Genomic DNA, 57,671 nt, shown 5'->3' on the forward strand with positions numbered 1-57,671 from the left:
GCCCTGGCAGCAAAGAAGGATAACAACCCAAGGAAGATTTTTGTCGTGACCGGGGATGGCGAACTGGCAGAAGGGAGCAACTGGGAGGCCGCCCTGGCTGCCGCGCACTATGGGCTGGATAACCTCATCATCATCAATGACAAAAACAAACTCCAGCTGGCAGGGGCAACCCGGGACATCATGAATACCGACCCGCTTGCCGCCAAGTGGCAGGCGTTTGGTCTGAACGTCACGGAATGTCAGGGCAACGATATGCACAGCGTTGTCTCCACGCTGGATTCCCTGCCCGCCAATGGCAAACCTAACGTGATCATTGCCAACACTGAAAAAGGCTACGGGGTTTCCTTTATTCAGGGCAAACCGGAGTGGCATCACCGAGTCCCGAAAGGTGATGAGATAAAACTGGCGCTGAAGGAGCTGCAAGATGAGTGAGAAAAAGCACCTGGCAACCGTGATGGTTGAAGCCTTTATCGATGCGGTTAACGCAGGTATCGATCTGGTGCCCGTCGTGGCTGACTCAACATCCACCGCCAAAATCAGCCCGTTTATCCAGGCGTTTCCCGACCGCCTCATCAATGTCGGGATTGCGGAACAGTCGCTGGTGGGTACCGCCGCTGGTCTGGCGCTCGGCGGAAAAGTCGCCGCAACCTGCAACGCTGCACCTTTTCTGATTTCACGCGCCAATGAACAGATCAAGGTCGACGTCTGCTACAACAATACCAACGTCAAACTGTTTGGTCTTAACGCCGGAGCCAGCTATGGCCCACTGGCCAGTACCCATCACAGTACCGATGATATTGCGGTGATGCGTGGCTTTGGCAACATCGAAATTTATGCCCCTTCCTGTCCGCACGAGTGCCGCCAGATTATTGATTACGCGTTGCGTCATGTCGGCCCGGTTTATATCCGCCTGGATGGTAAAGAGCTGCCGATCTTACACGACGACAGATATCAGTTCGTACCGGGCAAGGTTGACGTACTGCGTGCAGGCGAGGATATCGCACTGGTGGGACTGGGATCGGCGGTGCACGAGATTGTCGCTGCAGCGGCACAATTAAGCGATCTCGGCATCTCAGCCACGGTGATTTCTCTGTCATCCATTCGTCCCTGCGATAAGTCTGCCCTGGCGGCGGCCATGGCTCATCTTCCCTGCGTTATTTCGGTGGAAGAGCACAACATCAACGGTGGCGTCGGCAGTATCGTTGCTGAGGTACTGGCGGAAAATGGCTCCCGTGCCCGCCTGAAACGCTTAGGGGTGGCAGATGGACAATACGCTATCGCGGGCGATCGCCAGACCACACGGGAGCGTCTTGGCATTGATGCCGACAGCGTCAGACGCAGCGCATTAACCATGTTGAAGCGATAAATATCATCCTCTTACCTCACAAAAAAATTACAGTCTGTTAAGGAGAATGTCTGAAATGAATACCTATACCTACCCAAAATTTGGTGCCGGTTTGTGGCACTTTGCCAACTATGTCGATCGTTATGCGGTGGATGGTTATGGCCCGGCGCTGAGTACGCTGGAGCAGATACGTATCGCCGGAACCGTCGAAGATTTATCTTACGTCGATGTGCCCTATCCGTTCACGGAAGGTGTCAGCGTCAGTGATGTCAAAGAAGCGCTGGCAAACGCCGGACTAAAAGCCATCGGCGTCACCCCTGAAATCTACCTGCGCCGGTTCTCACGCGGTGCCTTTACCAACCCGGACCCGGCCATTCGCCAGCAGGCATTCGAACTGATGCACGAAGCGGCCAAAGTGGTACGTGAGCTGGGGGCCAATTATGTGAAAGTCTGGCCCGGACAGGATGGCTGGGACTATCCCTTCCAGGTAGACCATAAGAACCTGTGGAAGCTGGCGGTGGATGGCATGCGCGAACTCGCCAGCGCCAATCCTGATGTGAAATTCGCCATTGAATATAAGCCGCGCGAACCACGGGTGAAAATGACCTGGGATTCCGCCGCCCGTACTTTGCTGGGTATCGATGATATCGGACTGGATAATGTCGGCATCCTGCTGGACTTCGGTCACGCGCTGTTTGCCGGTGAATCTCCAGCCGATTCCGCCCAGTTGATCATCGATCGTGGTCGCCTGTTTGGTATGGACGTCAATGACAACCTGCGTGGCTGGGATGATGACCTGGTGGTGGGTACGGTGCACATGACGGAAATCTTCGAATTCTTCTATGTGCTGAAGATCAATAACTGGCAGGGCGTGTGGCAGCTAGACCAGTTCCCGTTCCGCGAAGACAACGTAGAAGCTGCCAACCTCTCCATTCGCTTCCTCAAGCACATCTATCGCGCGCTGGATAAGCTGGATATTGCCGCCTTACAGGCAGCCCAGGCTGAGCAGAACCCGCTCAGGGCGCAGAAGATTATTCAGAACGCCCTGTTAAGCTCCATCGAGTAACGAGATGATGGCCTTCTCCGTCTTAAGAAGGCCATTTATTACTTTAAAGTAATAATTAATGTTCATACAACCAATAAAAGCCATAACAACCATATAACTAAAGTGACTTTAAAGTAGTTTTAATGTGATGCAGGCATCAAAATCAATTCATGCAGCTGGAGTGATGTTACCCGTACCTCGCAAAATGAATCACCGGGCTTTTATCGAGCTAAACGGATCATTCAGGTAAGGGAAAGATGAAAAAATTCGCATTGAAATCAAGCGCTGGCTGTCTGGCCGTCGTCGCTTTGTTATCTTCTGCATCATTAACACCGGTGCTGGCCGCAGAAAATAGCTATGCCGTGCAGGCCGGAAAAGTCATCCCGTTGCAGGACAAACCCCGCGTGTTCGTGCTGACCGATATTGGCAACGAACCTGATGACCAGATGTCACTCACCCGCTTCCTGCTGTATGCCAATGAACTCAATATCGAAGGCATTGTGGCAACCACATCAACCTGGCAAAGAAACGTCGTCCATCCGGATATGATTAAGCTGGTGTTAGGCCATTACCGGGAAGTGCAGCCTAACCTGCTGAAGCACGATAAAAATTACCCTGATTTTGCCACCCTCTCCCAGCGTGTTGCGTCAGGCCAGGCCGCATACGGCATGGCCGCCACCGGCGATGGCAAAGCCACAGCGGGTTCGAACCTGTTATTAAAAGCCATTCAGAACAGCACCGACCCGGCCAAACCGCTCTATATCTCACTGTGGGGCGGTGCTAATACGCTGGCCCAGGCGTTGATCGACCTGAAGAAAAACGCCTCTTCCGATACCATCGACTCACTCACGCGCAACCTGATTGTCTACTCCATTTCCGATCAGGATGACGCCGGTTACTGGATCCGTTCGCAGTTCCCGCAGATTACCTACATTGTCGATCCCTCGACCGAAAACGGCGAAGATTACGCCCGCGCCACCTGGACCGGCATCAGTGGTGACCGTTATTACCGCAACGCACCAGGGGCGGATTTCACCACGGTTTCTCAGTCGTGGCTGGATAAACACGTCCGGGGCAAGGGACCGATGGGTAAAGGCTACCTGCAATATGCCTTTATCATGGAAGGTGACACGCCATCATTTCTCGGGCTTATCCGCAATGGCCTGAACAGCGATATGAATCCGGGATGGGGTGGCTGGGGCGGTCGTTACATTATGCGCCAGCCACACGGCGAGACCCGCCCGATCTGGACCAGCGGGGGTGACTTTTTCCCGGGCAATCCTAACGCGGCAGACACCGTGAAGGGCACCGATGGCAAACTGTACACCTCCAATCAGGCGACCATCTGGCGCTGGCGTGAAGACTTCCAGCATGATTTTGCCGCGCGCATGGACTGGACAATCCGGGATTATGCCCATGCCAACCACGCACCGATTGCGGTGGTCAATGGCAAAACCGGCTTCGCTAATATTGCCATCACCCTGAAAGCGGGAGAGCAGACTGAACTGGATGCCTCACAAAGCAGTGACCCGGATAAAAATCGGATCAGCTGGCACTGGCAGACCTACCCTGAAGCCACTTCCGCCATTTCCAGCCAGGTGCCGGTGACTGAGGTCAAAGGTGTGCGCGGGGAAGAGATGTTATCAACGCCTGAAGCCGTTACGCTGCTGCAAAGCGAGGGCAGCAAGGTTGCAGTGAAAGCGAATCATCCGGGAACGGAACATATCATTCTGACCGTAAAAGATAATGGTTCGCCGTCGCTGGTGTCCTATCGTCGTATTATCGTCACGGTTAACTAATCCTCTGATTTCAGACAATAAAAAAGGCCATTTTCATGGCCTTTTATTTTTCTCTCTCAGCTATCAGGGCAACGCATACGCCACCACATAATCGCCCTGTTTGGTACCGAAGCTGCCATGCCCCCCTACGGCAGTCACAATATATTGTTTCCCACCTTCAGAGTAAGTCATCGGCGTTGACTGACCACCCGCAGGCAATCTGTCACTCCACAGCTCTTTACCGGTTGTCACATCGAAAGCGCGAATGTAATCGTCCATGGTTGCCGTCAGGAAAGCGACCCCGCCAGATGTGACCATGGAACCGCCCAGCATCGGCATCCCCACTTTAAATGGCAGCGGTAACGGCGTTGCATCACGCGTGGTACCCACCTTGTGCTGCCACATGATTTTGTGAGTACGCAGATCGATCCCGGCAATATAACCCCACGGTGGCGCCGGGCATGGCAAACCAACCGGTGACAGGAACGGATGCAGGTCCACACCATACGGCGTACCGTACATCGGCTGAACACCGATCTCGCTGCCCGGTGGATGAGCGGCATTCGGCGCAGCCGGGTTATCCGGACCGCGTTCGATCAGTTTGGAAACAAACGGGAACGCCATCGGGTTAGCAATCGCGATCTGCCGTTGTGGATCAACCGCAATACCACCCCACTCGAACATGCCCACGTCACCCGGGAATACCAGCGTTCCCTGGGTATTCGGCGGTGTGAACGGGCCATCGTAGCGCATTTTTTTGAACATGATGCGGCACACCATCTGGTCGAACATGGTCGCGCCCCACATATCCTTGTCGGTCAGCTTCTGCTTCGGCTGGAACGTCAGCTCTGAATAAGGCTGCGTTGGCGAGGTGCGATCACCCCGGGCTGCGCCTTGCGGGACCGGGGTTTCCGGCGCAGGTACAATCAGTTTTCCGGTACGCCGATCCAGCACAAATATGTTGCCGGTTTTCGCCGGAGCATACACCGCCGGAACAATCCCCTCCGGGGTCTTCAGATCGACCAGACTCGGCTGAGACGGCAAATCCATATCCCACAGGTCATGATGCACCGTCTGATAGGACCAGATGCGTTTGCCGGTATTGATATCCAGCGCCACCAGCGAGCTGGTGTAACGTTCGCCCAGCGGGGTCCGATTGCCGCCCCAGATATCCGGCGTCGACATCCCTACCGGTACATAGACCATGCCCAGCTTTTCATCCGCCGACAGCAGCGTCCAGGAGTTGGGTGAGTTAGGTGTGTACTGATGCGTCGCAGAAGGCAGCGCGTTTTCATCAGCCGCGCCCGGATCCCATGCCCATACCAGTTTGCCAGTGTAGACATCAAAACCACGCACCACACCCGAAGGTTCACTGGTGGAATAGTTGTCCGTCACTGCTCCGGCCATGATGATCATCTGACGGGTCACAACCGGTGGTGATGTCCCCTGGTAGAAACCTTTGGTTTTCACCGTCATACCGTCTTTCAGGTCAATCTGACCGTCCTGACCGAAGGCATGGCAGACTTCACCGGTCTGCGCATCGAGGGCAAACATACGGCCATCGTTAGTCGGCAGGATGATACGCTGCTTACACTCCGCTGGCGGCACCGCCCCGTCAGAGGTTTTCGCATCAACCGGCGTCTCATGATAAGACACGCCACGACAGGTCAGATGCTGCCAGGTCGGGTCATCTTTCACCCCCGGATCGAATTTCCAGATCTGTTTCCCTGTGGTCGCATCCAGCGCAAACACCCACTGATGCGGACTGCACAGGTAAACCATATGCCCCACCTTGAGTGGCGTCACTTCAAAAGTGGACTCCAGCGGATCGTTTTTACCGATGATGTCATTGGTGCGAAACGTCCAGGCCACCTTCAGCTGATTGACGTTCTGCGCGTTGATTTGTTTCAGCGGCGAAGAGTGATCACCATATGAAGTACGACCATAGGCATGCCATTCTGAGTCAGGAAGTTGCTGGCTATCCCATTGCGGCGTACCGGTCTCCACGGTATCCGGCAATTTCCCTTCAATATCATGATGATTGAAGAAAAGTGATATCACCAGGCTCAGAATTGGCAGCGCAACCGCTGCCCCGAGCAGGCCTCTGCCCGGCCTGTCAGAATCCGGAAAAGATTTCAGCGTAAAAGGCAGCAATAACCAGAGGGCAAACAGCACAATGATGTCAAACCGAGGCGCAAGTAGGAAAAAATCGAACCCGACTTCCCATAGCGCCCAGACGGTTGTCATCAGCACAATAAAACCATAGACCACAAACGAGGAACGCTTACCCCGCCACAGCTGACGCGCAGTGACGAGCAACAATAACCCTGTAACAAAATAGTACCAGGAACCGCCCAGAACCCCCAGCCAGCCTCCCCCCACTGCCAGCGGCAGGCCAGCAATCCCGGCAAATATTGCCGAGGCACGGATAAGCCCGCCGGGCTTATCTTTCAGTGCATGTCTGTCTTCGACCACGATAAATATCCCATTGAAAAGAAAAATCAATCAACAAAGCATTCAATTTTTAGGGTTTTTATTTACAAAACCCCATTTATCTTTACACGGTGGCAATCGCGAATTCCACAAAAACTTACTAATAAGTACCTTTAGTTAGCACATTTCATCCCTGCGGTTATCTGATCAACCCCGCAATCTGGAAATAACACCTTTGTCTGGAGGGGGAGCGAGTGATATCCTGAAAGCAAGTAACTCTCTGATATGTATGAAAATGAAGAAAGTACGTAATGTCACTAAAGGTGAGAAAACACGCCAGCGACTGCTGGATGTTTCAGCTGAGCTTTTTGCTGAGCACAGTTATCATGGCACCCGTGTGAGTGACATCGTCAGTGCAGCGGGTGTCACACAGCCCAGTTTTTATAGCTATTTCAAGACGAAGGACGAGATCTATCAGCTGCTGCTGGACAAATTTGATGAAGAACTCGAAGAGCTGGTGGTGTCGATGTTGATTGACGCCTCACTGCCTAAAGAGGATGTGCAGAAAAACATTACTGCCAGCTTCAGGAAATATCTCGATTTCTTCACCCATCACCATCACCTGACAAAAATCAGCATGTTTCAGCCGCCGCAGAGTGATGCCACACGCAACAAACTGCACAAATGGATTGTGCGCAACATGCATCTGGAACAACAGCGTGGTTTTTTCAGTCAGGAAATCTCGGTAGATGTGCTTGCCGGCTGCTATCTCGGCATACTGATCCAGACGCTACTTGAAGAGCCGGACGTCAGCGAGCTTGACGATATCAGCCACGAGCGCGGCAAGTTTCTCTATGGTGGCCTGACGTATAAAACCGCAAAGTAGCCACCTCCTCTCCTGAATGATTCTGGAGAGGTCGGCTACCCGCCAGCTGGATTTTGCTATTTCTGCATGTTATACAGAGCAAAAACCAACGTACCCGCCACACAGGTTATCCGTCAGTAATAAATAATTGATGGGCTTGTTGTGGAGCTCTGGAGAGATAATGAAAAAATTGAACATCGCCTTTATCAAAGCCAGCTGGCACAAAGAGATTGTCGGCCAGGCATTAGAAGGCTTCCGTCAGGAGTTAACCCAGCAGAATATCGATGCTGAGATCAAAGTGCTGGATGTACCCGGTGCCTTTGAGATGCCATTACTCGCTAAACGACTGGCGGTGACGGGCAAATATGACGCCATCGTCTGCGCCGCGCTGGTGGTGGATGGGGGCATTTATCGCCATGATTTTGTCGCGCAGGCCGTGGTCGATGGACTGATGAATGTGCAGTTAAGCACCGATGTTCCGGTATTTTCCGTCTCACTGACGCCGCATAATTTCCAGCCTGCGGAAGAGTTTATTCAGTTTTATGAAAAGCACTTCGTTAAAAAAGGTGCAGAAGCAGCCCGCGCGGTGCTGGCGATTGCTAATTTGTCTATTGAGTAAAACCTGTCTTTGCGTTTCAGTATTCCTTCATAGTGGCGCGACAAATCGCGCCACTACTGCCCATATCCCTTTAAAATCAGGCAATTCAAGTTTTCACTCTTCATGCCGATAATATCTCCTTTAAAGAAAGATAATGGCAATGAAAGGCTTTGCATTAAAAATCCCTCTGCTGGCAATGATGATATTCCTGCTTTCAGGGTGCGGCACTCTATTAGGCAGCAAGTTTTATGATGCTGAGGTTCATCCTGAGCGTTATAACGATACCCGGGAAAAATTCACCCCTTATACGAATAAAGTTATTCTCTCAGAGAACATCGATGGCAGCTTTAATTTCATTACTAATGGTATAGGCGTTTATCTTTTGGTTGCCGGCACAAGCCATTTCACTAAAGACAACGTACATGAAAGATTAAAACCGTTCTTCGACTTTCTGAAGTGGTCTCAATTGAAGGGTGCAGAGAGAAATGAACAAAGAACAGTTTATAACCAGATGCCAGAAATGAAGAAACGGCATATTGAGTTTCGCTACTTCCCCGATGGTGCCCCCGCTTTTGTTGATACTAACGATGGGAAAATGGCTTATGAAAAAGCGCTGTTCGATAATATCGCGGATTATTACAACACTGAACAGGTTATCAGATTAATATCGATTGCTTACACAGTGACGCATGCCAACATCGATAAATCCACTGATGAATAAAATCAAGGCCCAGCGACGGGGCGACCAGCTTTAATCCAGTGATCAACCTGCCGCAAAGTCAGGCGATAACGTGCGCAATTGTGTACCTGCAGCACGCGCAGTTCATTAAGCAACAGCGTTCTGAACTGCGCTTGATCAGCAGGCTCGATGCCAGCAGATGCAATAACCTCTTCAATGTTTTGTCTTTCAACAACGATATCGCGAATGGCGCTATTTAAATCTTCCCGGTGCAGCAATCTGAACGGATCCGGCACACCCAGTGCGTCTAAAGTGGCTTTATATCGATTAATTGAGCGACGGTATAAATGCTCAAACAAGTCAACAGCCAGAGCGACATTACATTTCTCATAAATACCCATCATGGCGTAAGCGTAATCCGCCGCATCAGCATCAAGAAAAGACAAAGGTGCACTGTTATACATCATCAAAGGAATATTCGCTGCCAGTCGGCTTGTTCTTTTATTTCCGTCTTCAAACGGTTGCAGATAAGCCAGATTCACCCAAAGGAAAAAAGCCGACTCGACCGGGTTTTTAACCTGACTGGACTTAATAATAATTTTTTCCAGCATCTCCTGAAGCAAAACGGGTGCTTGCAGGGGAATGTAAGTTGAACCACTAATATTAACAATTTTGCTTCTGATCGTACCCAATGCTTCGGTGTCTGGCAGAAGATCCTGCATCAGCATTGAATGTAAATTACCGATAACCGGTACAGTGAGCCCATATTCAGGAACAGCGTCCACAAGAAACTCAATGGCTTGCTTATGGTTAAGTAACATCACTGCATCAAAATCACGGGCTTCAGTCCCATTTCTGAAAAGCTCTTCTGTCGCCAGTAATGAATATGTATTTCCTTCCAGTTTTGATGAGGACCATGATAAATCAATCAGTAATTGCTCAAGGACTTTTCGGGCATAGGTACCGGAAGGATGCTGCCCTGCCATCTGCCCTTCAATTCGCAGGGTTTCTGCCAGAGCAGCCGGAAGCAAAGAAGTTTGATTGGGAATATAATCATCAACAAATGATCTCTGGTAGCCCGTAATATCCCTCGCTGCCACAGATGTCTGAAGGTAATTAAGTAATGCATGTGCTTCTAACGGGGTATTAGGGTATGTTGCCTCTTCCTCTTGCAGGCTCACTGCTACTGTACGAGTACCTGTGGTGTAGCGGGTTCCTCTGCCATTACCCACCCTTAATAAAACACCTTCACTCAGCAATGATTCGAGGTACCGCTTCACCGTTGATTTGCCAATATGAAGTGACTGTGCGAGTTCACCTGAACTTAGTGGGATTTTACTGCTCGCGACAATTGCCACAATCTCATCTTTCAAATCCATGAAATCCTCCAATGACGTCTTTTTTCCTGACCAGGAAAATTTACGGCCCAAGGCAAAGCTATTTACGGCCCATCTTACATGATATTTACGGCCCACACAGGCTTTTTACGGCCCAAAATCGAAGTTTACGGCCCACAACAACAGGCCTGGCGTTACAACGCTGAACCTTATCGCTGTTCGGAACGGGAAGCAGGCATGGCGCGGCTGCGGAACCGGATATACAGGCCAGATACCAGGGCCACCAGCGCGGTAAAGCTGAATACCGCGGACAAAGTACCGGGGAAGTAACCCATAAACGCCGACAGAAACTGCCCGAGAAAAATCGCCATCGAGAGGCGGGCCAGATTTCTTCCCCGCTGGTCTGGGTTACTTAACTCAACAATCAGGTGATTAACCAGCGGCACCGAAAAACCAAAACCCAGCCCCAGCGCAATACCACCGAGGACAAAAACCGGCATCGAAGCTGCCAGTGCGAAGGTCAGATGCGCCAGTGTGTAAAAACCAAATGCAGCCGACAAGGTGGTGAAATCCCCCAGACGGTTGACAAGTTTTGGCATCAGCCAGGCACCGGCGACGGCAACCAGCGAGACAAAAGACAGAAAATATCCCGTCTGAGATTCAGTGACGCCCATGCCGTGCAAATGCAGAGGCAGCAGAACGATGGCGGTAAAGAACACAATCATGGAAAACAGCGCGGCGACCCACGTCAGCACCATGGCTGCCGATGGACCGGCATCGTTGTTTCTCTCTGGCACTTCAGCCACCACCGCCCTGCCCGGGCGCGGTACAAAAACCAGCACCATCGCCAGCATCAGCCACGCAAACAGATACAGGCTGAAAGGCCAGCGCCAGCCCACGGCTGCCAGTAAGCCACCGATGAACAGGAAAATCACCCCGCCCAGCTCAATCGACATCCCCTGACGGGCAATCATTTGCATACGCGCCGTGCCGCTATAAAACACCGATATCAGACCGGTACCCGCAGACATGACCAGCGCTGTCGCACCACCCAGTAAAAAGCGATCAGCAAAAACCGGTACATATCCCGACAGGAAAGCCCCGGCTCCCCCCAGCAAGCCGTAGAGAAACAACCCGAGACAAAGGGCCATAAACAACCCAGCTTTTTCAATAAAACGCCCCGCCAGTGGGCCAAATACCACAACGCCCAGCGAAGGAAGTGTGACCAGCCAGCTTTCAGCACCTTTAACGCCCAAAGCGTCCGAGATGCCCGTCAGACCGGGAACAATGACGCATCCCACCATGATGGTCAGACAAGCGACGGCCAGCAGGACAAAACCGCCAACCCGGTTAATCTGTTGCATGTAACACTCTCCAGATGACCACTATTCGGATAACATATCCATATTATGGATAGTATTCGTGTTATAGTCAGAGGATGTCAATGTGCAGAATGTAAACTGAAGCGGGGAGCAACCGATGGACAGTGATTCTGATAATGCAGGATCCAAGGTTATCGCGCGGGCAGCACAGCTGCTCAGAGCCATTGAAGATGATCCTGATGGCGTCACCATTACCGCGTTAGCGCGCCGAACGGGTATGCCTCGCAGTACGGTGCACCGTCTGGTCAGCGCGCTGGAGGCAGAACAGTTGCTGATGAACGGGGCGGGAAAGGTGCGGGTAGGACCCGCGCTGGCGCGTATGGCTGCGTCTGCCCACATCGATGTCGTCTCGTTATCACGTCCGGCTATTGAGACGCTTGGCAGGCGCACACGGGAAACAATCGACCTGAGCGTCTTCAGAGGATCGTACGCCCTGCTTGTCAGCCAGTTTGCTTCAGACCAGGAATTACGCGTGGTTTCCTCCGTGGGCACGGCGTTTCCCTGCCACTGTACCGCGCCAGGTAAAGCGCTGCTGGCGGCTCTGTCGGATGAACAGCTTGAACTGATGTACTCTGCAAAACCTGAAGTCAGAACCGCAAACTCACTCAGTTCCAGAGCGGCCATTTTGCAGGAGATGGAGAAAATCCGGCGTCAGGGATTTGCCATTGATCTTGAAGAGCATGCTATGGGAGTTTGCGCCGTCAGCGTGGCAATCCACTCTTCTTTGAATGAACATTATGCCGTGTCTGTCGCGGTTCCCGCTCTGCGATTCGAGGCCAGCATCGATACCCTGCTGGCCTCACTCAGACAATGCAAAGCGGAAATCGAAGAGTTATTGCACAGCTAAACGGGACTGAGTGATGGATGCAGGGAATCGCTCCATCACTCATCCTCGCATTATTCAGCCGGCTGGCTTGCGACTGACATTTTGACGCTTTTCTGGTCCTTGGGGAAAAATACTGCGGCAATCAGGCTGATGGCCGAAACCGCAAACATATAATATCCCGGCGCAATAACACCCCATGAGTGAGAAAGCCAGGTCACAATAAACGGCGAGAATCCGCCAAAGGTCATGGTCGCGAGGTTGTAGCTGATCGACAGCGAAGTCACCCGGCTTTCTACCGGGAACAGCAGTGTCAACATGGTGGGCATGGTGGCAAACAAGGGATTATCGTCACTGAGAATGCCTATCACGGAAACACCACGGCGGTGATGGAGGTCTCACCATCCGGGCATAACTCCGGGCAACTGCCTGCCGATGTGCGGACGGTCCCGGCACCTCATGCCCGCGAAGGAAAAAGTGGAGGTGTTTATCTGCAATGCGGCAAATCACGGGTGATTTGTCGTCCGGTAGCTTGTTAAGCTTCACCCGTCATCTTTTTCATGACTGCTCTGACCGCTGCATCGATCTCAGCCTGGACCTCAGCGGAGATACGGGAGAACTCGTAGGTGACCAGGCGTTTTTCGGCATCGATCTTTTTACGGGCAAATTGTTTTTTGTCCTTAAAGACGGCCAGATTTTCTGCGACGGGTTTTTTTCCCGGTTTTGGTGTTTTCAGGCGGCTGCTTTCCGCCCGGAAGAACCCAATGATTTTGGCTTTTGTGACAGGGTCATCAATATCAATATCGTCATGCTTTTCGATGCGCTCACGCACACCCGCAACAATATCGCTGATATCAATTTTTTTGGCTTTCGCTTTGTCAGCAACGTCGAGCAGGAACTGATAATCGACGATGGCAAGATCACTGAGCGAAGGGAAAACGCTGATCATCTCATCAGGCACTGACGCCGCCTGAAGTGCACGCGTGATTTTCGCAGGAGATAACGCTTCCGCCTTCGCAATCTCCGTCTGGCTCATATCACTGGGATACATCAGTTCCAGACGTTTACCCAGCTCACGCAAGGTATGTTCTTTCGCGGTCTGGATATCAACGGCCAACTGACGGGCATCGGCGAGATCCAGCTCATCTTTGGTCACCAGCACTTCAAAGGGTGTGCCGTTATAGATACATGCCGCACGACGACGCGAGCCATCGAGAATTTCAATGCGGTCATCTACTTCCCTGCCAATTGCAGGGAAAAATTGTTGCAGCGTTATCGTACGGGAGATATCAGCAACGGACTCTTCAGTCAGCAGTGACTGATCGCGTCCGTTAACGGAGGAGTCGATATAGGTCTGCGTCTCAATATCATCATGCAGCACCTTTGTGAGTACAAACCGGGCTTCTTTTCCAGACTTGAGTACGAATACACGAGCGCCTTCGTTTTCACTCAGCATCTTAGAGAAGTTTGAGTTCCCTAATGTACGCCCCATTTTCTTCATGACTTTGGTCATTTAATTCCCCTCACAAATTCGATCCTTTTAAACACCGCCTGGGTGAATCTCTCCGCCTCTCGCTTGGCATTCTTCAGTGCTTCGGCGCTGCCCGGATAAGATTGTGGGTCAGCGCTTACTATCGTGTCAAAGGTCTCGCCACAACGCTCGAAACCATCAAGACGCGGCAATGCGGCATCAAGGATATAGGATGTAAATACATCCCGCGCCAGGCCATGGGTCATTTCGTGATCACGCTTAGTGGTCATTTTGGACATGAAACCAATGTTGCCTTTAATGCGCGGATTGATTCCCTCCTCTTCCAGTTGCTCGAGCATTTCTGGAAGACGCGTCAGATATTTGAGAGTGGAGTGGAAATCCACCTGCGCTGGCGGCGTTGGCGTTAGAAGCAGGTCACTCGCGGCGATAGCGTTAAGCATGAAAGCATCTAAATGCGGTCCGGTATCAACGAAGATGAAGTCGTAATCATTACCCACACGGTCAATGATATTGCGGCGCAGCACCTCTGAAGGCAAGACACCAGGCAGATGTTCGCGTACTAAGTCATTCCACTGGCTGGCAACAAAGCCATCGTCGATTGAGGCGGGAATGATATCAACACCAGGAATGATGGTCGGCTGAATGATGTCACGGTGCAGCTGATCCGCATCAAGATCGTTCAGCATGGCCTGAGCAGCCGTTTCCATGATTGAACCGATACTGTTGGTATGGTTCAGGAACATGGTGCTGGAAGCCTGCGGGTCAAGATCGATGACAAGGTTACGCAGATCATACTGCAGCAGATCCGGGTGTACGCGCAGCCCATGGGCCAGGGTTACCGTACTGACGGTCTTCGACACCCCACCCTTCAGGTTCACCACGAAAATCACAAAAGGGCCTTTCCCTTCATGAATATCGCGGTATTTAGGCACCTTGCGATGCGCATAGATATCAACAACATCCTGAACAGTCAGCGCGTAATGCCTGGCGTTACCGGCATCCTTTTTTCCAAACTCATGACCAGCAGCTTCCATCTCATCGATCGCCTGCTCTACAGCGCGGCGGCTGAGCTTAGGCATGTTGGCAACGGAATTTCGGGTAAAGGTCTGATAGTAACGATCGAGGCCGAACTCATGACGCTTATCAACTATGTCGTCACTCATACTACGTAGCATTGCATTCGCTCTGCGGGCAGTCTCGTCCACGCCACCGTAGTTACTTTTCATACCCTTACTCCATTGGCAAAATTTTCCCTAAGTGTACATGGCAATTTGCTACGTGCAAGATTTTTCGTTTTTCAGATAAAAGTTGTACGAGCGCAAGCAACCTGCACATATCCTGGACAAATATCTTACGGCAGACGGAGCGGCCTGCTCAAAGAACAGTTCGGGTTTAATGATCCAGCTGTGATCACGGCACAGGATTGGTGAATTTTGAGGCAAAGGTTACCTGTCGTATGCGAGGTCTGTTCCGAATACATGTCGTTATTTTCTGATGATGCTTGTTACTTATCTTTAAAAATCTATTATATTCATAGAGATATTTACAATGTGAGCACTTACAAACATAATCATCTCCCTGAAAGAGTTATCGGTCATATGCTGGTATCGTGACGTGACAGGATCACAAAAAGGATCCTGACACTCTTTTGGCTCAGCAAAACGAAATAATAGGTAAAAGGTTTGCCGTCGTATGCTCGCATTCGCCTCTCACTGCACTTCTGCAGAAAACCAGCTGCTCGCCCCTCCCTACAAACCTGACCGGTTGCCTGGGAAACGCCCTCCCCCGAAAAAGTTATCGGTCGTATGCACGATTGTCTTTCTCTTACTTATCAAGGGAGTAGTAAACTTCCAACTTTTTAGGTTTCCAGTCATATGCTAAAAGTTATCTGTCATATGCAAACAATGTCAGAAAATACGCGCGCTGGAAAATTACTCAATGGCTCAAATTACGATCAAGTTAGGTTATCAGTCGTATGCAAAAAGTTATCCGTCATATGCCGGACCCAGCTTAAGATCCTTTGATCGCTGGCAGAATGAGCATTTATCTGGAGGAAGAGGTTGCCACTCAGATGCAAAGGTTGTCAGTCGTATGCAATGGTTTCCGGTCATATGCCAGATACCCGATATAACCCTGGCGAGGTAATCTGCTGTTTTAAGGAATAAAGATCAGGAAAGGTTTGCAGTCGGATGCTATAAAGTTATCGGTCATATGCTCATTTATTGCAGTGGGTATGCGATTGAGTACTGTGAACTTCATAAACTCTGCAAAAGATAAATTCTTTTATATCATATGGTTAATCTAAATAAATGGGTTTCCATTCACCCGAAATTTGCCAAAGGTTATCAGCCATATGCAGGTATGCTGTTGAAGACTATCCCAATATTAGAAAGTTATCAGTCGTATGCTTTGAGATGCCTGGAGATGTGAAAGGTTATCGGTCGTATGCTGGAAGGAGCAGCACACTAAGAGTAAATTCAGGCTGACTAACCTGAACACAGGGGGGATTTAGATGTTTGGCAGGAAACTGCTTATTCATAACTTACTGAATAAGCAGAGTAAAATAGAAAGGTTTCCTGTCGTATGCAGGTTGGGTTACCACTGATGTGAACTACGCCTTAGTTCGAATCGAGGCTGATGAGGATCTTCGCTATCTCTTCTTCAGTGAAACCGGAATCCTTTAACTTGCTGATCTTTGAAATCATCGCTTCATCGACAATCTGTGGCTCATCGTGAGTCGACCTATCGATCTTTAATGACTTATCCGGGATCAGGTTTGGATTACGCTTCGTGATGTTGAAATAAACCGACCTGCCCCGCTTGGTTTCTGTGTATTCGAGGTAATTAATTTCCTTCAGCTCTTCCAGTGCCTTACGGACGATATGGTTCTGGTAAGCAATACGCGATTTCAGCCTCAAACGCTCTCTGAGGCGTTTCATAGAGACCGGGGCAGGATTCCTGGGAAGGCTCTCAATAAACGTGTAGAGAGCCTGTGCGGACTCTTTACGGGGCAAATGGTCGATAGCTTTGAGTCGCAGGTAGACCTTGTAATCCATCTGATAGAGGTCAGCCAGCCGATGATCGCCCTCGATCTCTACTTCGTTCTTCGCCATGTTGTAATGGGCGCTGTTCACCAGGCCGGTGGTAAGCGAGCCGGTATCATTACGGAACTGGATGGTCACACCGCGCAGGCGCATCAGGGAGTCATCAATGCGCTTCTTCATGTCTTTGTTCGAACGCTTCGAGTCAAAGCCACAGTTCTGCAGGAATTTAGTGAATGGCAGCTTCAGCTTGCCTGCAAACGTACCGTTGTCGTAGATCGAACGGATGATGCCCAGCCAGACCCTGAAATCCGTTGCCATATCGAGTCGTTCAGAGCGAATGGAGATATCTTTGTACCCTTCCCTCTTCACCACTTCTAAATGATAAAGATCTTCGGTCGCATCAACAGTAGACTTAACGGTGTTGACGGAGCCTTTTGCTTTTGCATGATCGGTATTGGGAACAAACAATCCCAGTCGCATCAGGGCAACCGGCTGCACTGTTGCAGTTGACGAAGGGTTTAAGTGGACAACTTCACCCGTTTTTTTATTTACCTCGTCGGTCATACTGTCTAAGTCATTGACTTTCTTAGCCATAAACAAGATCCGCTTATCAACAGTTAAATTTGCCGCTGCATATAACCGATAACCTTACCAGCATATGAGTGGAAATCAAAGAGCACACGACAGATAACCCTTTGCATATAAACAGAAACTTTCTGCATCTGACTGGAAACCTTTTGCATATAACTGATAACCTTAAACTATCCTAGAGCCAGTCATATCAAGGCCTGCAGCGATCCGGGATCGTTTTGGCTTTTATAGGATCGATATAAGATCGTATTAAGATCAAATTATTGGATCCAGCCTGTTAATAACGTGGATAAGTTTCTGAGCGCGATATAACAACGCAGCGGAAGTATGCACAGTACATATCGGCTATCCAGAGGAGAAAATGAGTCGTTCACTTTTGTGACTCAGGGAAAACAGAAAAACAGCAGTAAAATCACGAATCAAGTTTTTCACCCATAATCCGGTTCATTTTTATATAGGTGTTCCTACATAAGACTCTGCATCCCGAAGATGATAACGACTCTCCCATTGGTTTAAGTTTTGTAAGATACTGATTATTATCAATTTAGTTGAATAATTTCAGATTGAAATACCCATCAAATCTTCATAAATTTTAAGTACAAATAACCCAAAATAGAGTATTTTTTCCACATTTAATGATTCATCACATGTCTTCATCAATTCATAACACCTTCCCATGTGACTCCTGATCCTTTCCAGAAGGTATTTTCGTGAAGGCTTCTATGAGTGATTCTGTTGTAATGATAAATTTTGATTTCATCAAAAATTAAGTATCGCCCTTTTACTGAATAAAAATCATGGATGCCAGTGATTTGCTCCCTACTCCATTTTAAATCCGGATAAAAGACCTAACTCAGACCACCATGAGCAAACCCCTCAACTTCATCTTTTTTTGTTTATGAAGTACAAGAATCGCAATAATCATCAGCTGATGGCCAGTTTATGAATGTTGGACCGCGATTTTCCAATTTCATAAAAGATGACCATACTAAAAACATCATTTCTATCATTTGCATAAATGTTCATATTTCACTTACAGATCATCTATTGTGAATATTTCTGGCGTTACTTCAGTATCTACATAGCAAAAACACAAAAATGCAGCCGTCGCTACGTGAAAATTGACAGAGATTACCCCTGCCAATTCGCCAGAATTGCTGTAGCAACGTCAGCGAGTTTACAATTTCATACCATCCAGCGTAACATACTGAATAATATCAATTAATTTTCATGTAGGTATAACATATCATTCGATAAACAACCCTCCTGGTGATCATTACCTTTCTAAATCGAAAATCAGTATCAAACTGGTTTTTTAGAATTTAAAAGCAAGCAGCCTGAAACTGAGAAGTACATGCAAAAAATGCGAACGCATGTCGAATTGCATGTAAGCTGTGACCAGGTGACACAGAATCATTCATTTCTCGCACTTCCTGTCATTTTGAATAATGCGTATCCGGCAGTAAGGTTCGGTTATTGAGGATGGATATTGGATACTCAGGGTGATGAAATGAAGGAAGAGATTTCACAAAAATACTCAAAGAAACCCGACACGAAAAATAACCCAACTTATTGTTATATAAGCATTTATTTTAATTATTTCAATATGAAATTCCCGGGGTAAATTCAGAAGATATCATCTTCGATTGTTCTTCTCCCCTACCCTGCACACGAGGTATTCGTCCAATGCGCTATTGATGCCGCCGTTTTATAACGGCCACTCTCCACCAGTCCCTGGTTACAGGGGGAGCTCAGGCATCTTTGGAAGACACTATGACGAATAAGAATCTCGTACTTAAGCACCTATCCTGCGTTCTGCCAGACGGCAGAGTACTTTTCTCTGACCTGAATGAGCAGTTCGACATGCGTCCCACCGGCCTGGTTGGTCGCAACGGCGTGGGAAAAAATTTTCTGGCACAAATACTCGCCGGGAAACTACCTCCAACCCATGGCAGTTTTCACTATAGTGGTACGGTTCACTACCTTGCCCAACAGGTGGCTTATCCTGATGGATACACAGTTGCTGATCTGGCAGGAATAAAACACATCATTGATGCGCTGGAACGTATCGAGACAGGCAATTCCGCACCAGAGGATTTTGATGTTGTTGGCAATTACTGGGATATACGCCAGAAGCTCAACATCATGCTGCAGTGCCATAACCTGGACCATCTTGAGGCTAATACCCCTGCCAGCATTCTGAGCGGTGGCGAATCAATGCGTGTAGCTTTAGCAGGTGCAATGTTGTCTGATGCCGACTTTTTGATTCTGGATGAACCGACAAACCACCTGGATCGACCCAACAGACAGGCATTGATCGAGCAGTTGCAGAACTGGTCGCGGGGGGTAATTGTGGTCAGTCATGACCGGCAATTGCTGGATTCTATGCAGCGGATTGTTGAATTGTCTTCTCAGACGTTAAAAAGTTATGGGGGGAATTACTCATTCTATGTGGAGACAAGAGCAAACGAACAGCAAACCGCCCAGCAAAACCTGGATGAATTAAGAAATGAACGTCGGCGGCAGTCTCAGGAAATACAGAAGCAGCATGAACGGCAGGAACGACGCAGTGCGCGCGGTAACAGGCAGGGAAAGGATGCCAATCAGGCCAGAATTCTGTTGGGCCGACAGAAAGAACGCAGTGAAAAATCAGCAGGAATATTGCAGAGGAATCAGGCTGCCAGCAAGGAAAACATCACTCAACGAATACGCGAAGCTGAGCGGGTAATTGAAGATGCAGCGCACATCAACCTGCATCAGATACCTGTAAGCCGGGAAATTAAGCGTCGAATAGCAGAATTAAAAGACGTAGTTTTGCCCTATGCAGGGGCTGTGACAGGTACCCTCAGTATGGTAATCAGCGGGCAGCAGCGCATAGGTGTAATCGGACCCAACGGTTGTGGTAAATCAACCTTGCTTCGGATGCTTGCGGGGCGGCAGTTACCTCAGGCAGGGGAAATAAATGTGAATGTTCCAGTCGCGTGGCTTGATCAACGATTAGATAATCTACCACCAGAGAAGACGGTGCTTGAACAGCTGCAGTCAATCAATCCCGCAATGAGTGAAGGTGTGATGCGCATGCGGCTGGCACAGCTGGGACTGGATGCAAAAAAGATCGCAACTCCGGCTGCTTTGCTAAGCGGAGGAGAGCGTCTCAAGGGGGCTCTGGCCTGCATCATCTATGCAGAAACCCCACCGCAGCTGTTATTGCTGGATGAGCCTAATAATCATCTCGATTTGCCCTCTGTCGGGGCATTAGAAGCCATGATACGCGGCTATCACGGCTCTCTGATGGTGGTATCACATGATGACGCGTTTCTGAGTAGCCTGGGGCTTACCGACAGATTAATAGCCACTGAAGATGGATGGAGGCTGGAGACCCTTTAAGCGGAAAAGGCAGCAACCCTGCGTATATCCACTGATTGCCAGCCGGATAACGCAGGAACGCTGCTATGAATGGATGTGCTTAGATGTTGTTGAGATAGTTTTGATACCATTGCGCAAGCTGTGTAGTGACCGGGTTCTGGCTGACATCAAACGTCCGGCCATCCAGTTTCCTTACCGGAGTGATACCGGCCAGTGTGCCAGTAACAAACACCTCATCCGCGGTCAGCGCCTCTGCCAGCGTGAAGGGTTTTTCATAAACAGTCATCCCATTTTGTCGCGCCAGTTCAATAAGCGTCTGGCGGGTGATGCCGTTGAAGCAATACAGGCCGTTCGAGGTCCACAGCTCTCCGTTGCGGACAATAAAGAAATTTGTGGAATTGCAACTGGCGACAAAGCCATGAGGGTCAAGCATCAATGCTTCATCAGCGCCTGCATCGAGTGCCTGAAGTAACGCCTGAATCAGATTGAGACGACTGTGAGAATTCAGTCGAAGGTCGAAAACATCCGGTGTGCTGGTGCGATAGCTGGAAGTGAACAGCGCCAGGCCTCGCTTTTTCGCTTCATAATCCACGACTTTATATTCGGCCACACAAACCACGGTGGCCCCGCCAATAATAAAACGGGGATCCTGATTGGGAGTACGTTTTCTGCCTCGGGTTATCATCAGACGCAGATGCGCGCCGTCTGTCATGCCATTAACCTCCAGCGTTTTGAACATAATCGCCGTGATTTCCTCACGTGTGTGACCAATGTCGAGCTGGATGGCGGCGGCTCCTGCAAACAGGCGATCAAGATGGCGCTGCAGGGCAATCAGTTTGCCATTTACCAGTCGCAGACCTTCCCATACACCATCACCACAGACATATCCGGAATCAAAAATCGATACGGTAGCGTTGTCCCGGTGGACAAATTCGCCATTCACATAAACCTGAACATTATCGTTCCTTGAATCCTGCAAATAGGCCTGGCTGCTTTGACTGGCACTCATGTCGATTCCTTTTTATTAAAATGCACGTTCGGTAAAGCGGGAGAGAAATTCACGGGTACGTGGCTGACGCGGATGTTTGAGAACCTCATCCGGCGTACCCATTTCGTGAATGACACCGTTCTCAATAAAGATCACCCGGTCAGCGAAGTGCCACGCGAAGCCAAGTTCATGTGTCACCAGCAGCAGGGTGCGGCCTTCATCCGCCAGTTCACGAATGGTATGCAACACTTCACCCACCAGCTCAGGATCAAGGGAAGAGGTGGGTTCATCGAACAGCATGATTTCCGGTGCCATGGCTAACGCTCTCGCGATAGCTACACGTTGCTGCTGACCACCTGAGAGACTGCCCGGCCAGGCCTGCTGCTTATGACTCAGGCCGACCTTCTCCAGTTGTCGCTGGGCAATGTTTTTGGCTTCTTCCCGACGCATTTTTTTTACCGATACCAATGCCTCACAGACGTTATCCAGCACGGTGAGATGTGGGAAAAGGTTGAACTGCTGGAACACCATGCCGATGCGTTCACGTACTTCACACAGCTGCTTTTCGCTGTAAATACGTTGATTGTTTTTGCCTGTGCTGCCCAGCACTATCCCATCAAGTTCAATGGTGCCAGCGCTGGGAGTTTCCATAAAATTGAGACAACGCAGGAGGGTACTTTTACCGGAACCGCTGCCGCCGATAATGGCGATTCTCTCTCCCGGGTAAACATCTAAATCGATTCCTTTTAGAACCACCTGATCGCCGAACTGCTTTTGCAGCCCACGGATGCGCATCACGGGTTGTTGATCGGACATGAATTTCTTTCCTTAAGGCAGGGGGCGATAGCGGCGTTCAAGGCGTGAGGCCAGATAGCTGCCGGGCCAAATCAGGACAAAATAGAGCAGGGCAACCACCGTTAAGATTTCCACCGGGCGGTAATAGGTGCTGCTTAACAACCGTCCCTGATACATCAGTTCGTTGACGGTCAGAATCGATGCCAGTGAGGTTACCTTCGCCAGTTCAATCATGCGGTTGGTCAGGGCTGGCAACATGCGACGGAATACCTGTGGCAGGATGATGCGTCTCAGCGCTTTCGCCTGAGACATGCCGAGCGCTTTTGCGCCCTCCCACTGCCCGCGTTCAATGGACTGCAACCCCGCACGAAAAATTTCCGCACTGTAGGCAGCGGTATATAACGTCAGAGCCAGAACCGCTGCGCCAAAAGTAGAAAACTGAATACCGACCAGTACCGGGAAGGCGTAATAAAACCAGATCAGCTGAATCAGTACCGGTGTATTACGGAAAACTTCGACGAAGCTCCGGGTCAGTGCCGTAACCCAGCGCTGTGGACTGGTACGGGCAATCCCCAGTAGCAGCCCGATAACGGTGCCGCTAATGCCTGCAATAAGCCAAAGTTCCAGTGTCACCCCCAAACCTTTTAGTAACACCGGGAAGTTCTGGAAGATTAACGAAAAGTCCCATTGATAGTTCATCTTATTACCTCATCAGCGCGCATCAGAAACCGCAAGACGTTTTTCAATCATCTGGCTGCATTGGCTGATGAACAGCAGCAGGGTGAAGTACATCACGGCAATCAGGGTATACACTTCCAGCGGACGATAGGTCTGGCTGTTGACCTGCATCGCCTGATACAAGAGTTCGCTGTAAGCCAGCGAAGAAGCCAGCGCAGTGGATTTCAGTAATTCGAAAGAGCGTTCAAGAAACGGCGGGATCATCCGGCGTAATGCCTGCGGCAGGATGATGCGACGTAACGCTGTGGCGCGTGGCATGCCCAGCGCTTTGGCACCTTCCCATTGCCCGTTGCTGATTGACTGGATACCGCCGCGATAGACTTCCGCATAAAATGCAGCGGACTGGGCCGACAGCGCCAGCACTGCGGCGGCAAATGGGGAGAGGGTGAGAGGCGATACCACGGGTAACGCGTAGTAGATCCAGAAAAAATGCACGATGGCAGGAGTATTACGGTAAAAACCAATGATCATGATGGCCGGGATTCGTACCAGGCGAAGCGGCGAATTTTTCATTATCGCCAGTATTATCCCCCGCGAGCATGCCAAAAACGATGCTGGTCACACCGATCTGAATCGTTCCCCAAAGCCCCTCAAGTAATAACATCCGGTATGGCCAGATGGCGGCAAAATCCCACTGATATGACATACGACACAACCCCTAAAATACTCAATCCAATTTCAGTACGTTAGAACGGCATAATCTTATCAGTACGAAAATGTGATAAATAAATAATATAAAATGACGCTATTATCTCTTTTTGATATATAAATTTGACCAGGACTGCTATGATCCACGCCACCACTCTGACACTCGAACTGGCCCGATTTGCCTGTCAACTCACTCCAGATGCAATCCCTGCCCGTTGGAAACGGAAAATCATCCTGCATTTTATCGATAGCCTGGGGTGTGGGGTGGCAGCACGTAACGACCAGGTGTTGCAGATGAGCGCTAAACTGGCACGGTCGCAATACGCTGTGGGCAGCAGTATTACGCTGGATGGTGGCTCTCCGCTCTCTTCGAGTGGTGCCGCATTCCTTAATGCTGCCGCAATAAATGCGCTGGATTACGATGATGGGTTTGAAGTCGCAGGGCGGGGGATGGGACATCCGGGGGCGACTCTGGTCGCCGGGGCACTGGCGGCGCTAGGTTCTCAACCTGTCAGTGGTGAGGCCTTGCTGACGGCACTGGTTGCTGCATGGGAGATCAATGGACGGGTGGTTCTTTCGCAGCAGCCAAGCCCGGAACGTTTTCGCGAAGTCTATGGCGTCTGCCAGCATGAATCTCTCGGTGCTGCAATCGCATTCGGTCTGTTGCGTGGCTGTGATGCGAGTGCTCTGGAAAACTGTCTGGGGCTGGCAGCCTCACTCACCCCGCTTCCGTCATTGCACAAATATAACTGGCAGCAACGTCCACTGGTTTCCTTTAAAGACTACAATGCGCCAGCCGCGGAAGCGGGGGTACGTGCTGTTGAAATGCATCTGTCCGGCATTGTCGGGCCGCGTGATGTGCTGGCAGGGGAGCAGGGGTTCTGGCGCATGATGGGTTCTGACATGTTCCGTCCTGAAATCCTCACGGATAACCTCGGCTCCAGCTGGCTATTGCAGCATGCCAGTTTTAAGGCTTACCCGACGTGCCGCTGGATGCATACTGCGCTGGAGTCGTTTGCAGGCGTACTGAAAGCTCTCGCTTCGCCTGAAAAGATCCAGCGGGTACGGGTGTATGGCAGTCAGCTGCTGGCCGATTTTTTTACCGATACCCGGCCTGAGAGCGGCACAGACGCGCAATTCAGCCTGCCTTTAGCCATTGCCTGCCTGGCATTCAATATTCCTCGCCATCAATGGAGTAGTGAAGGGGTGCGAACTTCCGCGTGGCTTCTGGCATTTGCGGACAAGGTGGAGGTGCTGTCCGAAGGGCATTTTGATCAACTGATGCGGGAATTTCGTCGCCCGGCAGCCCGTGTGGAAGTGGTTACTGAGGATGCCGTTGTTACCGGTGACACCATCGATTTTCCCTTAGGCTCGCAGGAAAACCCGCTTTCTGAGCAGAAGATTATTGAAAAGTTTATCGCCAACCTGTCATCACGGTTGCCAACAGAGACAGCGGAAGGGATAGCCGCGCGGTTACTCGATCTGGAACGATGTGAGGATATCGGGGCACTGCTGGCCCCGATGCTGGAATGAAGGTCTTACTGCCACTCTTCCTTAATCACAGACGGAACCTTACTGACATCGACGCCACGCAATTTAAGGGCGTCCTCGTAGAATTGCTTACTCTGGCCGGATTTATAAATTTTAACGAACTCTTCATTCAGGAAATTACGGAAACGCGGGTCGCTTTCTTTGCGTATTGCACCACCGGTACTGATGGCGATGATAGGCTTCGGCAGGATCAGGTTGCCCTTGTGTACTTTGGCCTGCTGCAATGCCAGTGCCGGATGGACGTAAGAAAGTGCATCGACACGGCCCGCATAGAATGCCGCAACGCCTTCATCCATATTAGTGAAGCGGACCAGCTGCGCCTTCGGTAATTTTTTCGTCAGGATAAGGTCAGGGCTGCTGCCGAGGGTGACGCCTATTTTGATGTCAGGACGATTAAGGTCGTCCCAGTTTACCGCAGGAATACCATCGCGGATCAGCACCCCCTGGGCATACCACAGGAACGGTTGATCGGAGAAATCTGCGGCCTTACGGCGTTCATCGGTGGGATCGAGCACCAGCATGGTATCAATCTGGCCTGCCTGCAACGCCGCAATTGCATTACCCCAGGTGGTTTCGACCGGGACCAGTTTTACCCCTAAATCTTTCGCCAGCACTTTGCCAACGTTATAACCAATACCATTCCACTGACCTGTCGCCGGATCTTTGAAGTACCAGGGTTCGCCTTGTGCGACGCCGATACGCAGTTCGCCCGTTTGTTTGATATGGTCCCAGGTCGATTCTTCCGCGTGGCTAAAAAAGGGTGCGACAGCCATGAGCAAAGGCAGAACGATTTTGTGTAGTTTGATTGTCATTTTGATGGTCCCTGATAAGAAAAGAATGAAAAGTGAAATGCAGTACAGGCGACAAAATAGCGAAGTTTTATATAACTGTAATAGTGTTATTTCTATTATCTAATTCCATATGGTTATTAACGGCGCGAGCATGGCGTAGGCCGCAATGACCGCAAAGCACATTTGTGTTAACTATGGATAAACACAGAGAGGTGGCGATGAATTTTCAGCATATGCGTATTGCCAGGCCGGTGCGGGTACTCAACAGAAGCTGTGAAATGTACTGTGACGGACTTGGGCTAACAAAGTTAGGTGAGTTTACCGATCACGATGGATTCAGTGGATGCATGTTAGGCCGGGAGGATTTACCCTGGCATCTTGAGTTCACCCAGTGCCACCACCATCCGGTGATACCGTCCTCCTCACCAGAAGACCTGTTGGTTCTGTACGTCCCGGAAAGGAAGGCATGGGAAAACGCCTGTTCAGAAATGGATCACGCGGGATTTGTCAGGATTGAATCTTTTAACCCCTACTGGGAGAGAAGGGGAGTGACCTTCGAAGATCCTGATGGGTACAGAGTGGTGATCCAGAATATGAAGTGGGGGGCGTTATAATCGAATCGTTAACAAGGATGATCTAATATGGTGACACAGGATATTGAAAAAGCAGTGTTTGATTTGGTAGGAGAATACAACGGGCGAAGGCTATTTACCTTCAAACGTTAACCGCACTTTCCCGAAGACTTTAGTAAAAAACATGATCCACTGACTATTCAGTTATTGATTGATTCAGCAAAGGCTGGAGGTTGGCCAGGTAGAAAGTAAAGGCGAGCTATATTCCTTCTGGGCATATTTTTTTAACTCAAAAAGATGTTATGGATATGATGAAACTTGCCCGACGAAGCGTTAAAACAGTTCTGTTTATTGCATTGTTCTGCCTGTTTGCTCGCTTGATTGATGCTTCAAAGTTTATCAGTCTTGATACAGCCAATGCTTTTTCAACCTGGCTTCATGGTAGTGCTAATCAGGAAAACTATGATGACCTTTGGTTTTTTACTGATGTGCTGCTTTCGTTACTGTCCACTGTGGTTGCTTACCACGTGTTAATCAGGCTGTTCAATCGAATGCCGGAACGGATACGCCAACACGTAAACTGAATAAACGTCATTCGCTCCCGGCTGATCATCTTGCCCCGCTCAAACCGAAACGTGATAACTGGTAATGGCATTGCCGGTAAACCGGTGGACCATCAGCGCCGGTGGATCGTCAGCTGGGGGGATATTTTCTGTCCCAAACCAGACCGGATTAGCCGGGCACACTGACCCGCAAATATAGGCCGGTATTCCCGCAAATATGCCTGCTATGGGTCGATGGACATGCCCGCTGGAAATCGCCAGCAGGTGATGGGGAACGCGCCTGACCAGCGCTGCCAGCGCTCTGGAACCCTGGCACATTGTCTTATCCAGCGTGGGAATGCCGGATGCAAAAACGTGATGATGCAGGAATAACAGTGATGGAGCATCACCGGCATCCCGGAATTGTTTCTCCAGCCAGCCAATATGCCCAGATACATCGCCTGACGTTTGGTTTTCCAGCGTTGAATCCAGCCCAAAGAGGCGAAGCTCACCGAGCTGATGCGCAAAGTGCAGGGAGTCGCCCGATGCATCAGCTGCCCAGCCATGCTCTCCCCAGACTGCGCGCATCTGCTGGCGATCATCAGCGTTGCCGGGTAGCAGTAACCAGGGATACGCCTGCTGGTGCAGACGGTCGGCAATCAACCAATAACCTTCATGCCACTGTTCATCAATCAGGTCACCGGTCAGCACCAGAATGTCCGGGTTGAGATGCGCCAGCCAGGCCAGCACACGATCTAATCGGGCCAGATTGTCATTGTCAGGAGAAACGTGGATGTCCGAAACCTGCGCTATCAGCATGTCTGCCTCATCATGATTCAGGCTGCAAACCTACACATTAGCGGCAAGCCTGAGCCACTGCAAAACTGTCTTCAAACAGACGGAAACGCGTGATCAAGCCGTCATTCACCACAAAATCAAACACAAATTCCGTCTCGATCAGTTTGCCGGTTTTATTCACCCGGGAAGCCAGTTTACCCGGCACCAGAACCCGGTTGCCCTGAGCCAGCATCTCACTGATTTCAAAGTGTTCAGAAGTGATCTGCTCACGAATCTGGCGGAAAAATTCAGCCGCCCCTGCTTTGCCGTGTTTACGCCCAATCCAGGGCACAGTGGCAACATCGCCCGCCACAAACCAGTCAACGTTTTCGCTGACCAGTTCTGCGATGGCAGCAACATCCGCTGCAGACGCAAGGCGATTGAAAAATTCTTTAATTACATCAGCAGGTTGTTGATAAGACATCAGGTGACTCCTGTTCTGTGGCCAAAAAACATATCTATTTCTAGTCTGAATGAAGGGTTTCGGTCAATTACCTTCTACCAGCGTGCTGTTATTCTCCGGCTGCATTATCTTATGCATTATATTTGTAATAGACCGGATCAGGAGGTTAATTCCTGTATTTAACAAAACGATTGCCATTATTTTCAGTTTACTTTGCCTGGGCGGATTTCAATAATTTCCCGGTGATTTATCAAGGAAGCGGAAATAATGAGCCAGTCGATTGAGGTAGCAAAGTCCGACGACGCGGAAGAAATCTTCGCGTTACTCCAGCGCGCCTATGCCGCGCTGGTCGCTTTGGATGTGCATTTTACTATCTCACGCGGCTCGGTGGAGCAGGTACGGCGCACCATTGAGCAGGAAACCGTGCTGGTACTGCGCAAGTGGAAACGTGCCGTGGCGACAGTAACGGTGCGTTTCCCATGGCAGCAGGATGACAGCGCACCTTCATCATTACCTTTTATTCACTGGTTTGCTGTTGACCCGGATTTTAAAGGTCAGGGATATGGCCGGGAAATTATCAGCTGGGCAGAAGAAACCCTGCTGAAAGACACCTTAAAAGCACCGGGTGTTTATCTGGCTACTGCGACCAAGCATCCCTGGCTCAGCGACCTGTATCTGCGTCGCGGCTATCAACCTTTTTATCATCGCACCAATCAATTAGGGGAAGCATTGGTTTTCCTGAAAAAGGAATTTACTGCCAATGCGGAAACCTCACCGGAAAAAAGAGTACGCACTGCCTGATTCAGGCCATTAAAAAATAACACCTGCAACCACCAAGGATAATATGAAAGCGAATTCACTGACTCTCGCGCTGGGTCTGACCTGCCTGCTGGGAAGCGCATTCCATACTTTTGCTGCTGAACAACCGCGCAGCGGTGGCAGCCTGACCTGGGGTGTCGAAACCGAACCCGTGCCGTTTAACCCGCAGCTTAACGGCCAGTCGAAAGCGGAAGTGGTGTTGCGCAACGTCTGGGAATCGCTGCTGGCACGCCGTAATGACGGCAGCTTTGTCCCCTGGCTGGCTGAAAGCTATGAAGCTAGCCCGGACGGAAAAAACTATCGCTTCATCCTGCGGCGTGACGTCACTTTCTCCAACGGTGAGAAACTCGATGCCAATGCGGTCGCAGAGAACTTCCGTCATCTGCAGGATGCAGCCTATTGCGCTGGTAGCAGCCTGTGTGCGGTGGGTGCCCGCATTGAAAGTATCACCACGCCGGATGATCATACGGTAGCGATCACCCTGAAGCAGGGCTATTCCCCGTTCCTGGCCTTCGCCGCCAAATTGCAGATCCTCGCTCCGGCCAGCTGGCACTCATCACAGCTCAAATCCGGCGGCAAAGAGATAGCCGGTACCGGTCCCTTTATTCTCGAAAGTTACGAAAAAGGGCAGCAGGTCACCTTCGTGAGAAATCCCCATTACAACTGGGCACCTGCCACGGCGCATCATCAGGGACCGGCTTATCTTGATCGCGTCACCTATCGCTTCCTGCCGGAATCTTCAGTGCGGACCGGCGCGTTGCTGTCAGGGCAGGTCGATGTGATTGAAGGCATCTCCGGTAATGACGCGGGAGAGTTCAAAGACAGCAGCGACTTTACCTACCAGCATGCGCTCAATACCGGCACACCGTATTCGTTGTTTCTCAACGTGGAATACGGCCCGACCCAGGATGTGAAAGTGCGTCAGGCGCTGTTGCAGGGGCTGGATATCGACCCGATCCTCAAATCGGTTTATCGAGGCGAGCGTACCCGCGCCTGGGGCATCACGTCACCTATCGATCCGCTCTACAACAACGATCTGGAAGGCAAATATGGCAACAACCCGGCTGCCGCCAACAAGTTGCTGGATGAGGCAGGCTGGCAAACGCGAGATGCCGATGGCTTTCGTACCAAAGATGGCCAGCGCCTGAGCATTGAGGTGATTCAGGCACAGGCGACGGTACGTGACCAGCGTGATGTACTGCTGCAGGCGATTCAGGCCCAGGCGCGCCAGCGGCTTGGCGTGGAGTTGAAGCTGCGTTATGTCGATTCCGGTACCTACGTTGATGTGCGTAACACCGGCAAATTCGGCTCGATCGCTAACTCCAATACTGAAACTGACGGCATCGATATCGAAAACCACTATCGCCCGGTGAAGGCGGGTGGACCGATCAACTACAGTCGCGTCAACAGCCCGGCAATAAACGGCTGGCTCGATCAGGCTGCCGCCACACTGGATCTTAATCAGCGCCGTAAATTCTACAGCCAGTTGCAACAGTACGCGCTGCCACAGCAGGCGCTGGCGGTACCACTGTACGAACCGGAAGACCAGATTGCAGCAGCAAGTTACGTACACGGTGTCGGTTTCCGCAGCTTTAAGCAAATGCCTGAAAACGTCTATGACGTGTGGCTGAGCGCACACTAATTTCGGAGGCGAGGATGAGTCTGGAGAGCATCGTAACCCGTAACCCGCGAGCGCCCCGGCCATCGCTATGGCGTAGCGAACTGACGCGTCGTATCACCGGGCGTCTGCTGGGTGGCGTACTGGTGTTGTGGGCTGCCGTCACGCTGGCGTTCCTCGGGGTGCATCTGGCGCCTGGCGATATCGTCAGCCTGCTGATTGGGGAGCAGGAGCGCACACCGGCGATTGAGGCGGCCATCCGCGCCGAGTGGGGGTTGAATCACCCGTTATGGTGGCAGTACCTGCACTATTTGTGGCGCGTGCTGCACGGTGACTTCGGTCGTTCATACATTCTCAACACCGAGGTGAGCCAGCTGCTGGCGACCCAGCTGTGGCCCACCCTGAAACTCACCCTGGCAGCGTTACTGGTCAGTGCCGTGTTTGCCATAGTGATGGCGGTAGCGACAGCGCATCGCCGCTGGGGTCGCCGGATTGCGAATGGCCTGGAGCTGCTGCTGGCTTCCACGCCATCGTTCTGGATGGGAATTGTACTGTTGTTCATCTTCAGTTTTACGCTGCGCTGGTTTCCGGTGGCGGGGGATCGTCATCTTTCGTCGCTGGTACTGCCAGCCTTGTCCCTCGGACTGGCCCAGGGGGCGGTGATTGCGCAGGTCCTGCGGCGTGAGCTGGAACGTGCGCTGGAATCCCCCTTTACCCTGACGTTACGGGCCTGGGGTGTAGGGGAAACCACTATCCGTTTGCGTCATGCGTTACGCCACGCCGCACTGCCTGCGGTGACGTTAACCGGCTGGCTGGTGGGCGGATTACTCAGCGGCGCGGTGATCACCGAACAGGTTTTTGGTCGTCCCGGTCTCGGTAAGCTGACGGTGGATGCGGTGCTGGCGAAAGATCTGCCAGTGGTGCTGGCGGTTGCCGTCCTTTCGGCGCTGATTTACGTGGTGATGAGCACGCTGGTTGACATTCTGGCGCTATGGATCGATCCACGCCTGCGTGGGGAGGGCAAATAATGCAAGCCATCCTGCAACGATTTTCTCTTGCGCTGCCCGTATCGGTGTGGAGCGCATTGTTCTTTCTGCTGCTGGTCGCGCTGGCGGTGGTGGCTCCGCAGTGGCTGACGCACAGCGATCCGCTGCTGGCTGACCCGGTCAACGCGCAGCTGCCGCCTTCGGCACAGCACTGGCTTGGCACCGATCAGCTGGGGCGCGATCTGCTGACCCGGGTGATTTATGGCAGCCGTTACTCGCTGTTGATCAGCGTCGCGGCGATGGCGGTGGCGGTGATCTTCGGCACCTTGCTGGGTCTGACGGCGGCACTGGCACGCGGGGTGGTGGATGAGCTGCTGAGTCGCGCGGTGGATGTTATCTCAGCCTTTCCCGATCTGTTGCTGGCGCTGATGCTGATCGCTTTCACCGGCCCGGGTACCAATAACCTGATTATCGCTCTCGGCGTGGCTTCGGTACCGCGTTTTGCCCGCGTGGTACGCACCCAGACTTACAGTGTTATGACCTCCGGCTACGTGGAACAGGCCCGTACCTTCGGCCTGTCGCGCTTTACGTTGATCGGGCGTCATATTCTGCCACATGCAATGGCGCAGGTGCCCGCGCTGGCCACTCTGGGTCTCGGCACGGCGATTATCGGTACTGCGGGGCTGAGCTTCCTGGGGATGGGGCCGCAGCCGCCGACGGCTGAATGGGGATTGATGCTGGCCGAAGGGCGTAACTATCTGCGTAACGCCTGGTGGATTGCCGTCTGGCCGGGGGTATTTATCACCCTGACGGTGATTGCGGTGAATACCCTGGGACGCTACTGGCAGGCGCGTTTTGAAGGGCGAACGCTATGACGCAACCGGTGATTGATATTGAAAACCTCTCCATTCGCTTTGGTGCCCAGCAGGTGGTGAAGAACCTGAATTTGCAAGTCTGGCAGGGGGAATCGGTGGCGCTGGTGGGGGAGTCCGGTTCAGGCAAGACCCTCACTGCCCGCAGCCTGCTGGGATTGCTGCCGGATGATGCGGTGGTCAGTGCGGATCGTTTTGTCATTGATGGACGTGATATGCGCAACGCTCACCGCCAGGATTGGCGTGTGCTGCGTGGACGTCGTATTGGTTACGTGCTGCAGGATGCGCTGGTTTCACTCGACCCGTTGCGGCGCATCGGTCAGCAACTGGCGGATGCACTGCGTGCCTCAGGCTATCGTGGTGATGTCAGTCTGCAGGAAAAAAGCCTTGAACTGCTGCGCGCGGCAGGCATAGCGGATGCAGAAAGCCGTCTCGCACGCTATCCACATCAGCTTTCCGGTGGACAGCGTCAGCGCGCCCTGATTGCCACCGCCCTGGCGGGCAGCCCGGCGTTGCTGATTGCGGATGAACCCACCACGGCGCTGGATATGACGGTGCAGCGGCAAATCCTGCAATTGCTGGCGCAACGACGGCGTGACGGGCATGGCCTGTTGCTAATCAGCCACGATCTGGCGGTGGTGGCCGAACTGGCCGATCGGGTGCTGGTGATGCGTGATGGTGAAGTGGTGGAGCAGGGCAGCAGCGGAACGTTGCTCCAGCGCCCCCAGCATACCTGGACACAGCGTCTGTTGCGCGCTGTACCGACACCCGCTACCCGGGGGTTACGCCTCAGTGCTGCCGAACCGACACCGCTGCCGCCGCGCCCGGCACTCGCTGCGGTGCCTCTGCTGGAGGCGATCGGGCTTAACAAGGCCTACGGTGAGCGTCAGGTGCTGCATAACATCAACTTCAGCCTGCATGCCGGGGAAACCCTTGGCGTGGTGGGGGAGTCCGGTTCCGGCAAAACCTCGCTGGTGAAAGTGGTGATGGGCCTGGTCGAACCTGACAGCGGCACGCTGCTGCTGGAAGGCAGCCGCTGGCAGGGCCTCAATGAGAAAGCACGTCGCGCCCGGCGTGCACGCCTGCAATTGATCGCCCAGGACCCCTTCAGCTCTTTCGACCCACGTTACACGGTGGAAAAAATTATCGGCGAAAGCCTCGACAGCATCGGCATTTACGGCGATGCGCGCCGTCAGCGGGTGCGTCAGTTGCTGGATGAAGTGCAACTGGGCGATCGCTTTCTGCAGCGTTATCCGCAGCAACTCTCTGGCGGTCAACGCCAGCGTGTCGCGATTGCCCGCGCTTTTGCTCCGAACCCGGCGCTGCTGGTGGCGGATGAGCCGGTCAGCGCGCTCGATGTCTCTGTCCAGGCACAGGTGCTGGACCTGCTGGCTGATATGCAGGCCGAACACGGCACGGCGCTGTTGTTTATTTCTCACGATCTTGGGGTGATCCAGCATCTGGCCGACCGTGTGCTGGTGATGCAGAACGGTCAGGTGGTGGAAAGCGGGGAACTGCGGCAGGTGTTTGCTGCGCCGCAACATCCCTGGACACAAAAACTTTTACAGGCGCTGCCGGTCCTTCCTGACTGGCAGCCCGCAACCGCATATTAAGGAGAAGCGCATGAGTCAGACACAACACCAGCTACGGCTGGGAGCCATTATTCAGGGAGCTTCCGGCAACATGTCGGCATGGCGTCACCCGGATGCGGTGGCCGATGCCAGTATCAACGTGGACTACGTGCTGGACCTGGCCCGGAAAGCGGAACAGGCGAAAATTGATTTTCTGTTCGTCGCCGATGGCCTGTACATCACCCCGCAGTCGATCCCGCACTTTCTCAATCGCTTCGAACCCATCACCCTGTTGTCGGCGCTGTCGCTGGTGACGAAAAACATTGGTCTGGTGGCGACACTCTCCACCTCCTACAGCGAACCCTTTACCGTAGCCCGCCAGTTTGCCAGCCTTGACCATTTGAGCGGCGGACGTGTTGGCTGGAACGTGGTGACCTCACCGCTGGAAGGATCGGCTAAGAACTTCTCGCGCGCTACCCATCCTGAGCATGACGAACGCTATCGCGTTGCCAGCGAGTATTTACGGGTGGTGAAGGGGTTGTGGGATTCGTGGGAAGAAGGCGCCTTTGTGCGTGATAAAGCCAGCGGCCAGTTTTTCGATGCAGACAAACTGCATACCCTCAATCATCAAGGCCAGTACTTCTCGGTGCAGGGACCGCTCAATGTGGGGCGCTCACCGCAGGGGAGGCCGATTGTGTTCCAGGCGGGCGCTTCGGAAGCGGGTAAAGCTTTTGCCGCTGAAGCAGCCGACGCCATTTATACGCGCCAGGAGACCCTTGAGCAGGCACGTGAGTTCCGCGAAGATGTGCGCAGCCGTCTGGTGGCGCAGGGGCGGAATGCCGATGACATTCGCGTTTTCCAGGGTATCAGCGTCATTATCGGAGACAACGAAGAAGAAGCGGAGCGTCGTTATCAGCAGACCGCAGAACTGGTGAGCATCGATAACGCGCTGGAATATCTTGGCCGCTATTTCGAACATCATGATTTCAGCCGATACCCGCTGGATGCGCCTTTCCCGGAAATCGGCGACCTGGGCGAAAACAGCTTCCGCAGCACCACCGATACCATTAAACGCAATGCCCGCGAACGTGGGCTGACCTTGCGCCAGGTTGCGCTGGAAGAAGCGACGCCACGGCCAGCTTTCCTCGGTACGGCGCAGCAGGTGGCTGATGGCTTAGCGCAGTGGTTCATCGCGGGTGCAGCCGATGGTTTTATCGTTCGCGGCGGCACCCCCACCGCATTTGATGATTTTGTGGCGCAGGTGATCCCGCTGCTGCAACAACGCGGGCTTTATCGCAGCGAATATGCAGGCGAGACACTGCGCGAAAACCTTGGACTCCCGGAGCCGGAAAACCAGTTTGCACAACGCCGTCGTCAGCAGGTGGCATGAGATGACGGACACCAGAGCAAAACAACAGACGCTGGAAACAGCCTTGAACAGCATGCTGCCAATTATGTCGCTGTCTCCAGAGCGATCTTTCAGCGCCAGGAAACCGGCTACAAGGAGAAAACCGTGTCACAACCTTATCGTAGAAAACTGAAGACGCTGGTGGGGGCCAGCAGCGTGATCACGGCAGGTAATGACAGCCAGCCAGGGATTGGCATTGCGCGCGCCATTGAACTGGCGAAAATAGCGGAACGTGAAAAAATCACCGGTCTGTTCACCGCCGATCTGTTACAGGCCGATCCTGCCGGGCTGGCGGGCAGTACCGGCAGCCAGGACCCGCTGATTGCGCTGGCGGCGCTGAGTCAGGCGACATCGCAGATTGGTTTAATTGCCACGGTCAGCACCAGCTGGCTGCATCCCTACAATCTGGCGCGCCAGATTGGCACGCTTGACCATGTGAGTGGCGGCCGTGCTGGCTGGAATGCGGTGACCTCATCGGTGGGTGAAGAAAACTTTGGTGAAAACCAGCTGCCGCCGCCGCAGGAACGCTATGCGCGCGCCACCGAATTTATCGAAGTGATGAACGCGCTGTATGACGCTAACGAACGCGAGGCTGTGCAACGGACTGCCAGCGGCGGGATACGTATCGATCCTGCCAGGCTGCATCCGATTGACTATCGTGGCGACTATTTTCAGGTCGCCGGGCCGCTTAACGTACCGCCATCCCCGCAGCGCCGTCCTGTGCAGTTTCAGGCGGGACAATCGGAAGCCGGGGTGACGCTGGGTGCCCATTATGCCGAGGTGATTTACACCTCTCAGCCGACCTTTGACGCCGCTCAGGCGTTTGTTGCGGATGTGCAGCAGCGCGCGCGGCGCTTTGGCCGGGAACACAATCCACCGCTGATCATGAACTCATTCCACGCCATCATTGGCGACAGCGAGGCGGATGTGGTACGCCGCCTGCGTGATAAGCACGAGCGTATCAATTATGAACAGGGACGCCTGCGTGTGGCGGATATGCTGGGGGGTGAGGTGGATCTGCGCGATTTGCCGCTGGATCGCCCGTTACCTGCGGCATTGATCCCGGAAGTGGCACAGGTGCAGCGTCGGCAGGGGCGTGCGGCCATTTTCCGCCAATACGCGCTGGAGGGATTGACCCTGCGCGAGCTGATCATCAAAGCTGAAGAAACCGGCCACTGGTTTGTTGCCGGAACGCCGGAGACGCTGGCGGATGCTATTGAACAACGTTATCAGGCCGGGGTGTTGGACGTGATCTCATTACACGGGCTGGGGCAGCCGGATCAGCAGGATTTGCTGTTAAACGGTTTGCTGCCGGAATTACGGCGACGCAGATTACTGGATACGGATTATCAGGGCAGCGACTTTCGCAGCAGCCTTGAACTGGCCCCGCTGCGGTAGTGGGTTGGCAGGATATGAAACCCGCGTAAGCGGGTTTTTTTACATCTGAAATCAGATTGCTGCCTCAGTGGATATGGCGGATCACCAGCCACGAGAACACAGCTGAAAGAACAATAGAAATGCCGACGTTGGCGTATATCATAAAGTCCAGCACGCTCTCATCACCAAAGATATGCAATGCGTTTGCCAGTGAATAGACAGCGTCAATGGGCATCAGAACAGCAATTGCCTTTGAGATAGCTACGCAACACACCATAAACACCAGGACAAACATAAAAATACGTTTCATCAGTAAACCTTAACTGTTCCATAGGCTTTCAGCTGGCTGCCGGGGATGTGAAGTGTGGGGCCTGAGCGTAAAAGCATGTCACGCAGGTAATCAAACTGAATAGGATACTGCAGCGTTATGCAGCCTTCACTCAAACCACGAGGACCAATTGGATGAAGCCGAAATCTGCCGCGCTGGACGCCCTGAACAAACATTAAACACGGGCTGATTGAAGACGCGCAGGAATTGCATGCCTTGGGGCTTATGAGCGATGAAGAATTACAAAATGTCACCACCTGCGTGAACATGCGCGAGCACCGCAAAAGTGTTGCTGCTGTGAAGAGTATGATAGCACTGGAAAGCAATGCTGTTCATGGTAGGGGGAAATACGATGAATGATCGTTTAAAGCGAATCCAGTCAATGGCTCAGCGCTATAACCGTCTGGGCGTGGTCAGTGATGAGGCTGTTGCTTCCCGTTGAAAGCGTTTCAAAGTGGGAGAGCGAAGAAAGCAAACCTAATCAGGCCGCTATCGGCAACCATAAGGGACGTTATGTCGGACGTAGAAAATCTTGATATCGAGCTGTTGCGCACCTTTATCGCGGTGGCCGATTCACATACTTTCAGCAAAGCAGGGATTCGTTTAGGTCGTACCCAGGGGGCGGTGAGTCAGCAGATGCAACGACTCGAAACCATGGTGGGAACGGCGTTGTTTGAAAAAGAGGGCCGGACCAAACGACTGACACAACATGGTCAGCAACTGCTGAGCTATGCTCGCGACCTGTTGTTGCTGAACGATGATGCATTGCGTTCACTGAAAGATAGTCGTTTCTCCGGCGTGCTCAGGATTGGTTCACCTCATGACGTCGCGGACACTCTGCTGCCGCCACTCCTCAGCCAGATCGCCCGCTGGGCACCGTCACTGAATATTGAGCTGGACGTTGGCCGCAGTCCCTTCCTGATGGAAGCGCTGCACCGGGGAGAAGTGGATATGACCATATCGACCCGTTTCGATCCGCAGCTGGAAGGGGTGTTACTGCGAACTTCGCCAACCGTCTGGATCTGTTCCGCGCAGTATCAGCATCGACCACATTCCCCTCTGCCGTTGATCCTGGCTGATTATCCCAGCATCTTTCGCCGGGTAGCGATAGAAGCGCTGGATGCGGCGCAGGTGCGCTGGTCCCCGGCCTACACTACCTCCAATCTACTGGGTATCAAGGCTGCGGTGAAAGCCCGGCTGGGGGTGACGGCGCGCAGTATTGAATTGCTCGACAGCGATATGCGTGTGCTGGGAGAAAGCGATGGCTTACCGCGCCTGCCGGATACGCAGTTTTATCTGTGGATCCGCCCCGGCACCAGTCAGACGCTGGTTAAACAGGCGTTTGAGTTAGTGGCGAGTGGCTTCAGGAATACCTGAACTTGTATTAGAGAGAGAGAAAAACCTATTAGGGTTCAGGATACTTTTCTGTTGGGGGCGGCCATCCGATTAAAAAATTAATTGATTATTTTCATATAGATAAAATTAAAATCGTGTCAGCGCATTTCCCTATTCCCTGGAAAAGCATAAACAAATACCCAATTCTCATTTCTTCCTGAATTAACGGCTCACTAGTATCGGCCCATCATTTCAACGATAACCGGGCCGACAATGACTTCGCGTTCACCAGGCATTCACGATACATCTCCGGCAGATATTGCGGGCAGTCCGCTGCATGCGGTGCTTCAGCAGCCTTTTTTGCTGGGGCTTTTTCTGCCGATTCAAAGTGGTGGCTGGAGTCCTTCGCAGCTGCCCCGTACCACCAACTGGAATTTCGATTACAACAAACAACTAACGCTCACTGCGGAAGCACAGGGCTTCGACCTGGTGTTCGGTCTGGCGGAGTGGAACCCGAAAGGGGGCTATGGCGGGCAGATTCGCTATCGCGAGCACAGCATCGACCCCTTTATGACCACGGCGGCATTGAGCGCGGTGACGTCACGCATTTTACTGATTTCCACACTGCATATTCTGTATGGCCCCTGGCACCCGCTGCACCTGGCGCGCTTTGGTGCATCACTTGATCTCATCTCAGGCGGACGCTGGGGGCTGAATATGGTAACCGGCAATCAGGACAGTTACGCCCGTATGTTCGGTGCACCACAGATTGAACATGACACGCGCTACCGCATGGCAGAAGAATTTGTCGATCTGCTGAAACGCTACTGGCTCGATGATCAACAGATCAATTTTCAGGGTGAGTTCTGGTCGAGTGAAGCGGGTTGGGTGGCAGCAAAACCCCGCTATGGCCGCCCTCTGCTGGTGAACGCCACGGGTTCGCAGGCCGGGATTGATTATGCTGCGCGACATTCCGACCTGGTGTTTATCACCAGTCCCGCAGGGGCTGAGATTGAGGCGGCGCTCGAGGCGCTGCCTGCGCACACCGCACGTATCCGGGCCGCGGCGGCGTTACAACAGCGTACGCTACGTACCTTAATCAACCCGATGATCATCTGCCGCCCGACAGAGCAGGAGGCGTGGGATTATTACCACGCCATCGTTGCAGCGCAGGATGTGGTTGCCGTGGACAACTTTTTCGCCTCGGCACAAAAACGCGACAGTCAGGCGTTTCTCGGACATCAGCGCGATCAGAAAATTGTCGGTGGCAATATTCAGCTGGTCGGCTCGCCAGAACAAATCGTGCAGTATCTGCTGCGTCTGCAACAGGCGGGGTGCGATGGGGTACAGCTGACGTTTTATGACTACGCACCCGACCTGGCTTACTTTGGCGAAGCGGTACTGCCACTGATGAAACAAGCGGGGCTGCGCCTGTGAAAATCTTCCGATTCAGGCTGCATCCGCTGCTGGCGCGGGTAGTACAGGCGCTGCCTGTGGCGCTTATGGTGGTCATCCTTAATTTTTTCCTGCTGAAAAGTGTACCTGGCGATCTGGCTGATGTGATTGCCGGAGAAGCGGGCGCGGCGACCCCGGAATTTATGGCGCAGCTGCGTGCGCAGTTTGGCAGCGATCAACCGCTGATGGTGCAGTTCTTCGCGTATCTGAAAAACATTCTCAGTGGAGATCTCGGCTGGTCATTCCGCTACAGCGAATCTGTTTCCCAGCTTATCGCCGAACGGCTTTCCTCCACGCTGCTGTTGATGGGCGTCGCCTTACTGATTGCGGTGACGCTCGGCACGTTGCTGGGGGTGATTGCTGCCGTGACCCGCAAGCCTGCCATAGAGCGTCTGATTGGTTTGATCGCTACCCTGGGATTTGCCATGCCGGTGTTCTGGCTTGGTCTGATGGTGGTGGTGGTGTTTACCGTCAGACTGGGCTGGTTGCCTTCCAGTGGCGACAGCACCATGGGTGCCGATTTTACCGGCCTGGCAAGGATCTGGGATGTGACACGCCATCTGCTGATGCCCGCAGGCTGTCTCGCCTTCAGTTATCTCGCCCTGTATATCCGCCTGATGCAGGAGTCCGTCCGTGGTGTGGCATTGCAGGATTTCATCCGCACGGCGCGCGCCAAAGGCTGTAGCCGCTTCCGTTTGATCTGGCGGCATATCATCCCCAACGCGTTGTTACCAGTGGTGACGCTGACCGGCTTGCAATTCGGTGCAATGTTAAGCGGCTCCGTCACCATTGAAACGGTGTTCGCCTGGCCGGGACTCGGCCAGCTGGCGCTCTCGGCGGTGTCAACGCGCGATGTGAATCTGTTGCTGGGGATTTTATTTGTCACGTCGCTGTTTGTGGTGGTGGTGAATCTGTTGACCGAACTGACGCATGCCGCGATCGATCCACGCAGCCGCAGTGGGGGGCATTTATGAGCACGCTCAGTCTGCTAAAACCCAGGGTTATGGCTCATCCGGCGGGCTGGTGTGGCGCGTTAGGTCTGCTGCTGGTGGTTGCCATTGCTTTGCTTGCGCCCTGGATAACCGGCAGTGACCCCACGGCGATGATTGCCCGCCCTTATCTGGCACCGGGTCAGAATGCGGCGCATCTGCTTGGCACCGATACCCTGGGTCGTGACATCTGGAGCGGCATTGCCTGGGGCGCTCGCCTCTCACTCTCGATTGGACTGGCTGCCGGATTGCTGACGGCCGTGCTGGGACTACTGATGGGTAGCTTCGCCGGTTTCTATGGTGGCTGGGTTGATAACCAGCTGATGCGCATCACCGAACTGTTTCAGATCATGCCTTCGCTGTTGTTTACCCTGGTGCTGGTACTGATCCTCGGCCCTACGGTATCAACCATCACCCTCGGCATCGCGGCGACGTCGTGGCCTAACGTGGCGCGCATTGCCAGGGGAGAAGCCCGTCGGTTGCGCCATCTCGATTTTGTGCAGGCCGGTAAAGTGATGGGAATGCGCGATAGTCACATCCTGCTGGTACATATCCTGCCCAACGTGTTGATCCCGGTAGTCGCGATGCTGGCGATGCTGGTCGGCCACGCCATTTTGACTGAAGCCGCGCTGGCGTTTCTCGGTATGGGGGATCCCAACGTCATCTCCTGGGGCAGCATGATCGGCCAGGGCCGAGACGTGTTGCGCAGTGCCGGATACATCTCTGCCATTCCTGGGATAGCGATTTTCTTTACCGTCGCGTCACTCAGCCTGCTGGGCCGGGCCATTAATGACGTGATCAATCCACAACGCGGGAGGCTGCAATAATGGCGCTGTTAGAGGTGGAAAATCTCACCATCAGTTATCGCGGTCAGGATCAGGCGGCCGTTAAGCAGCTGAGTTTCTCGATTGAAGCCGGGGAGACGCTGGCGCTGGTGGGGGAGTCAGGCAGCGGTAAAACCACCACGGGTTACGCATTGTTAGGCTTGCTGCCCGCAGAAGCACATATCACCGCGGACCGTCTGCAATTTGAAGGCCGGGATATCCGTCACCTCAGCGAGAGCGGCCTGTGTCAGTTACGTGGTGGGCGCATCGGTATGATTTTTCAGGATGCACTTTCCGCTTTAAACCCGTTGATGAAGGTGGGGGATCAAATCGCCGAGGCCGTCCGGCTGCATCAGCAGGTCGGGCGCAAAGAGGCCCGGCTCCATGCGCTGGCGCTGCTGCACAAAGTCCGCATACCGATGGCCGATCAGCGCTATGCCAGTTATCCCCATCAGCTCTCAGGTGGCATGCGTCAGCGCGTGGTGATCGCGATGGCGCTGGCGGGGAATCCAGCGCTACTGATTGCCGACGAACCCACTACCGCACTGGATGTCACCATTCAGGCGCAAATCATTCGTTTACTGGCTGCGATCCAGCAGGAAACCGGCACGGCCATTTTATTGATTACCCATGATTTAGGGGTGGTGGCGGAACTGGCTGACCGCGTCGCGGTACTGCGTTACGGGCAATGTCTGGAAACCCAGCCCGCCCAGCGGCTATATCAGCATCCGCAACATGCCTACACCCGACAACTGCTGAACGCACGTCCGCTGGCGGGAGGTCAGTTATGAACAACCGGTTATTGGATGTGCGTGAGTTGACGGTACGTTATGACACGGCCGGCAACAGTTTTACCGCGGTTGATGGCGTCAGCTTCCATATTGATCGCGGAGAAATCCTCGCGCTGATTGGTGAATCCGGCTGCGGCAAAACCTCTTTGGGTAAGGCACTGGTGGGCTTGCAGCGTGCGCAGGAAGGGGATATCCACTTTCGCGATACCAATCTGGCCGCGCTATCTTCCCGGCAATTGCGTCCGCTGCGCCGGGCAATCCAGATGGTGTTTCAGGACCCGTTGTCAGCCCTGGATCCGCGTCAGCGGGCGCAAAAAGCGGTGGATCTGCCGTTAAGTCTGCATAGCGGGTTATCGCGCCAGGCACGTCGTGAAAAAGCCGCACAGCTGTTCAACGATGTCGGGCTGGATAGCGCGCTGATGGATCGCTATCCGCATCAGCTGTCGGGAGGGCAACGTCAGCGCCTGAATATTGCCCGTGCACTGGCAGCGGAACCTGAACTGATCGTCTGCGATGAGCCGGTTTCAGCACTGGATGTCAGCCTGCAAAAACAGATTGTTGATCTTCTCCAGACCCTGCAACAGCGCACCGGCGTTGCCATCCTGTTTATCAGCCATGATTTATCGGTGGTTGAACGCATCGCTTCGCGTATCGCGGTGATGTATGCCGGACAGATTGTCGAGGTTTTGCCGAAGGCGAAGATGTGGAGTCACGCTGCCCATCCCTATACCCGTCTGTTACTGAGCACCATTCCCGGCACCAGTCCGGACCAGCGCCGATTGCGTCAGGCTCCTCCCGACGAGGAATCGCCAGTCAATCCGTATGCCCTGAGCCAGGGCTGCCGTTTTCAGCAACGCTGCCCCAATGTGCAGGCGGATTGCCGTGAACGCACGCCTGCGCTGAGCGGGCAGGGCCAAGGCCATTATGTTGCCTGCCATCATCCTTATGTCCCAGCCGGGCAGACTTTAATCATCAGGAGAGCCGTATCATGACTGCTGCCAATGTAGAGATTCCCGTAACGATAGTGGGCAGCGATGCGCTGCTGGCGGCAACGCATGAACTTTCGTCACGGCTGGCGCAGCAGGCGGCGGCCCGTGATGCCGGACGTACGCTGCCTTTTGACGTATTTGCGGAGATCCGGCAACTGCGCCTCGGTGCGCTGCGTGTCCCGACATCGGCTGGCGGTGCGGGAGGCAGCTGGCGCGACGTGGCACAGCAATATCTGACTCTCGCTCGCGGTGATGCCAGTGTCGCGCAGGCCTTTCTCGGTCATGTGGTTTTCGTCGAGCGTCTGCGTCTGATGGGAACGGCTGCACAGCAGCAACAATATCTTCCCCTTGCGGCAGCGGGTTATCTGTTCAGCGGCGCAGCGGCTGAACGGGGTGGTCAGTTCCGGGGAGAATTACAAACCCGGTTAACCGCAGAAGGCGATCATTTCCGGCTCAGCGGCCTGAAGCATTACAGCACCGGCGCACTGTTCGGTGACTGGCTGAAAATCCGCTGCCTTAACGATCAAAACCAGCTGGTTTCCGCCATCGTACCCGCCAATCGCCCCGGCATTATTCGGCATGATGACTGGAACGGCATGGGGCAGCGCTGCACCGCAAGTGGCACCACGGAACTCAACCACGTCTGGGTGGCGGCGGCAGAAGTGCTGATGATGGAACCCTGGCGTCACCAGCGCCATCACGCTGGCGCCACCGCGCAAATTATTCACTGCGCCATTGATAGCGGCATAGCCCTGGCGGCACTGGATGATGCGCTCGATTTTGCCCGTCAGCATGTGCGGCCGGTGAAAGAAAGTGGCGTGAGCAAAGGGAATGAAGATCCCTATCTGCTGCATACCGTGGGTGAGATGTCTGCCCACTGCCGCGCGGCGGAAGCGCTGGTACTGAGCGCGGCAGACCAGCTGGAAGCGGCCGCGAGCGCCCGATTCAGTCAGCAGAACATTGAGGTTTGCGAGCATCTGGCAGCGCAGGCCTCATTGGCGGTGGCGGAAGCAAAAACCGTCTCAACGCGGGCTTCACTGGCGGTGTCGCAATGGTTGTTCGATATCGGCGGTGCCTCGGCTACGGTGCGCACGCGCAATCTTGATCGTCACTGGCGTAACGCCCGTACCCACACCACGCATGACCCACTGGCTTACAAATACCGCACGCTGGGGGATTTCTACGTTAATGGCGAATTACCGCCGCTGACTTTTTCTTATTAACTTTTATCAGGGGTTTTTGCATGAAATCTGCGGATTCGTTGCATCTTAGTCGCCGTCGTCTGCTGGAGATGATGGCTATCAGTGGCGGTGCACTGGCGGCATCCGGCTTCCTGCCATCTGCGATAGCCGCCCAGGTTGCCAGCCAGTCAGCCGGTGACGGGGTGATTAAAGGTGGCACGCTGTTTGCCAACGTAACGCCTGAACCGGCGGGACTGGTGGCGGGGATCAACATCTCCAGCCCGGCGGTGGTGGTCTCTTCCAGCATCTTTGATGGACTGGTGACCTATGACAAAGATTATCAGCCGCAGCCGCAACTGGCAGAGTCGTGGGAGCAGTCGGAGGACGGTAAATCGATCACCTTCCATCTGCGAAAAGGGGTGAAGTGGCATGATGGTCATCCCTTTACCTCAGCAGATGTGGAATGGTCGATTCTGAATGTGGTGAAGAAAACCCACCCGCGTGGTGCATCCAACTTTGCCAAAGTGACCTCCGTTGAGACGCCCGACGATCATACCGTGATCCTGCGTCTTACCGGTCCGGCACCGGTTATCTGGTCGGTACTTTTTGGTACGGAAACCCAGATTGTGCCGAAACACCTTTATGAAGGCACCAACCCGCTGACCAATCCGTGGAATGTGAAACCCATCGGCACCGGGGCCTTTAAATTTAAAGAGTGGGTGCGCGGCAGCCATATTGTACTGGAACGCAATGAGGATTACTGGGATAGCGGGAAACCCAACCTCGATCGCATCATCTTTAAAATGTTGCCGGACGCGGGTGCGCGCAGCGTGGCACTGGAGAGTAATGAAATCCAGTTTGCTGCCAACAACCCGGTGGCGGAAAGCGATGTTGCCCGCCTGGCTGCCAACCCCAATCTGGTGCTGGATACCGTGGGCTGGCAGGTTCCGGCCCCGATATTCTTTTTTGACTTCAACTTCCGGCGTAAAACCTTCCAGGATATTCGGGTGCGTCAGGCTTTTGCCCATGCTATCGACCGCAAAGGGCTGGCGGACATTGTCTGGTACGGGCTGGCCGATGTGGCGGAAAGCTGCGTGCCCAGCTTCCAGAAACAGTTCTTCAAACCCAGCTTACCGCAGCATGAGTTTTCACCCGAGAAGGCCGAAAAACTGCTGGATGACGCGGGCCTGAAGCGCGGGCCGGATGGCGTGCGCCTGCGCATCAACCATATTACTGAGGTCTCCTACGGTCAGGTCTATCTGCGTGCGGCGGAATATATGCAGCAGCAGCTCAAGAAGGTCGGGATTGAGATGGAGCTGATCAATCTTGAACTGGCGGCCATGATCCGTCGTCTGTTCAGTGATTATGATTTCGATACCGTCTCGCAATGGTATTCCGCCTATCCCGACCCGCAGATAGGTGTAACGCGGCGTTTCTGGAGCAAAAACATCAAACCCGGCACGCCTTCCAGTAATGATTCCGGCTACAGCAATCCCGAGATGGATCGCATCATCGAAGGCATTCAGCAGGAAGGGGATGTGGAGAAACGTAAGCAATACATCTGGCAGATGCAGGAGCTGGTGCAGACCGATGTTGCCTCCATCAACCTGCTGGAACTGAAGTTCTTTGGTTTTTACTCGAAGAAACTACAGGGATTGCGCAAAGGCCCGATGCTGTTCTACTCGACGCTGGCCGATGCCTGGCTGGAGAAATAATCATGAGCACACCCTGTCTGGAACCCGAGTTCTTACTCACACGGGCCAAAGCGCTTGGTGAGCAGCTGGCCGCCGAAGCTGCCGAGTATGATCGGCTCGGCCAAGCTAACTTTTCTGCTTTTGAGCGCATCAGTCATCTGCAACTGGGTGCCTTACGCGTCCCACGGGAGTATGGAGGTGCAGGTGGAACGATGCCGGATTTAGCCCGGCTGGTGGCTACACTAGCTCAGGGCGACTCTTCTGTCGCCCAGGCGATGCTACCCCATTTTGTCTTTGTGGAACGCACCCGCCTGATGGCAACCCCGGCGCAATGCGATCATTTTCTGTCGCGGGTGGCGCAGGGAACCCTGGTGGGCGGAGCCTCAGCGGAACTGGGTGGGCAATATCGCGGCGAAGTGCGTACCCGTTTACGCCGTAACGGAGACGCTTATGTGCTGTCCGGGGAGAAGCATTACAGCACCGGCGCACTGATGGGGCAGCTGCTGAAGGTGCTGGCGCTGGATGATAATGATCAGTCGGTGCTGGTGGTTATTCCCTCTGACCGCGCCGGGGTGGTGCGTCATGATGACTGGTCAGGCATGGGGCAGCGCGGCACGCTCAGCGGCCGCACCGAATTGCATCAGGTGCGGGTGGATGAACAGGAGGTCATGCGCGTACATCCGTGGCAGCAGCAGCGGCACCATACCGGATCGGCGTCGCAGATTATCCATTGCGCTATCGAAGTCGGCATTGCTCAGGCCGCGCTGATCGATGCGGCTGGCTGGGCGCGCAGTAAAGTGCGGGCGGTGCGGGAAAGTGGGCAACCGCAGGGCAATAAAGATCCTTACCTGCTGCATAAAGTGGGTGAAATTGCCGCGCGCACCCATAGCGCAGAAGCGCTGGTATTGTGGGCGGCAGAGCAGGTGGAGCGTGCTGCCGTGGCGCGTTTTTCCGGTGCCACAGCAGAGGAAATGGAACAGCTCGCCATTGATGCGGCGGTGATCACCGCAGAGGCCAAGGCGATTGCCACCGAAGCGGCATTGTTTGCCTGCCAGACCATGTTTGATGTTGGTGGGGCATCGATGACGTTGCGCCAGCATGGTTTTGATCGCCACTGGCGCAATGCGCGCACCCACACCACACACGATCCCATCGCCTGGAAATATCGGGCAATCGGCGATTATCGCGTTAATCACCGCCCACCTCCGATTAGCTACCTCTACTGATTGAAGAACAAGGACTGAAAATGAGCGCTGAAATTAATGTCGCCCAGCTGGAGATCTGGCTGGGAGACGGGCAGGAACTGGCTATTTTTGACGTAAGGGAACATGGTGAATATGGGCTGGGACATCTGTTTTTTGCCGTACCATTGCCTTATAGCCGCCTGGAACTGGATGTCACGAGGCTCGCTCCCAGCTACCGTGCCAGAATTGTAGTGTACGACGATGGATATAGCCGGGTTGCGGCAGCAGCGGTGCGCCGTTTGACGGCCCTGGGGTATCAGCAGGTTTATTTGCTGGCCGGGGGAACTCAGGCCTGGTCAGCCGCTGGATACGCCCTGTTTGAAGGGGTAAACCTGCCCTCGAAAACATTTGGTGAGCAGGTGGAAGCGATACGCCACACGCCCGCCATCTCGGCCCTGGCGTTGCATCAGCATCTTCAACGCCAGGAGCCACTATTGATTGTGGATGGACGCCCGTTTAGCGAGTACCAGAAAATGAGTATTCCGGGCAGCATCTGTTGCCCTAACGGTGAGCTGAGTGTGCGCATCAATGGCCTGCTGGCGGATGAGAGCACACCGATTGTCGTGAACTGCGCCGGAAGAACACGCAGCATTATTGGCGCACAAACCTTGATCGATCTCGGCATTAAAAACCCGGTGTATGCGCTGGAGAACGGTACCCAAGGCTGGATGCTGGCGGATTATCCTCTTGAGCATGGACAGACCCGCCGTTATGCCGATGACACTGCAATAAATCCGGATCGCAGGAGCCACGCCAGCGCGCTGGCAGAAGCGGCGGGTGCAAGCTGGGTTTCACCTGAACAGGTGAAAAGCTGGATAGCGGCACAGGACAGCGTCTATTTACTGGACGTGCGTACGGAAACGGAGTTCCTGGACGGGACATTACCTGGTGCACAACATGCGCCTGGCGGCCAGTTGCAGCAGGCCACCGATCAGTATGTCGGCGTGCGTAATGCCCGACTGGTACTGCTCGACACGGAGAATGTGCGCGCGCCAGTGACCGCGTATTGGTTACAGCAGATGGGGCACAAAGCGTATATCCTGCAGGGTGGCATTGAGGCCGGATTGCGTGAGCAGATCCAGCTCGACCTGAACCCGTCTGTTGCCCCGGTGCTGGCGCGCATTAGTGTGAAACAGTTACGGGAATGGCAGAGATCGCGCCCGTTGCGAATCTGGGATATTCGCAGCAGCCAGGATTATCGCAACGGACACATTCCCGGCAGCGTCTGGATCAGCCGCCCACATAGGATTGATGCCGATGTCAGCGATGTGGTGATCATCAGTGATGATCCACAGCAGGCCGCCTGGCTGGCAGTGGAGGGTCATCCGCTGGGATGGCTTGAGGGTGGCGTTGCTACCTGGCTGGAGGCGGGAGGGGAGGTTGATGTCACGCCAGATTCCCCGCCCGATGCAGAACGTATCGATTACCTCTTTTTCACCCACGACAGACACCAGGGAAATAAAGCGGCGGCGCGCCAGTATCTGGCGTGGGAGCAGGGATTATGGCAGCGCCTGCATCCCTCTGAGAAAAAAGCGCTGAACCCGTTAGCAGTGAAAAAATGGTGATAAGGCCAGCACAAGCGCTGGCTTTGCCAATCGCCTGCCAACCCTGTTGTACAAACACATGCTGTTACCATTCATGAAACAATGATAACCATTAGTGTTAATGGTTATCATTTTTCTGCGGTTTTGTGATCCATGTTAAATTTTATCACCCTATAATGATTGAGGTATTAAAAGATCTTTAGCGTAAATGGCAGGCGTTACCTGGCATTGATGGCTATTGAGTCATAACAACAAATCATAATTGGCAGGAAATTTATGTTTGAGCAATCAGGTCGTGTCTCGCGCAGGCGTTTGTTGCAAGGCATGGGGGTACTGGCTGCGGCTGCGGTTATCCCAGTGTTTCCCTCTTATGCAAGCGCTTCCCCGGATGATGATTTCACCAAAATCTCCACGCTTCTGACCGGAAAAGCGCAACTCCCGGAAAATTTCACCCGGGTTCTCCTCTCCGCTTTCTCCAGAATCGACAGTAACTTCAGCAGTAAAGTCAGCAAACTTCAGCAGTGGATTGAACAGCAGTCTCTGAATGCCAGCGAGATCAGCAGCAAGCTGGCAGCGGACTCTTCCATGGCCGATGTCGCGCATCTTCCCGCCGACATTCTGACGGGCTGGTATCTGGGCATTGTCGGCAAAGGCGATCAGGCCATCTGCGTGGCTTATGTCGAAGCCTTCGCGAATCAGGTTGTTGCCGACGTACTCAGGCCACCGACCTACGCCTATGGCGCGTATGGCAGCTGGGCTGCAAAACCACCGTTAACCATCGGTTAAATCCATCTACTGAGAATAAGTCACTGACATGTCTGAAACTATTACTACTGATGTTGTTGTCATCGGTTCCGGTGTGGTGGGCGCATTAACCGCTCGTAAGCTGGCGCTGGCCGGACGCAAAGTGTTGATGCTGGAAGCGGGTCCACGTATTCAGCGCGATACCATCGTCAGCAATTTTCGCCACTCGGCACGTAAAGACGATTTTATTGCCCCCTATCCCAACTCAAAAATCGCCCCCTTTCCGGATTACAAACCGGAAGATAACGGTTACCTCGATCAGACCGGTCCACAGGCCTACAAACCTGAATATCTGCGCGTGGTGGGCGGTACCAGCTGGCACTGGGCAGCACAGGCATGGCGCCTGGTTCCCGCCGATTTCCGGCTGAAAACCCAGTACGGGGTCGGGCGTGACTGGCCGATCAGCTATGACGACCTGGAACCTTATTATTATGAGGCCGAGCTGCTGTGGGGCGTGTCCGGTCCGGACGAAATGGCAAAATATTCGCCGCGCAAACAGCCCTTTCCAATGCCTGGGGTGAAAAAATCTTATCTGGAACAACGCGTCACGGATCGTCTGGCACCAAAGTATGAAGTGCTGACCAACACCACCGGACGCAATTCGCTGCCTTATGATGGACGTCCTCAGTGCTGCGGCAATAACAACTGCATGCCTATCTGCCCGATTGATGCTCAGTATCACGGCGGTATCGCCGCCGATGCCGCGGAAAAAGCGGGCGTTCAGCTGCTTCCCCAAGCGGTGGTGTATAAGCTGGAGCAGAACGGTCATGGCAAAATAACCGCCGTACATTATTACGACTGGAATAAGCAATCGCATCGGGTGGAAGCCGAGATCGTGGTGCTGGCCGCCAACGCGATCGAATCATCCAAAATTCTGTTCCTCTCCGCCGATGCGAAAAACCCGCATGGTCTGTGCAATAACTATGACCAGGTGGGACGCAACCTGATGGATCACCCTTCCAATTCGGCAACCTTTTATGTCGATGAGCCACTGTGGCCGGGTCGTGGCCCGATGAGCCCGTCTTCTATTCAGCAGTTGCGTGACGGTGCTTTCCGTTCTGAATCTGCCGCGTTCCGTATCGATATTTCCAACTCATCACGGGTTGCTGGTGTCACTGCTGGCGCGATCAAAGAGGGCCTTACCGGGCAGGCGCTGGATGATGCTATCCGTTTCCGTGCTTCTCACGAGTTGAGTATTAAAAACGTTCTTGAACAGCTGCCCGATCCGAATAACCGCACCATGCTGAGCACCTCGAAAAAGGATGCGCTGGGTCTGCCGACGCCGTCGTTCTCCTACTCATTTGATAGTTATGTTGAGAAAGGGATGCAGCACTCTCTGGCGGTGTATGCCGATATTGCCAGGATGCTGGGTGCCACTGATGTGCGTTACTCCACGCCGGGGGTTTACAGTAATAACCAGCATATTACCGGCACGCTGGCGATGGGTTTCGATGAGAAAACCTCAGTGACTGATCATCACGGTAAAGCCTGGGAATACGACAACCTGTATATGGTCTCGACCGGGGTGATGCCGACGGTCGCGACCGCCAACTCCACCCTGACAGCATGCGCGCTTGGCTTACGTACCGCCGACGCCATTCTGGGCAAAATTTAAGGAGAGCCACCATGAAAAAATCGCTTTCTTTAAGCCTGACCGGACTGGCTCTGGCACTGTCACTCAGCGCATCGGCTCATGCCGATGATGATTCCTCAGCCGCGTTAATCGCCAAAGGCCAGTACCTGGCGACCGCCGGAGACTGTGGTGCCTGCCATACCGCGCCTGCGGGTAAACCGTTCGCCGGTGGATTGTCACTACAGACTCCGCTGGGCAGCATTTACAGCACCAACATCACCCCTTCTAAAACCGCCGGTATTGGCGATTACAGCCTGAGTGATTTTGAAAAGGCGGTGCGACACGGTGTAGGTAAGGACGGGGCTAATCTCTATCCGGCCATGCCGTATACCTCGTATGCAAAGATTACCGACGAGGATATGAAGGCGCTGTACGCGTACTTTATGCATGGCGTGCAGCCGGTTGATGACAAAGGGCCGCAGACTGACCTGCCATTCCCGTTCAATATCCGTCTGTCGATGGCGGGCTGGAATCTGCTGTTTGCCGACAGTAAACCGTTCACGCCAGATAGCAGTAAATCTGCTGAATGGAACCGTGGGGCTTATCTGGTAGAAGGGCTGGCTCACTGTTCAACCTGCCACACCCCACGTAATGTGCTGATGGCTGAGCAGTCAGATAAGTCGCTGGCGGGTGCCTCACTGGGGACATGGTTTGCGCCGAATATCACCTCTGATGTGCATGCGGGGATTGGTAGCTGGTCTGACAAAGCGCTGATTTCTTATCTCTCAACCGGTAATTCCGGTGAAGGTTCGCAGGCGGGCGGTCCGATGCTGGAGGCGATTAACAAGAGCTTCAGTCATTTGTCATCGGCGGATCTTAGCGCTATCGCGACCTATCTGCGCGATGTACCGGCCCAGCAAATCAATCCTACCTCTGATAAAGCGCAGCTTCCTCCGGCAAAACCGATGAGTGAATTCGATCTGATGTCAGGTCATGCATCAGAAGGGGCCACGCTGTACAACAACCATTGTGCCACCTGTCACCAGCTGTCAGGGGAAGGGCGTAACGGTTTGCCAGCGCTTTATGGCAACGCGGTGTTCCGCCGTCCGGTGGCGGATAACGCCGTGATGGCGGTTCTGGATGGTCTGGTGCCGGACAAGGGCCAGGCAATGCCTGCCTTCTCTCGTCAGATGGATGACAAGCAGGTTGCGACTCTGGTGAACTACCTGTTCCAGAACTTTGGCGACGCTAAGGTACAGACGACAGAGGAGCGGGTGAAGGAACTGCGTGCGGGTGGCAAACCGTCATCGCTGCTGGCCGTGGCCAAAGGCGGCATGATTGCTGGTGGCGTGATTGTATTGCTGGCCTTGTTGCTACTGATGCGCAGAAAACAACGCAAATAGTTGTAGCGCGTTGACTGTCCTGTCTGGTGTGGTTTGCCAGGCAGGACGGACTCAACTTTCTGATGAATAAGGATTTTACTGCTTCACCCATAACAGTTGATCAACCCGAAAGCCCAGTTTTCGCGCCGTGTTAACGTAATCCTGTTTCACTGCATCCGGGATGGTGGGGGTTCTGGAGAGGATCCACAGATAATCACGGTTGGGGCCACTCACCAGCGCGTACTGGTAATTCTCATCCAGTCTGATCACGTTATAACCGCCATAAAACGGTCCAAAGAATGAAACTTTGAGGGCGGCGGTGGCCGGATCACCGATAAAGTAAGCTTTGCCCTCACTTTCCTGCCATTTTTGCGTCTGTGGATTGTAACCCCGGTTGAGTACGCTGATTCCGTCATCGCTGCGCTTACCATAGGTGGCGGTGACGCGTTCAAGCCCACGTTCGAAGCGATTTTCGAGACGGGCTATCTCGTACCATTTTCCCAGATAACGACTGGCGTCAAAACCGGTGACGGGCGTTACCCCTTTCGGCGGTGTGGGCGATTTGCAGGCAACCAGGCTCAGCGCGATAGCAACACCGGTCACAACATGCCATAGCTTCATAAGAACTCCTTTCATTAGCACTGTTGGGAGTAAAGTGTAGTGCAAACATTCTGTCCTTCAGCCAGATCAATCAGTTAAAAAACTCACACAACTCATCAATGAAAACCTGATAACGGGTTTCGCTGGCGCGGGAAGGGTCATACAGCAGATGCATCGCCCGCTCGGGAATTTTATAGTCCGCCAAAAGTGTGACGAGCTGCCCCTGTTTAATCGGTTGCTCAAGCCCCCTTTCATAACCAATCAGCACGCCCGTTCCCTGGATTGCCGCTTCCAGAATGGCACCCCAGTCGTTAATGGTCAGGCGGGAGTTGATTGTCACACCAGTGAGTCCCTCCGTGCTGAGGAATGGCCATTGATGGGTGAGTCCCGCAGGCCAGGGGGAAAAGCCCAGACACTCGTGATGGTGCAGATCGGAGGGATGCTGTGGCCAGCCATGTTTTGCCAGGTATTGAGGCGCGGCACAGGCAATCAGCCGCCAGGCGGGTAACGGTTTTGCCGCAAAGCGAAGGTTTTTATCCAGATCACCGATACGGATAACCATATCAAAACTCTCCGCTGCCGGATTGATAACTTCGTCGGACAACGTAAGTTCAATGCTCATTTGCGGATAACGCTGGAGAAACTGGCTGAGAAAATTCACTAAGGCATAGCGGCCGAACGTGACCGGGGCGTTGAGTCGCAGCGTGCCCGAAGGGACGTCGGTGGTACCGCTGGCCTCATGCTCGGCGTCTTCAATCGCCTTCAGGATAGCCTCGCATCGCCTGAAATACTGGCAACCCGCAGGCGTCAGGCTTTGCCTGCGTGTCGTCCGGTTCAGCAGGCGGGTCGCCAGCTGCTGTTCCAGCGCGGCGATATGGCGTGCCACCATCTGTGGCGACATGCTGAGTTTGTCTGCGGCGGCGACGAAAGATCCGGTTTGGACCGCAGCGACAAAGGTCCGCATACCGGTAAGTTTATCAAGCATTAACAACCCCTGGTTGTTTCAGAACGCAATGATGGTCTGTTTTAAATACTGTCAGTGCTCATTATGCTGGTTTTTTCCTAATCAACATATCGGAGGTAATGATGGGTATCTATGTGGTCAGAATGGATCATCCGGATGGCACGGAGTGGAATGCCTTTGTTCGTGAACATGTGGTTTATCTGAAGGTATTGATCAATCAGGGGAAACTGCTGGCTTCCGGACCTCTGAAGAACACCCCGTTACGGGCAGGTTTTCTGGTTTTCCAGGCAGACACGCTGGATGAGGTTCAGGCGATGGTCAATACGGACCCGTTTGCGCGTGAAGATCTTATCGCGCATCTGGATATTCAGAAGTGGGATCCGCTGTTCGGCGAGTTGAATAGATTTTCCAGCCGTACCACTGCCAGTGAACTGCAGGATTTGGTTGACTGAAAAAGGTAAGGAGAGACCTTACTGCGCAGGCAGCAGGCTCATCTTTTCCTGCAACAGCGGAGTCAGCCAGTCGGTGAATAAGCGTAAAGGGCGGGAAAGGTGTCGCCGATGAGGGTACAGAATGCTTACAGGCAGCGGACCTGGTCGGAAATCGGTCATTACCTGGCGCAGTGCCCCCGCCGCCAGCAGGTCACTGACGTCATACTCAGGGATTTGAATGATACCCAGACCCGCAACGCAGGCGGCAATATAGGCTTCAGCGCTGTTCACGGTGAGCTGGCTGTTAACGTCGGCATTGAGGATCTCTCCTTCCTGCACCCATTCCCAGCGCTCCCGGCGACCAGTGGTGGGTGAGGCATACCCTACAGCTGCATAGCGGTTGAGTTCACCAGGTGAGGTCAACTCACCAGAACCCGCCATATATGCCTCAGACGCGACGTTAATGATGCTCAGATAGCCTATGCAACGCGATACCATACCGGAGTCATTCAGCCTGCCGACGCGAACTGCACAATCTATGCCTTCTTCAGCAAGATTTACACTTCTGTCGGTGACGCCAAGCTCAATCTGGATACCCGGGTGGCGGGTAAAAAAATCCTTCAGGGCGGGAATAATAATGCGGCTGCCAACCCGCCCGGGCACATCGACGCGGATCTTCCCGGTCACCTCTTTGCTGGTCTGCTTGAAAAGATTCTCCGTCTCTTCCATATCCTGAACCACCACCTGGCAGCGTGCGTAGAAAGCAGTGCCGTCATGCGTCAGCGAGACGGTGCGCGTGGTGCGGTGGAACAGGCGCGTACCCAGCCGGGATTCCAGCTCACGGATCGCCGCCGAAATGGTGGATGCGGGGCGATTGAGCGTTTCCGCTGCCCGAATAAAGCTGCCGTTTTCCGCCACCCGGAGAAATATCTTAAACAGATCAACCGTATCCATAGGCCCTGATTGTTCGTGAATTATGCACAGTGCATGCAGATTATCAGTATTTATCTATTTTTCATTCACATTAAGCTGTTGATTACGGGATTTGCCCGCAAAACCACTGCATCAGGAGCTGAATCATGAGTGACCATGCCATCAGAGGAAAAACTGTCCTTATCGCCGGAGGGGCGAAAAATCTCGGGGGATTGATTGCCCGTGATTTTGCCCGGCAGGGGGCCCGCGCTGTTGCCATTCACTATAACAGTGCCGCTACGCAACAGGGTGCCGAAGCCACGGTGAACGCCATTCAGGCCTCCGGGGTAGAGGCCTGCGCCTTTCAGGCGGATTTGACCTCAGCCGCTGCGATGGAGAAACTGTTCACCGATGTTGTGGCTGCAGTGGGTCGGCCTGACATTGCCATCAACACCGTGGGTAAAGTGCTGAAGAAGCCGATGGCAGACATCACGGAAGAAGAGTTTGATGATATGAGTGCGGTTAACGCGAAGACTGCGTTCTTCTTTCTGAAGGAAGCCGGTAAGCATGTCAAGGATAATGGAAAGATCTGTACCCTGGTGACATCGCTGCTGGGAGCTTACACGCCGTTCTATGCTGCATATGCGGGGATGAAGGCCCCGGTGGAGCACTTCACGCGTGCTGCCTCGAAAGAACTGGGTGAACGTGGTATATCGGTCACTGCGATCGGCCCCGGCCCGATGGATACGCCGTTCTTTTATCCGGCAGAGGGCGCGGAGGCGGTGGCTTACCACAAAACTGCCGCTGCACTTTCCCCCTTCAGCAAAACCGGCCTGACAGATATTGAAGACATCGTGCCATGGGTACGTTTTCTGGTCAGTGATGGCTGGTGGATGACCGGACAGACCATCCTGGTCAATGGCGGATATACGACGAAATAAGCACCAGAAGGGCCTCTTAAATTAACGAGGCCCTGATTTGATGGCGTTATAAAGATAATTATTACCTATGGTAAATGTTAACATTGGTTATCATTATCCGGGGTTTTGTGACAGGTTTATGACAATTCTCTAACTCAAATACGAAATTGAGATTTTTTCATTTTCAATTCAATTCATTGTTTATTAATGAATTAATGATGAATTCACGATTTTTCCTACTTTTCTATGTGACGATTTTTTGACAGTTCTGTCATAAAACTTTCATAAATTTTCTATATGGTGGTCACACAAATCGTTGTGCTTTTGCTGCTTTAGCGATCTATAGGAAATTTTCACTAATGAGCGATTACGTTACGCCTCAGGCTTTGAGTGTTACCGCGACTCCGTTATCCACCT

At 53.2% G+C, this 57,671-nt stretch carries 54 protein-coding genes and 2 pseudogenes (2 of these 56 cut by a window edge); 37 read left to right on the plus strand and 19 right to left on the minus strand.

Translation table 11 applies throughout. The features are described from left to right. The 4 genes from PW844_RS11825 to PW844_RS11840 all read left to right on the plus strand — a co-directional run. On the plus strand, window positions 1-432 hold the 3' portion of the coding sequence (locus PW844_RS11825) for a transketolase (protein WP_299451781.1). Its footprint begins 399 nt before the window's first position; the window shows 432 of its 831 coding nt (coding positions 400-831); its start codon lies beyond the left edge, outside the window; the stop codon is at window positions 430-432. Continuing rightward, window positions 425-1,366, plus strand: a complete 942-nt coding sequence (locus PW844_RS11830; RefSeq protein ID WP_299451783.1) for a transketolase C-terminal domain-containing protein — start codon at window positions 425-427, stop codon at window positions 1,364-1,366. The genes PW844_RS11825 and PW844_RS11830 overlap by 8 nt, the downstream gene beginning before the upstream one ends. A gap of 55 nt (window positions 1,367-1,421) precedes the next feature. After that, window positions 1,422-2,411: a sugar phosphate isomerase/epimerase gene (locus tag PW844_RS11835; protein WP_084879643.1), complete on the plus strand. Its 990-nt coding sequence runs from the start codon at window positions 1,422-1,424 to the stop codon at window positions 2,409-2,411. A 236-nt stretch (window positions 2,412-2,647) separates the two neighbouring features. Further along, on the plus strand, window positions 2,648-4,189 hold the full coding sequence (locus tag PW844_RS11840; RefSeq protein WP_299451786.1) for a nucleoside hydrolase-like domain-containing protein: 1,542 nt from the start codon (window positions 2,648-2,650) through the stop codon (window positions 4,187-4,189). A gap of 63 nt (window positions 4,190-4,252) precedes the next feature. On the opposite strand, the gene PW844_RS11845 is transcribed toward PW844_RS11840, so the two are convergent. Beyond that, the gene (locus PW844_RS11845; RefSeq protein ID WP_299451787.1) at window positions 4,253-6,643 is read right to left on the minus strand and encodes a glucose/quinate/shikimate family membrane-bound PQQ-dependent dehydrogenase; all 2,391 of its coding nucleotides are present in this window, start codon (window positions 6,641-6,643) and stop codon (window positions 4,253-4,255) included. A 253-nt stretch (window positions 6,644-6,896) separates the two neighbouring features. Between PW844_RS11845 and PW844_RS11850 the strand changes: the two genes are divergently transcribed. From PW844_RS11850 to PW844_RS11860, 3 genes are all read left to right on the plus strand, one after another. Further along, entirely contained in the window at window positions 6,897-7,487 is a 591-nt protein-coding gene (locus tag PW844_RS11850; RefSeq protein WP_299451788.1) for a TetR/AcrR family transcriptional regulator, read from the plus strand. A 160-nt stretch (window positions 7,488-7,647) separates the two neighbouring features. After that, complete coding sequence (locus PW844_RS11855; protein WP_084879286.1) at window positions 7,648-8,085, plus strand: 6,7-dimethyl-8-ribityllumazine synthase; 438 nt, start codon at window positions 7,648-7,650, stop codon at window positions 8,083-8,085. 133 nt (window positions 8,086-8,218) lie between these two features. Further along, window positions 8,219-8,785: a hypothetical protein gene (locus PW844_RS11860; protein ID WP_299451791.1), complete on the plus strand. Its 567-nt coding sequence runs from the start codon at window positions 8,219-8,221 to the stop codon at window positions 8,783-8,785. A 2-nt stretch (window positions 8,786-8,787) separates the two neighbouring features. Here the strand turns inward: PW844_RS11860 and PW844_RS11865 are convergent, their stop codons facing one another. Continuing rightward, entirely contained in the window at window positions 8,788-10,122 is a 1,335-nt protein-coding gene (locus PW844_RS11865; RefSeq protein WP_299451793.1) for a Fic family protein, read from the minus strand. Between the two features lie 167 nt (window positions 10,123-10,289). Continuing rightward, entirely contained in the window at window positions 10,290-11,444 is a 1,155-nt protein-coding gene (locus PW844_RS11870; RefSeq protein ID WP_299451794.1) for an MFS transporter, read from the minus strand. A 115-nt stretch (window positions 11,445-11,559) separates the two neighbouring features. Here PW844_RS11870 and PW844_RS11875 point away from each other — a divergent pair, with 115 nt between their 5' ends. Beyond that, window positions 11,560-12,309 carry an IclR family transcriptional regulator gene (locus PW844_RS11875; RefSeq protein WP_299451795.1) on the plus strand — a complete coding sequence of 250 codons (750 nt, stop codon included), beginning with the start codon at window positions 11,560-11,562 and terminating at the stop codon, window positions 12,307-12,309. Between the two features lie 50 nt (window positions 12,310-12,359). Here PW844_RS11875 and PW844_RS11880 read toward each other — a convergent pair whose 3' ends face one another. From PW844_RS11880 to PW844_RS11895, 4 genes are all read right to left on the minus strand, one after another. After that, window positions 12,360-12,656 (minus strand): hypothetical protein, encoded by a 297-nt coding sequence (locus tag PW844_RS11880; protein ID WP_299451796.1) that lies wholly within the window; start codon window positions 12,654-12,656, stop codon window positions 12,360-12,362. Between the two features lie 164 nt (window positions 12,657-12,820). Beyond that, window positions 12,821-13,798: a ParB family protein gene (locus tag PW844_RS11885; RefSeq protein WP_299451798.1), complete on the minus strand. Its 978-nt coding sequence runs from the start codon at window positions 13,796-13,798 to the stop codon at window positions 12,821-12,823. Then, window positions 13,795-15,003, minus strand: a complete 1,209-nt coding sequence (locus tag PW844_RS11890) for an AAA family ATPase (protein WP_299451799.1) — start codon at window positions 15,001-15,003, stop codon at window positions 13,795-13,797. Before PW844_RS11890 ends, PW844_RS11885 begins: the two co-directional genes overlap by 4 nt. Window positions 15,004-16,395: 1,392 nt before the next feature. Further along, window positions 16,396-17,415: a RepB family plasmid replication initiator protein gene (locus PW844_RS11895; protein ID WP_084879274.1), complete on the minus strand. Its 1,020-nt coding sequence runs from the start codon at window positions 17,413-17,415 to the stop codon at window positions 16,396-16,398. 1,770 nt (window positions 17,416-19,185) lie between these two features. Here PW844_RS11895 and PW844_RS11900 point away from each other — a divergent pair. Next, window positions 19,186-20,799, plus strand: a complete 1,614-nt coding sequence (locus PW844_RS11900) for an ABC-F family ATP-binding cassette domain-containing protein (RefSeq protein WP_299451802.1) — start codon at window positions 19,186-19,188, stop codon at window positions 20,797-20,799. A gap of 79 nt (window positions 20,800-20,878) precedes the next feature. On the opposite strand, the gene PW844_RS11905 is transcribed toward PW844_RS11900, so the two are convergent. The 4 genes and pseudogenes from PW844_RS11905 to PW844_RS11920 form a co-directional block, all read right to left on the minus strand. Beyond that, window positions 20,879-21,787 carry an aminotransferase class IV gene (locus PW844_RS11905; RefSeq protein WP_299451804.1) on the minus strand — a complete coding sequence of 303 codons (909 nt, stop codon included), beginning with the start codon at window positions 21,785-21,787 and terminating at the stop codon, window positions 20,879-20,881. Window positions 21,788-21,802: 15 nt separating this feature from the next. After that, window positions 21,803-22,582, minus strand: a complete 780-nt coding sequence (locus PW844_RS11910) for an amino acid ABC transporter ATP-binding protein (RefSeq protein ID WP_299451805.1) — start codon at window positions 22,580-22,582, stop codon at window positions 21,803-21,805. Window positions 22,583-22,594: 12 nt separating this feature from the next. Next, window positions 22,595-23,260: an amino acid ABC transporter permease gene (locus PW844_RS11915; protein WP_299451806.1), complete on the minus strand. Its 666-nt coding sequence runs from the start codon at window positions 23,258-23,260 to the stop codon at window positions 22,595-22,597. A gap of 12 nt (window positions 23,261-23,272) precedes the next feature. Next, window positions 23,273-23,945: pseudogene (locus PW844_RS11920) on the minus strand (amino acid ABC transporter permease). A gap of 140 nt (window positions 23,946-24,085) precedes the next feature. Between PW844_RS11920 and PW844_RS11925 the strand changes: the two are divergent. Continuing rightward, complete coding sequence (locus PW844_RS11925) at window positions 24,086-25,480, plus strand: MmgE/PrpD family protein (protein WP_299451807.1); 1,395 nt, start codon at window positions 24,086-24,088, stop codon at window positions 25,478-25,480. Between the two features lie 5 nt (window positions 25,481-25,485). Here PW844_RS11925 and PW844_RS11930 read toward each other — a convergent pair whose 3' ends face one another. Further along, complete coding sequence (locus tag PW844_RS11930; RefSeq protein ID WP_299451809.1) at window positions 25,486-26,310, minus strand: transporter substrate-binding domain-containing protein; 825 nt, start codon at window positions 26,308-26,310, stop codon at window positions 25,486-25,488. A gap of 197 nt (window positions 26,311-26,507) precedes the next feature. On the opposite strand from PW844_RS11930, the gene PW844_RS11935 reads away from it, so the two are divergent. From PW844_RS11935 to PW844_RS11940, 3 genes and pseudogenes are all read left to right on the plus strand, one after another. Next, a complete protein-coding gene (locus PW844_RS11935; protein ID WP_299452033.1) occupies window positions 26,508-26,903 on the plus strand; it encodes a VOC family protein in 396 nt (131 codons plus the stop codon). A gap of 27 nt (window positions 26,904-26,930) precedes the next feature. After that, window positions 26,931-27,113: pseudogene (locus tag PW844_RS29435) on the plus strand (hypothetical protein). A 56-nt stretch (window positions 27,114-27,169) separates the two neighbouring features. Then, entirely contained in the window at window positions 27,170-27,445 is a 276-nt protein-coding gene (locus PW844_RS11940; RefSeq protein WP_299451810.1) for a hypothetical protein, read from the plus strand. Window positions 27,446-27,484: 39 nt separating this feature from the next. Here the strand turns inward: PW844_RS11940 and PW844_RS11945 are convergent, their stop codons facing one another. Then, the gene (locus tag PW844_RS11945; RefSeq protein WP_299451811.1) at window positions 27,485-28,222 is read right to left on the minus strand and encodes a metallophosphoesterase; all 738 of its coding nucleotides are present in this window, start codon (window positions 28,220-28,222) and stop codon (window positions 27,485-27,487) included. Window positions 28,223-28,259: 37 nt separating this feature from the next. Further along, window positions 28,260-28,664, minus strand: a complete 405-nt coding sequence (locus tag PW844_RS11950) for a nuclear transport factor 2 family protein (RefSeq protein WP_299451813.1) — start codon at window positions 28,662-28,664, stop codon at window positions 28,260-28,262. Between the two features lie 246 nt (window positions 28,665-28,910). Between PW844_RS11950 and PW844_RS11955 the strand changes: the two genes are divergently transcribed. The 7 genes from PW844_RS11955 to PW844_RS11985 all read left to right on the plus strand — a co-directional run bounded on the left by PW844_RS11955 (window position 28,911) and on the right by PW844_RS11985 (window position 37,315). Continuing rightward, the gene (locus tag PW844_RS11955; protein WP_299451815.1) at window positions 28,911-29,444 is read left to right on the plus strand and encodes a GNAT family N-acetyltransferase; all 534 of its coding nucleotides are present in this window, start codon (window positions 28,911-28,913) and stop codon (window positions 29,442-29,444) included. 43 nt (window positions 29,445-29,487) lie between these two features. Further along, window positions 29,488-31,104: an ABC transporter substrate-binding protein gene (locus PW844_RS11960; RefSeq protein WP_299451817.1), complete on the plus strand. Its 1,617-nt coding sequence runs from the start codon at window positions 29,488-29,490 to the stop codon at window positions 31,102-31,104. Window positions 31,105-31,118: 14 nt separating this feature from the next. After that, a complete protein-coding gene (locus PW844_RS11965) occupies window positions 31,119-32,108 on the plus strand; it encodes an ABC transporter permease (protein ID WP_299451819.1) in 990 nt (329 codons plus the stop codon). Then, window positions 32,108-32,941 (plus strand): ABC transporter permease, encoded by an 834-nt coding sequence (locus tag PW844_RS11970; RefSeq protein WP_299451821.1) that lies wholly within the window; start codon window positions 32,108-32,110, stop codon window positions 32,939-32,941. The genes PW844_RS11965 and PW844_RS11970 overlap by 1 nt, the downstream gene beginning before the upstream one ends. Beyond that, entirely contained in the window at window positions 32,938-34,551 is a 1,614-nt protein-coding gene (locus PW844_RS11975) for an ABC transporter ATP-binding protein (RefSeq protein ID WP_299451823.1), read from the plus strand. The genes PW844_RS11970 and PW844_RS11975 overlap by 4 nt, the downstream gene beginning before the upstream one ends. Before the next feature lie 10 nt (window positions 34,552-34,561). After that, window positions 34,562-35,899: an LLM class flavin-dependent oxidoreductase gene (locus PW844_RS11980; RefSeq protein ID WP_299451825.1), complete on the plus strand. Its 1,338-nt coding sequence runs from the start codon at window positions 34,562-34,564 to the stop codon at window positions 35,897-35,899. A gap of 123 nt (window positions 35,900-36,022) precedes the next feature. Continuing rightward, window positions 36,023-37,315 (plus strand): NtaA/DmoA family FMN-dependent monooxygenase, encoded by a 1,293-nt coding sequence (locus tag PW844_RS11985; protein WP_299451826.1) that lies wholly within the window; start codon window positions 36,023-36,025, stop codon window positions 37,313-37,315. A 64-nt stretch (window positions 37,316-37,379) separates the two neighbouring features. Here the strand turns inward: PW844_RS11985 and PW844_RS11990 are convergent, their stop codons facing one another. Beyond that, entirely contained in the window at window positions 37,380-37,604 is a 225-nt protein-coding gene (locus tag PW844_RS11990; RefSeq protein ID WP_299451828.1) for a hypothetical protein, read from the minus strand. Continuing rightward, window positions 37,604-37,891: a tlde1 domain-containing protein gene (locus PW844_RS11995; protein ID WP_367187757.1), complete on the minus strand. Its 288-nt coding sequence runs from the start codon at window positions 37,889-37,891 to the stop codon at window positions 37,604-37,606. Before PW844_RS11995 ends, PW844_RS11990 begins: the two co-directional genes overlap by 1 nt. Between PW844_RS11995 and PW844_RS12000 the strand changes: the two genes are divergently transcribed. The 14 genes from PW844_RS12000 to PW844_RS12065 all read left to right on the plus strand — a co-directional run bounded on the left by PW844_RS12000 (window position 37,848) and on the right by PW844_RS12065 (window position 53,448). Next, complete coding sequence (locus PW844_RS12000) at window positions 37,848-37,982, plus strand: hypothetical protein (protein ID WP_299452054.1); 135 nt, start codon at window positions 37,848-37,850, stop codon at window positions 37,980-37,982. The genes PW844_RS11995 and PW844_RS12000 overlap by 44 nt on opposite strands. Before the next feature lie 153 nt (window positions 37,983-38,135). Next, window positions 38,136-38,999 carry a LysR substrate-binding domain-containing protein gene (locus tag PW844_RS12005; RefSeq protein ID WP_299451829.1) on the plus strand — a complete coding sequence of 288 codons (864 nt, stop codon included), beginning with the start codon at window positions 38,136-38,138 and terminating at the stop codon, window positions 38,997-38,999. A 231-nt stretch (window positions 39,000-39,230) separates the two neighbouring features. Continuing rightward, on the plus strand, window positions 39,231-40,394 hold the full coding sequence (locus PW844_RS12010) for an LLM class flavin-dependent oxidoreductase (protein WP_299451831.1): 1,164 nt from the start codon (window positions 39,231-39,233) through the stop codon (window positions 40,392-40,394). Beyond that, the gene (locus tag PW844_RS12015; protein ID WP_299451833.1) at window positions 40,391-41,386 is read left to right on the plus strand and encodes an ABC transporter permease; all 996 of its coding nucleotides are present in this window, start codon (window positions 40,391-40,393) and stop codon (window positions 41,384-41,386) included. The genes PW844_RS12010 and PW844_RS12015 overlap by 4 nt, the downstream gene beginning before the upstream one ends. Continuing rightward, window positions 41,383-42,228 (plus strand): ABC transporter permease, encoded by an 846-nt coding sequence (locus PW844_RS12020; RefSeq protein ID WP_299451834.1) that lies wholly within the window; start codon window positions 41,383-41,385, stop codon window positions 42,226-42,228. The genes PW844_RS12015 and PW844_RS12020 overlap by 4 nt, the downstream gene beginning before the upstream one ends. After that, on the plus strand, window positions 42,228-43,016 hold the full coding sequence (locus PW844_RS12025; RefSeq protein WP_299451836.1) for an ABC transporter ATP-binding protein: 789 nt from the start codon (window positions 42,228-42,230) through the stop codon (window positions 43,014-43,016). Before PW844_RS12020 ends, PW844_RS12025 begins: the two co-directional genes overlap by 1 nt. Then, window positions 43,013-44,008, plus strand: a complete 996-nt coding sequence (locus PW844_RS12030) for an ABC transporter ATP-binding protein (protein ID WP_299451837.1) — start codon at window positions 43,013-43,015, stop codon at window positions 44,006-44,008. The genes PW844_RS12025 and PW844_RS12030 overlap by 4 nt, the downstream gene beginning before the upstream one ends. Further along, the gene (locus tag PW844_RS12035) at window positions 44,005-45,228 is read left to right on the plus strand and encodes an acyl-CoA dehydrogenase family protein (RefSeq protein WP_299451838.1); all 1,224 of its coding nucleotides are present in this window, start codon (window positions 44,005-44,007) and stop codon (window positions 45,226-45,228) included. Before PW844_RS12030 ends, PW844_RS12035 begins: the two co-directional genes overlap by 4 nt. 20 nt (window positions 45,229-45,248) lie before the next feature. Beyond that, complete coding sequence (locus PW844_RS12040; RefSeq protein WP_299451839.1) at window positions 45,249-46,901, plus strand: ABC transporter substrate-binding protein; 1,653 nt, start codon at window positions 45,249-45,251, stop codon at window positions 46,899-46,901. 2 nt (window positions 46,902-46,903) lie between these two features. Then, window positions 46,904-48,106, plus strand: coding sequence for an acyl-CoA dehydrogenase family protein (locus PW844_RS12045; RefSeq protein WP_299451841.1), 1,203 nt, complete (start codon window positions 46,904-46,906; stop codon window positions 48,104-48,106). 20 nt (window positions 48,107-48,126) lie between these two features. Then, complete coding sequence (locus tag PW844_RS12050; RefSeq protein WP_299451843.1) at window positions 48,127-49,689, plus strand: rhodanese-like domain-containing protein; 1,563 nt, start codon at window positions 48,127-48,129, stop codon at window positions 49,687-49,689. Window positions 49,690-49,944: 255 nt separating this feature from the next. Next, window positions 49,945-50,454 carry a sugar dehydrogenase complex small subunit gene (locus PW844_RS12055; protein WP_299451844.1) on the plus strand — a complete coding sequence of 170 codons (510 nt, stop codon included), beginning with the start codon at window positions 49,945-49,947 and terminating at the stop codon, window positions 50,452-50,454. Window positions 50,455-50,482: 28 nt separating this feature from the next. Next, window positions 50,483-52,087, plus strand: a complete 1,605-nt coding sequence (locus PW844_RS12060; RefSeq protein WP_299451846.1) for a GMC family oxidoreductase — start codon at window positions 50,483-50,485, stop codon at window positions 52,085-52,087. An 11-nt stretch (window positions 52,088-52,098) separates the two neighbouring features. Continuing rightward, complete coding sequence (locus PW844_RS12065; protein WP_299451847.1) at window positions 52,099-53,448, plus strand: cytochrome c; 1,350 nt, start codon at window positions 52,099-52,101, stop codon at window positions 53,446-53,448. 75 nt (window positions 53,449-53,523) lie between these two features. On the opposite strand, the gene PW844_RS12070 is transcribed toward PW844_RS12065, so the two are convergent. Next, window positions 53,524-54,048 carry a lipocalin family protein gene (locus PW844_RS12070; protein WP_299451849.1) on the minus strand — a complete coding sequence of 175 codons (525 nt, stop codon included), beginning with the start codon at window positions 54,046-54,048 and terminating at the stop codon, window positions 53,524-53,526. Window positions 54,049-54,118: 70 nt separating this feature from the next. Then, entirely contained in the window at window positions 54,119-55,012 is an 894-nt protein-coding gene (locus PW844_RS12075; RefSeq protein WP_299451851.1) for a LysR family transcriptional regulator, read from the minus strand. 98 nt (window positions 55,013-55,110) lie between these two features. On the opposite strand from PW844_RS12075, the gene PW844_RS12080 reads away from it, so the two are divergent. Next, complete coding sequence (locus tag PW844_RS12080) at window positions 55,111-55,443, plus strand: YciI family protein (RefSeq protein WP_299451853.1); 333 nt, start codon at window positions 55,111-55,113, stop codon at window positions 55,441-55,443. Window positions 55,444-55,461: 18 nt separating this feature from the next. Here the strand turns inward: PW844_RS12080 and PW844_RS12085 are convergent, their stop codons facing one another. Further along, window positions 55,462-56,376 carry a LysR family transcriptional regulator gene (locus PW844_RS12085; RefSeq protein WP_299451855.1) on the minus strand — a complete coding sequence of 305 codons (915 nt, stop codon included), beginning with the start codon at window positions 56,374-56,376 and terminating at the stop codon, window positions 55,462-55,464. Between the two features lie 125 nt (window positions 56,377-56,501). Here PW844_RS12085 and PW844_RS12090 point away from each other — a divergent pair, with 125 nt between their 5' ends. Together PW844_RS12090 and PW844_RS12095 are read left to right on the plus strand one after the other, a co-directional pair. Beyond that, entirely contained in the window at window positions 56,502-57,275 is a 774-nt protein-coding gene (locus PW844_RS12090) for an SDR family oxidoreductase (RefSeq protein WP_299451856.1), read from the plus strand. 338 nt (window positions 57,276-57,613) lie between these two features. Next, a protein-coding gene (locus tag PW844_RS12095) for an inorganic phosphate transporter (protein WP_299451858.1) crosses the window boundary here: on the plus strand, window positions 57,614-57,671 show its 5' portion. Its footprint extends 1,562 nt past the window's final position; the window shows 58 of its 1,620 coding nt (coding positions 1-58); its start codon is at window positions 57,614-57,616; its stop codon lies beyond the right edge, outside the window.

Origin of the sequence: Pantoea sp. (assembly GCF_028283705.1) — a bacterium.
Lineage (GTDB): Bacteria > Pseudomonadota > Gammaproteobacteria > Enterobacterales > Enterobacteriaceae > Pantoea.

Excerpts from the sequence above, each read along its gene's own strand:
- PW844_RS12080 (WP_299451853.1), top strand. The coding sequence starts at position 55,111 with ATGATGGGTATCTATGTGGTCAGAATGGATCATCCGGATGGCACGGAG.
- PW844_RS11865 (WP_299451793.1), bottom strand. The coding sequence starts at position 10,122 with ATGGATTTGAAAGATGAGATTGTGGCAATTGTCGCGAGCAGTAAAATC.
- PW844_RS11935 (WP_299452033.1), top strand. The coding sequence starts at position 26,508 with ATGAATTTTCAGCATATGCGTATTGCCAGGCCGGTGCGGGTACTCAAC.
- PW844_RS11990 (WP_299451828.1), bottom strand. The coding sequence starts at position 37,604 with ATGAAACGTATTTTTATGTTTGTCCTGGTGTTTATGGTGTGTTGCGTA.
- PW844_RS11860 (WP_299451791.1), top strand. The coding sequence starts at position 8,219 with ATGGCAATGAAAGGCTTTGCATTAAAAATCCCTCTGCTGGCAATGATG.
- PW844_RS12035 (WP_299451838.1), top strand. The coding sequence starts at position 44,005 with ATGACTGCTGCCAATGTAGAGATTCCCGTAACGATAGTGGGCAGCGAT.
- PW844_RS11870 (WP_299451794.1), bottom strand. The coding sequence starts at position 11,444 with ATGCAACAGATTAACCGGGTTGGCGGTTTTGTCCTGCTGGCCGTCGCT.
- PW844_RS11905 (WP_299451804.1), bottom strand. The coding sequence starts at position 21,787 with ATGAGTGCCAGTCAAAGCAGCCAGGCCTATTTGCAGGATTCAAGGAAC.
- PW844_RS11840 (WP_299451786.1), top strand. The coding sequence starts at position 2,648 with ATGAAAAAATTCGCATTGAAATCAAGCGCTGGCTGTCTGGCCGTCGTC.
- PW844_RS12005 (WP_299451829.1), top strand. The coding sequence starts at position 38,136 with ATGTCGGACGTAGAAAATCTTGATATCGAGCTGTTGCGCACCTTTATC.
- PW844_RS12070 (WP_299451849.1), bottom strand. The coding sequence starts at position 54,048 with ATGAAGCTATGGCATGTTGTGACCGGTGTTGCTATCGCGCTGAGCCTG.
- PW844_RS12025 (WP_299451836.1), top strand. The coding sequence starts at position 42,228 with ATGGCGCTGTTAGAGGTGGAAAATCTCACCATCAGTTATCGCGGTCAG.
- PW844_RS12075 (WP_299451851.1), bottom strand. The coding sequence starts at position 55,012 with ATGCTTGATAAACTTACCGGTATGCGGACCTTTGTCGCTGCGGTCCAA.
- PW844_RS11895 (WP_084879274.1), bottom strand. The coding sequence starts at position 17,415 with ATGGCTAAGAAAGTCAATGACTTAGACAGTATGACCGACGAGGTAAAT.
- PW844_RS11995 (WP_367187757.1), bottom strand. The coding sequence starts at position 37,891 with ATGTTCACGCAGGTGGTGACATTTTGTAATTCTTCATCGCTCATAAGC.
- PW844_RS11910 (WP_299451805.1), bottom strand. The coding sequence starts at position 22,582 with ATGTCCGATCAACAACCCGTGATGCGCATCCGTGGGCTGCAAAAGCAG.
- PW844_RS12050 (WP_299451843.1), top strand. The coding sequence starts at position 48,127 with ATGAGCGCTGAAATTAATGTCGCCCAGCTGGAGATCTGGCTGGGAGAC.
- PW844_RS12010 (WP_299451831.1), top strand. The coding sequence starts at position 39,231 with ATGACTTCGCGTTCACCAGGCATTCACGATACATCTCCGGCAGATATT.
- PW844_RS11980 (WP_299451825.1), top strand. The coding sequence starts at position 34,562 with ATGAGTCAGACACAACACCAGCTACGGCTGGGAGCCATTATTCAGGGA.
- PW844_RS12055 (WP_299451844.1), top strand. The coding sequence starts at position 49,945 with ATGTTTGAGCAATCAGGTCGTGTCTCGCGCAGGCGTTTGTTGCAAGGC.
- PW844_RS11855 (WP_084879286.1), top strand. The coding sequence starts at position 7,648 with ATGAAAAAATTGAACATCGCCTTTATCAAAGCCAGCTGGCACAAAGAG.
- PW844_RS12000 (WP_299452054.1), top strand. The coding sequence starts at position 37,848 with ATGAGCGATGAAGAATTACAAAATGTCACCACCTGCGTGAACATGCGC.
- PW844_RS11960 (WP_299451817.1), top strand. The coding sequence starts at position 29,488 with ATGAAAGCGAATTCACTGACTCTCGCGCTGGGTCTGACCTGCCTGCTG.
- PW844_RS11915 (WP_299451806.1), bottom strand. The coding sequence starts at position 23,260 with ATGAACTATCAATGGGACTTTTCGTTAATCTTCCAGAACTTCCCGGTG.
- PW844_RS11830 (WP_299451783.1), top strand. The coding sequence starts at position 425 with ATGAGTGAGAAAAAGCACCTGGCAACCGTGATGGTTGAAGCCTTTATC.
- PW844_RS11975 (WP_299451823.1), top strand. The coding sequence starts at position 32,938 with ATGACGCAACCGGTGATTGATATTGAAAACCTCTCCATTCGCTTTGGT.
- PW844_RS11890 (WP_299451799.1), bottom strand. The coding sequence starts at position 15,003 with ATGAAAAGTAACTACGGTGGCGTGGACGAGACTGCCCGCAGAGCGAAT.
- PW844_RS11925 (WP_299451807.1), top strand. The coding sequence starts at position 24,086 with ATGATCCACGCCACCACTCTGACACTCGAACTGGCCCGATTTGCCTGT.
- PW844_RS12030 (WP_299451837.1), top strand. The coding sequence starts at position 43,013 with ATGAACAACCGGTTATTGGATGTGCGTGAGTTGACGGTACGTTATGAC.
- PW844_RS12040 (WP_299451839.1), top strand. The coding sequence starts at position 45,249 with ATGAAATCTGCGGATTCGTTGCATCTTAGTCGCCGTCGTCTGCTGGAG.
- PW844_RS12045 (WP_299451841.1), top strand. The coding sequence starts at position 46,904 with ATGAGCACACCCTGTCTGGAACCCGAGTTCTTACTCACACGGGCCAAA.
- PW844_RS11940 (WP_299451810.1), top strand. The coding sequence starts at position 27,170 with ATGATGAAACTTGCCCGACGAAGCGTTAAAACAGTTCTGTTTATTGCA.
- PW844_RS12090 (WP_299451856.1), top strand. The coding sequence starts at position 56,502 with ATGAGTGACCATGCCATCAGAGGAAAAACTGTCCTTATCGCCGGAGGG.
- PW844_RS12020 (WP_299451834.1), top strand. The coding sequence starts at position 41,383 with ATGAGCACGCTCAGTCTGCTAAAACCCAGGGTTATGGCTCATCCGGCG.
- PW844_RS11900 (WP_299451802.1), top strand. The coding sequence starts at position 19,186 with ATGACGAATAAGAATCTCGTACTTAAGCACCTATCCTGCGTTCTGCCA.
- PW844_RS11930 (WP_299451809.1), bottom strand. The coding sequence starts at position 26,310 with ATGACAATCAAACTACACAAAATCGTTCTGCCTTTGCTCATGGCTGTC.
- PW844_RS12085 (WP_299451855.1), bottom strand. The coding sequence starts at position 56,376 with ATGGATACGGTTGATCTGTTTAAGATATTTCTCCGGGTGGCGGAAAAC.
- PW844_RS11970 (WP_299451821.1), top strand. The coding sequence starts at position 32,108 with ATGCAAGCCATCCTGCAACGATTTTCTCTTGCGCTGCCCGTATCGGTG.
- PW844_RS11945 (WP_299451811.1), bottom strand. The coding sequence starts at position 28,222 with ATGCTGATAGCGCAGGTTTCGGACATCCACGTTTCTCCTGACAATGAC.
- PW844_RS12060 (WP_299451846.1), top strand. The coding sequence starts at position 50,483 with ATGTCTGAAACTATTACTACTGATGTTGTTGTCATCGGTTCCGGTGTG.
- PW844_RS11965 (WP_299451819.1), top strand. The coding sequence starts at position 31,119 with ATGAGTCTGGAGAGCATCGTAACCCGTAACCCGCGAGCGCCCCGGCCA.
- PW844_RS11950 (WP_299451813.1), bottom strand. The coding sequence starts at position 28,664 with ATGTCTTATCAACAACCTGCTGATGTAATTAAAGAATTTTTCAATCGC.
- PW844_RS11835 (WP_084879643.1), top strand. The coding sequence starts at position 1,422 with ATGAATACCTATACCTACCCAAAATTTGGTGCCGGTTTGTGGCACTTT.
- PW844_RS11885 (WP_299451798.1), bottom strand. The coding sequence starts at position 13,798 with ATGACCAAAGTCATGAAGAAAATGGGGCGTACATTAGGGAACTCAAAC.
- PW844_RS11955 (WP_299451815.1), top strand. The coding sequence starts at position 28,911 with ATGAGCCAGTCGATTGAGGTAGCAAAGTCCGACGACGCGGAAGAAATC.
- PW844_RS12065 (WP_299451847.1), top strand. The coding sequence starts at position 52,099 with ATGAAAAAATCGCTTTCTTTAAGCCTGACCGGACTGGCTCTGGCACTG.
- PW844_RS11850 (WP_299451788.1), top strand. The coding sequence starts at position 6,897 with ATGAAGAAAGTACGTAATGTCACTAAAGGTGAGAAAACACGCCAGCGA.
- PW844_RS11875 (WP_299451795.1), top strand. The coding sequence starts at position 11,560 with ATGGACAGTGATTCTGATAATGCAGGATCCAAGGTTATCGCGCGGGCA.